The sequence below is a fragment of the Actinoallomurus sp. NPDC050550 genome (assembly GCF_040655075.1).
GTDB lineage: Bacteria > Actinomycetota > Actinomycetes > Streptosporangiales > Streptosporangiaceae > Actinoallomurus.
Genome location: NZ_JBFAJC010000075.1, coordinates 1 through 49054, shown reverse-complemented (window position 1 = coordinate 49054; position 49054 = coordinate 1). Strand labels below are relative to the sequence as shown.

Genomic DNA, 49054 nt, shown 5'->3' with positions numbered 1-49054 from the left:
GAGGTGTACATCGGGTTGGAGGAGGCGGCTTCTCGGATCCGGTCGTATGAGGTGCAGTTCGTGCCGGGGTTGTTGCAGACGGAGGATTATGCGCGGGCGGTGACGTTGCTGGGGCATCCGGATGCGCCGGGTCATGAGATCGAGCGGCGTGTGGGGTTGCGGATGCGGCGTCAGTCGTTGTTGCGGGGGGAGGATCCGCCGCATTTTTGGGCGGTGGTGGATGAGGCGGCGTTGCGGCGGCCGTTGGGTGGGGCTGCGGTGATGCGGGGGCAGTTGGAGTATTTGATCGAGGTGACGGAGTTGCCGCATGTGACGTTGCAGGTGGTTCCGTTTCATCTGGGTGGGCATGCGGCGGCGGGTGGTCCGTTCAGTATTTTGCGGTTCGCGGAGCCGGATTTGCCGGATGTGGTGTATCTGGAGCAGTTGACGAGTTCGTTGTATCTGGATAAGCGCGATGATGTGGACAATTATCTGGCGGTGATGGAGCGGTTGTGCATCGACGCCGAGCCCGCCACCCGCATCCGCGACACCCTCGGCCGCATCCTCAAGGAGCTGTGAGGCCAGGGCCGGGCTAGAAGCCCATCTCTAGGGCTTGCGCCCGACGCCGCCCAGCATCCACACCTTCTCCGGCGAACGCACCTCCAACGGGTTCTCGGGGCGCCACTGCCGGAGATAGACGAGCCCGGGATCGACCAGTTCGAAGCCGTCGAAGAACGGCAGCACCTGGTCGCGCGTCCGTGCGGCGTTCTCGCCGGGCCGCTCCAGGATCGCCCGATAGATGTCCTCGATCGGATCGACGATGTCCGGGTGGGTATCGAAGACGACGTGAGAGATCGCCAGGTGACTCCCTGACGGAATCGCGTCACGCAGCCAGGCGACGCTCTTGAACGGATCATCCGAATGCGGGATGAAGTGCAGCGCGCCGCATATCACGATGGCCACCGGACGCTCGAGGTCGATGAGTCCGCGCCGCCGGCACTCGGCGAGGACCTCCTCCGCGTGGAGGACGTCGCCCTCCACGACCGCCGTCCGCGGGTTGTCGACCAGGATCGCCCGCGCGTGCGAGAGGACGACGGGGTCCTTGTCGACGTAGACGATCCGCGAGTCGGGCGACACCGACCGGGCGACCTCATGAGTGTTGCGCTGCGTGGGCAGCCCGGATCCGACGTCGATGAACTGCTCGATGCCCTGCTCGGCGAGGAACCGCACCGCGCGCCCCAGGAACGCCCGGTTCTCCACGGACATATCCTTGATCTCGGGCGCGATCGCGAGCAAGTCGTCGGCGGCCTTCCGGTCGACGGCGAAATTATCCTTCCCGCCGAGGAAGTAATCGTTCATTCGGGCGATATTGGGAACGTTCGTGTCCACATCGGCCAGGCCACGCCGGGGCACGTAGGTCACATCTCACCCTTCCAGGATTTATGTGGATCTTACTCTGCCAGCGACACTCGGTTGATTCAACAGTGCGCGGTGTGTTCGGCCCTGCCGTGGACGGCCGGGGGACGTGTCCGGAGGCGCGGTCGGCCACCGCGGGGCACGTCCGGTACCGGCTTCGACGGCGCGTTCGGTGCCGATGGGCTGCCGCACTTCAGGGCCGTCATCGTCGGCGGCACGTCGGCGCCGTCGTCAACGGCCCGCAGCGCGACGGCACCGAGCGTCCGGACCCGGCGCGGCTCAACAGGTGCTCCAGGCGCCCGGTCCGTACGGCCTCCGCCGCCCAAGGGCCGGCGACGCCGGCCTGAGACGCAGTCGGCGGCTGCGGTATGTCCCGGTCGTCGTCAGGGGCCTGCGGCGTGTTCGGCTTCGTCGGCACGGCGGCGGGCGTCCTCGGCCGTACGCGCGGCGCGCTCGTACTCGCGGTCGGCGATCTGAGCGTGCCGGCCGGTCTCGGCATGCTCCGCCTCTGCGGCCTTCACCTGTTCTCGTAGCTCCCGCAGCCGCCGTTCGGCATCGACCAGGGCCTTCCGGGCGGCGTCGCGCTCGGATCGCCACTCGGCGAGAGCACGCTCGGCCTCCTCGGCCCGTCGTGCGGCGGCCCGTGCCTCTTCCTTCAGCCGCCGGGCGCGGATGCGCGGGTCCTCCTTGGGCTCGGCCGCCTTCCTGCGATGCGTGACCGACGGCGCGACGGCGCCGAGCGGCCCGAACCCGGCGTGGCTCAACGGGTGCTCCAGGCGCCCGGTCCGTACGGCGTCGGCCGCCGAAGGGTCGGCGATGGCGGCATGCAAGGTGTCCTCCACCTCGCGGGCCTGGGTCTCGCCCAGCGGCCGGCCCGCCTCTTCGGCCAGCTCCCGCGCCCGGCGCACCAGCCCGTCCACCAGGGGGCCGCGTTCGCGCTCCGGCTCGCCTACGTCGCCGCCGGACGACCACGCCTCGCGCATCCGCTCGCCCAGCTCGAGCAGCGGCGTGACCGCCCCGTCGCGGACCAGCTGGTTCACCGCCCACGCCGACACCGTCGGACGGCGAAGCGCGGTCAGGCGGCGGGCGTCCTCCCGGGACAGTTCCCCGGCCAGCAGCTTCCGTGTGGCGGTGAACTCGGACGAGGGGACACCGTAGAGCCGGTCGGCAGCGTTCTCGAAGTCCACCTCCTCATGATTCCCCGCGTAAAGACGACACAAGATGTCTGCTTTCGCTGCGAGCATCCCCGGCACACGGAAAGGGGAGAGGTATGACGTTGAAGGGGAAGGTCGCACTGGTCGCCGGGGGCACCCGGGGTGCGGGCCGGGCGATCGCCGTCGAACTCGGCAGGACGGGCGCCACTGTGTACGTCACCGGGCGGACGACGCGCGAGCGGCGTTCGGAGGTCGGACGGCCCGAGACGATCGAGGAGACGGCCGAACTGGTGACGGCGGCGGGCGGCGACGGCGTCGCCGTGGCCGTGGATCACCTGGAACCCGACCAGGTACGCGCCCTCGTCGAGCGGATCGACCGGGAGCACGGTCGGCTCGACGTGCTCGTCAACGACATCTGGGGCGGCGACGTGTACCTCAGGTTCGGGCGGCGGCTCTGGGAGCAGCGGCTGGAGGACGGGCTGCGGATGCTGCGGCTCGGCATCGACACGCACGCCATCACGAGCCATTTCGCACTGCCACTGCTCATCCGCCGGCCGGGCGGCCTGGTCATCGAGATGACGGACGGGACCGCCGAGTTCAACGCGTCGTACCGCGCCGACGTCGGGTTCTTCTACGACCTGGTCAAGGTCTCCGTGCAGCGGATGGCGCTGGCCCAGGCCGAGGAGCTGCGCGCGTTCGGGGGCACGGCGGTGGCGGTCACGCCCGGCTGGATGCGGTCCGAGGCGATGCTCGAAATCTACGGCGTCACCGAGGAGAACTGGCGGGACGCGACGGCGAAGGAGCCGCACTTCTGCGTCTCCGAGTCGCCGACGTACGTCGGCCGGGGTGTCGCGGCGCTCGCCACCGACCCCGACGTCGGCCGGTGGAGCGGTCAGACGCTCTCCAGCGGCGGACTGGCGAAGGTCTACGGCTTCACCGACGCCGACGGCACGCGGCCGGACGCCTGGCGGTACATCACCGAGGTGCGAGAGGCCGGCCGGCCCGCCGACGACACCGGCTACCGCTGAGGCGCCTTGTCCGGCATCGGCCAGTCCGGCATCGGCCATCGGCCCGGCGCAGGCCGGGTCGTGGCCGACGTCGGGCGCTCCGCCTCATCGGCACGAGGGATCCTCTCCGGTGGCGTCCGTCGCTATTCCGTTTCACGAGGCGTTCCGCCGGGGGCGTCGTACAGACGGTTCATGCGGTCGGCGGCGTCCGCCAGGAGGGCGCGCAGCTCGGGCGGTTCGAGGACCTCCGCCTCCGGGCCGAGGCGGAGGATCTGGGAGTAGGCGACCTCGACCGACTCGACGGGCAGGACCACCGTCACCCGGTCCTGCTCGTCGGGGGCGCTCGCCGAGGCCATGGTGTCGGGCAGCGCGGCAGGATCCGCGACGTACCGCAACACCCGCAGCCCCGCGGGTGTCAGCCGCAGCGTGGCGCGCGTCCTGAGCAGCGAGCGCTCGAAGGCCTCCGCCCGTTCGTCCCAGAACGCCGCCAGGTCGAAGTCCTCATCGCGGACGAAGCCGTCCTCGCCGCGGCGTACGTCCTCGAAACGGTCCACGCGGAACACCAGGAACCGGTCCGCGACACCTGTCTCCCCGCTCAACCGACTCGGACTCTCCCCAACCAACCGACCCCGGCCGACGGTGTACCAGACGCCGGCCTTGAGTACCAGGCCGTACGGCTCGAGGGAGTGGTCGGTGACCCGATCGCCGCGCCGGTAGCGGGCCGAGACGACGCGGTCGTCCCACACGGCCTGGGACAGCTCCGGCAGCAGCGGTGGGCGGTCCGCGACGCGGAACCACGCGGGGGCGTCCAGGTGGAAGCGTTGGGCGGCCGTCGCGGAGGCGTCGCGCAGCTCGGGCAGCAGCGCCGCCGAGACCTTCAGCCGGGCGGCGAGCGCGGCGTCGCCCAATCCCATGTCGCGTAGCGGACCGGGCACCCCTGACAGGAACAGCGCCTCGGCCTCCGCCCGGCCCAGCCCGGTGAGCCGGGTGCGGTAGCCCTCGAGCAACCGGTAGCCGCCGCCCCGGCCGCGGTCGGCGTACACCGGGACGCCCGCCTCCGCGAGCGCCAGCATGTCGCGGGCGATGGTGCGCTCGGAGACCTCGAGCCGCCGCGCCAGCTCGCCGGCGGTCATCGACTCCCGGTTCTGCAGCAGGAGGACGAGGGAGATCAGCCGGGCCGCCCGCACCTTAACCCTCGTCGTCGAAGCGGAGGGCCGAGGCGTTCTCCTGGGCCATGCGGCGCAGGGCGAGGAGGACCCGCTCGTACAGGACGTTGGTGGCGACGGCGGTCTGCACCGCCGTCTCGCGGTCCTCGTCGAGCGACAGCGCGCCGACCTCGTGGTCCGCGATGAGCTCGGCGGCCTCGATGTACGGGCGGAGGTCGTTCAGGACGATCGGCAGGCCGAGCCGGCGCAGGGCGACGAAGGCCTGGGCGAGGAGGTCACGGGTCGGGGCGTTCGGCAGCACCCGCCAGCCGAGCTCGGCGACGACCGCGTCGACGTCCTCTCGCGCGGCCCGCCAGTCGGGGTCCTCGGGGTGTGGTTCGGCCCCGGGGCCCAGGGCGTACTGGGCCGTGCCGAGCAGCTCGTGCAGCGGGATGTCCTCGTCGTCGACGGCAGCGACGATCTGCTGGACGGACGCGATCGGCAGGTCGCCCACCTCCCGGAGGGCCTTGATCAGCCGGAGCCGATCGAGATGACGGCCGTCGTACTCCGCCCTGGTCGCCGCGGTGGCCGTGCCCTTCGGGAGGAGGCCCTCCCGGATGTAGTACTTGATCGTCTGGACCGGCAGCCCGCTCCGATCGCTGAGCTCAGAGATCTTCATGTGCCCCCCTTGGCTGGATACTATCGCTATCCAATTTTGGAGGGCGTCGCTATCCAACAGGTCGCCGTGGCCGATGGCGTCGCCTCGCGGAAGCCGTACGGGAGGGGCCGGCCCGGGGCCGGTTCAGGCGTCCGTCGCCGGGCCGGGCCGCTCGCCGCCGGCGTCGCCGGGGGTGCTGCTCGCCGCCGGCCGGGGGCCTCAACGTCTTCGGCGCCATCCTCCCAGCGGAGGCCGCCGGTTTCGGCGGCGGCATGTCCGGAATCACAACCATTCCGGCTCATGATCTTCTGCCGTGGCTGTGCTGTGCTGAGGTGCTCCCTGAGATGCGAGGTGCGCCGCAGCGATCTGGCCGAGTGAGCGGTGAGCCGTCCGGTCCCCGCTCTTCTGATTCCCCGAGCTCTCTTGTCGTCCCGAAGTCTTTCGTCCACTCCGGATATCGATCCGGATACCGAGTAAGGAATTAGGCTGTCGTGACCGACATGTCGCACAGCACCGAAGGCACGCGCAGCGATGCTGGAGCGGATGCCGTCGCCGTTCTCGACATGCTCAGCGGCCTCGTCGTCGCCCAAACGCTGCGCGCGTTGGCCGTGCTGCAGATCCCCGATCACCTCGCCGACGGCGCCCTGACGGCCGAAGAGGTGTCCGAACGCGAGGGCAGCCATCCGCAGGCCACCTACCGCCTGATGCGTGCGGCTGCCGCGCTGGGGGTGCTGAGCTACGAAGGGAACCGCCGCTTCGGGCTCACCGGGCGAGGTCGGCTGCTGCGCACGGGCGTGCCGGGCTCCCTGCGCACTCAGGTGCTGGTCCAGACCGGACACGCGCACTGGCAGTCCTGGGCGCACTTCCCCGAGGCGGTGCGCCAGGGCGCCAGTCAGACGAAGGAAGCGTTGGGCGCGGACATCTGGGAGTACTACGCGCGGCCGGAGAACGCAGAAGAAGCGGCGCGGTTCGCCGAGGCCATGGGGGACATGTCCAGCGTGGTGGCGCAGGGCGCCGTGGCCGCGTTCGACGCCACCGGCGTGTCCACCGTCGTTGACGTCGGCGGTGCCGACGGTCACTTCATCCTGGCGTTGATGGCGGCCGACTCCCAGCTGCTCGGACAGGTGCTCGACCTGGCCCACAGCGTTGAGGGCGCCCGCCAGAACGCCGCCAAGCACGGTGTGGCCGCCCGCTTCTCCGCCACGGCGGGCGACTTCTTCGACGAGGTCCCACCCGCGGACCTCTACCTACTGAAGACGATCCTGCACGACTGGGACGACGACCAGTGCACGACCATCCTGCGCAACTGCCGGTCCGCGGTGAACTAGGGAGGGCGCGCACTGGTCGTGGAGCTGGTCATCGGTGAGATCGGCAAGCCCGACTTCACCTCCCGGGGGGACATGGCCATGCTCGCCATGACCAACGGGATGGAACGTGACCTGGATGAATACGACGCCCTCTTCGCGGCTTCGGGCTGGCGCCGCGTAAGGACGTACCCGGTGGGAGCCGGCTACTTCGGCCTGGAACTCCTCGCGGTCTGACGATCAGGGGCGGGGTGCTGAGACGGACCTGTCCGCGGGCTCGGCCGTGCCGATGCGCCCCGCCACACCTTCCCCGTGACCGGGGAGACCTGAGCGCGGCCGACGCCCGGCACGGCCGCGCCGGGCGTCGGCCGCCCGACGTGGGCGTGGGGCTCTGGGGCCTGTCTCGAAGTCCCGCTGTCCTACTGCGCGGTGTCCAGGCGGCGCCTCGCCGCGTTGTCGTCGGTCGCCGGCCAACACCGGGCCGACTCCCTCCTCCGCCTTGCGAGGCACCACCTGGACACCGCTCGCTACGGACGGGGACCTCGAGACAGGCCCTAGCCGCGGCGCATCGACTCGGAGATCTTCTCGGCGGCGGCCAGGACGGGGGGCGCGTGCAGCCGCCCGGGGCCGCGCGTGAGGCGCTCGATCGGCCCGGAGACCGAGATCGCGGCGATCACCCGGCCGCCGGTGCCCCGGATCGGGGCGGACACGGAGGCGACCCCCTGCTCGCGCTCGCCGACGCTCTGCGCCCAGCCCCGGCGTCGTACGGAGGCGAGCGTCGTGGCGCTGAACTTCGCGCCGCGCAGCCCCCGGTGCAGGCGGTCGGGCTCCTCCCAGGCGAGGAGGATCTGGGCGGCGGAGCCCGCCGTCATGGGCAGCGCGCTGCCGACCGGGACGGTGTCGCGCAGCCCGCTCATCCGCTCGGCCGCCGCCACGCACACGCGTACGTCGCCCTGCCGCCGGTAGAGCTGCGCGCTCTCGCCGGTCAGGTCGCGCAACTGGGTCAGGATCGGCTGGGCGACGGCGAGGAGCCGGTCCTCGCCGGCCGCGGCGGCCAGCTCGGCCAGCCGGGGGCCGAGGATGAACCGGCCCTGAGTGTCGCGGTGGACCATGCGGTGGTGCTCCAGCGCGACGGCGAGCCGGTGGGCGGTGGGCCGGGCCAGGCCGGTCGTCTGCACCAGCTGGGCGAGCGAGGCCGGGCCGGCCTCCAGGGCGTTCAGGACGAGAACGGCTTTGTCCAGCACGCCGACTCCGCTAGAGTTGTCCATGCTTCGATACTGCCGTCTCGCAATCTGAGATGCAAGTCGTGAGCAGAGGAGTAAGAGACCCGGAAGAGGTGGAGTGATGGGCCGAACACTGGCGGACAAGGTTTACGACGCGCACGTCGTACGGAGCGCCGAGGGCGAGCCGGACGTCCTCTACATCGATCTTCACCTCATCCACGAGGTCACCAGCCCGCAGGCCTTCGACGGCCTGCGCATGGCGAACCGCACGGTCCGGCGCCCGGACCTGACGATCGCCACCGAGGACCACAACGTCCCGACCACCGACATCCTCAAGCCGATCGCCGACCCGGTGTCGCGCACCCAGGTCGAGACGCTGCGCAAGAACTGCGCGGAGTTCGGCGTCCGCCTGCACCCGATGGGCGACGCCGGTCAGGGCATCGTGCACGTCATCGGCCCGCAGCTGGGCCTGACCCAGCCGGGCATGACGGTCGTCTGCGGCGACTCGCACACCTCCACGCACGGCGCGTTCGGCGCGCTGGCGTTCGGGATCGGCACCAGCGAGGTCGAGCACGTCCTCGCCACCCAGACGCTGCCGCAGCGCAAGCCCAAGATGATGGCCGTCACGGTCAACGGCGAGCTGCCGTACGGCGTGACCGCCAAGGACCTCATCCTGGCGATCATCGCGAAGATCGGCACGGGCGGTGGCCAGGGCCACATCATCGAGTACCGCGGCGAGGCGATCCGGTCGCTGTCGATGGAGGGCCGCATGACGGTCTGCAACATGTCCATCGAGGCCGGCGCGCGCGCCGGCATGATCGCGCCGGACGAGACGACCTTCGCCTACCTCGAGGGTCGCCAGAACGCGCCCTCCGGCGCCGACTGGGCGGCCGCCAAGGAGTACTGGCGGTCGCTGCGCACCGACGACGACGCGACGTTCGACAAGGAGGTCGTCATCGACGCCTCCGAGCTCACGCCGTTCGTCACCTGGGGCACCAACCCCGGCCAGGGCGCTCCGCTGGCGTCGAGCGTGCCGGACCCGGCCTCGTTCGCGGAGTCGACGCGCCGCTCCGCCGCCGAGCGGGCCCTGGAGTACATGGGCCTGACCGCGGGCACCCCGCTGCGCGACGTCGCCGTCGACACCGTCTTCGTCGGCTCCTGCACCAACGGCCGGATCGAGGACCTGCGCGCGGCGGCGGAGGTGATCAAGGGTCGCAAGGTCGCCGACGGCGTGCGGATGCTCATCGTGCCGGGCTCCATGAAGGTCAAGGCGCAGGCCGAGGAGGAGGGCCTGAACGAGGTCTTCAAGGCCGCGGGCGCCGAGTGGCGTGAGGCGGGCTGCTCGATGTGCCTGGGCATGAACCCCGACCAGCTCAAGCCGGGGGAGCGCAGCGCCTCGACCTCCAACCGCAACTTCGAGGGCCGGCAGGGCAAGGGCGGCCGCACCCACCTGGTCTCGCCCGCCGTCGCCGCCGCCACCGCCGTCACCGGGCGCCTGACCGCCCCGGCCGACCTGTAACGGAGCCAGCCATGGAAGCCTTCACCACGCACACGGGCCGCGCCGTGCCGCTGCGGCGCGACAACGTCGACACCGACCAGATCATCCCGGCGGTCTGGCTCAAGCAGGTCAGCCGTACCGGCTTCGAGAGGGGCCTGTTCGCCGCCTGGCGCGAGGACCCCGGCTTCGTCCTGAACCGGCCGGAGTACCAGGGCGCGTCGATCCTCGTCGCCGGGCCCGACTTCGGCACCGGATCGTCGCGCGAGCACGCCGTCTGGGCGCTCCAGCAGTACGGCTTCCGCGCCGTCGTGTCGGCCCGCTTCGGCGACATCTTCCGCAACAACGCCACCAAGATGGGCCTCCTGCCGATCGAGCTGCCCGAGGAGACCGTCGAGCGACTCCAGGACCAGATCGAGGCGAACCCGGCCAAGGAGTTCACCATCGACCTGGAGCGCCGCGAGCTGCGCTCCGACGAGGGCGTGCAGACGTTCGAGATCGACGACTACACGCGCTGGCGGCTGCTGGAGGGCCTGGACGACATCGGCCTCACGCTCCGTAACGCCGACGCGATCACGACCTACGAGCAGAACCGGCGGCCCTGGCTCCCAGTGACGGCCTGATCGCCCGCGTCCGTACGGTAGGAGGGGCCGGCAGCGTTCGCTGCCGGCCCCTCCTGGCGTCCGAGACCCGGCGTGCCTCCACGGGAAGCAGGTGACGAAGTGTGATGATGGCAACAACACGCGGCCCGGACTGGGACGACCCGGAGCTGAACGCCCTTGCCCGTCGGCTGCGTGAGGCGCACACGCGCGTGGCCGACCTTCCGGTTGCGCTCAAACCCCGCCTGACCAGGCAACTCTTGCTGATAACCGATCTTGCCAAGCGAGATCCGGCACTTGCGATCAAGCGTCTCGAATCCTTCATGATCGAGCTCGACGACGATGAAAACGTTCCTTGAATGGCTCTTCAACCTGCGACACAGCCGAAAACATCGGCCATGGGTGATTGTGTAGATGGCCCAAGGTCCCCTAGTTTCGAGCGAGCAAGGGGGAAGAGGAGCAAACCCATGAACAAACGCGAACTCGTCGATGCGATCGCCGAGCGAGTAGGTAGCAAGAAAGCGGCGACCGAAGCCGTCGACGCGATCCTGGACACCATTCAGGAGACCGTGGCCAAGGGTGAGAAGGTGGCCATCACCGGTTTTGGATCTTTCGAGAAGGCCGATCGGCCGGCTCGAGAGGCCCGCAACCCGGCGACCGGCGCCACGATCAAGGTGCCCGCGACCTCGGTTCCGAAGTTCAAGGCCGGTTCGGATTTCAAGAACCTCGTGGCCGGAGCCAAGAAGAAATAACGGTCCATCGACGGCGCCCGGCGAGACATGCGTCTCCCGGGCGCCGTCGTGGTCGTTGGTGAGAAGAAGCGGCTCAGGGCAGGGGGAACGTCGACAGCGTGACGACCGTGACGCGGTCGCCCTCGACCGCCAGGTTGACCCGCTGCCCGAACCTCAGCAGCCGCAGGCCGCCGGCGTCGAACGCCGCCGCGTCGAAGGCCATCTCGCTCCCGTCGTCCAGCAGCACACTGCCGGTCCGCGTCTCGGCGTCGTACGCCTTCACCGTCCCCTGCATGCCGGACAGACTAATCCGTACGGCGGGGCGGTCACCCGGCGCCGACCGGCAGCAGAGGGGCCACGGAGGCCGTGCGCGGCCCGACGCCGAGCGCCAAGGCGGCCCGCAGGTCGTCGATCGTGTCGACGTCCTGGCGCACGCTGAGGACGTCGTCCAGCAGCAGTTCACGCGCGCCGAGCTCCCGGTGCCGGGCACGGGAGTCCGTCCCGAAGGCGGGGTCGAACACCGCCCCGGGCCGTGCCGTGTACAGCGTCGTACCGGCGCCCGCGAGATCGGGGAGGAACGCGTTCGGCGCCTCCTCGGCGGCCTCCAGCACCCGATCCAGTTCGGCGGGCCGTAGGGCCGGCAGGTCGGCCGACATCGCGCCGACACCCCCGTCCGGGGCCAGCAGCCGCGCCCGCTCGACGCCGTGAACGAGGGCCGGGTTGAGTCCGGCGTCCGGCTCGTCGGGCACGATGTGCGCGCCGAGCGCCGCCAGCTCGGGGGCGGCGACCGGGTCGTCGGTGACCACCACGACCCCCCGCACCCGTGGGCAGCGCAGCGCGGCGGATACGGTGTCGGTCGCGATGGCGAGCGCGAGCCGTTCGCGATGCGGGCCCGCGGGGCCGGACAGCCGTGACTTCGCGCGAGCCAGCGGCTTGACCGGCACGACGAGCGTCCACGTGAAGCGATGGGTATCGGACATCGTGGGTCGACACTACGCGGAAGCACCCGCGACACTTGACGACACCCCGGCGTGACCGGGACGAAGTGAGGAGGAGGGCATGGATCATTCGCCCGTCTGGCGCGCGATCGTCGTGGGGATTCTGCGCCCGCTGCTGTTCACGCTGTTGAAGCGGGACTGGAAGGGGCAGGACAACATCCCGCGGAAGGGCGGAGTGATCATCGCCGTCAACCACCTGTCGTGGTCCGACCCCCTCGCCCTGGCCCACTTCATCTACCGGGCCGGTCGTTTCCCCGTCTACCTCGCCAAGGCCGGCGTGTTCAAGACCCCGGTGATCGGGCGGATCATCCGCCGGACCGGGCAGATCCCGGTGTACCGCGAGCGATCCGACGCGGCACTGGCCCTCCGTGACGCCGAGAAGGGCCTGCGCGGAGGCGAGTGCGTGATCTTCTACCCAGAGGGCACCTGCACCCGCGACCCGGACCTGTGGCCGATGGCCGGCAAGACCGGCGCCGCGCGGATGGCCCTCACCACCGGCGTCCCGGTGATCCCCGTCGCGCACTGGGGCGCGCACATCCTGTGGCCGTACGGCACGAAGAAGTTCCGGCCGTTCCCGCGCAAGACCATGCACGTCATCGCCGGTCCGCCGGTGGACCTGTCGAAGTACGAGGGCCGGCCCCTCGACACGGCGACGCTGAACGCCGCGACCGCCGACATCATGCGGGCGATCGCCGACCTGCTCGGCGAGCTGCGCGGCGAGCCCGCGCCGGAGAAGCTGTACGACCAGAAGGAGATCACTCGCGCCCGCCGCGCCGCCGAGAAGGGCGATCCGGCCGAGGCCGACGCAAGCCGCACGGATGAGGCGGAGGCGAGCCGCACGGACGACGCCGACGCGAGCCGTACGGACGAGGCGGGCGACGCGGCCGAGCCGGCCGGTACGGCCAAGGCCGACGCGGCCGACGCGGCCGACGTTGAGGCGAGCCGTACGGTTGAGGCGGAGGCGAGCCGTACGGACGAGGCGGGCGACGCGGCCGAGCCGGCCGGTACGGCCAAGTCCGAGGCGAGCGGCGCGGCCGACGCCGACGCCGAGGGAAGCGACACGGGCAAGGAGGCCAAGGCCTCTTGAAGATCGCGGTATTCGGGGCAGGATCATGGGGCACCGTCTTCGCCAAGGTGCTGGCCGACGCGGGCGGTGACGTCACGGTGTGGGGGCGCCGAGCCGAGCTGGTCGAGGCGATCAACGAACGACGGGAGAACCCCGACTATCTCCCGGGCGTACGCCTCCCCGACCGGCTGAGGGCCACCACCGAGGTCGCCGAGGCCCTGGACGGCGCGGCGTACGTCATGCTGGCCGTCCCCGCCCAGACGCTCCGCTCGGGGCTGGCGGAGTGGCGGCCGCTGATCCCCGCCGACGCGGTGCTGGTGAGCCTGATGAAGGGCATCGAGCTGGGCACCTGCAAGCGGATGAGCGAGGTCGTCCGTGAGGTGGCGGACGTGCCGGAGGAGCGGGTGGCGGTCGTGACGGGCCCGAATCTCGCCCGTGAGATCGCTCTTGAGGAGCCGTCCGCCGCCGCTGTGGCGTGCGTCGACGAGCCGACCGCGCAGAAGTTGCAGCTCGCCTGCATGACCCCCTACTTCCGCGCGTACACGAACCATGACGTCATCGGCTGCGAGCTCGGCGGCGCGGTCAAGAACGTCATCGCCCTGGCCGTCGGCATCGCGGCCGGCATGGGCATGGGCGACAACGTACGGGCGCTGCTGATGACCCGCGGCCTGGCGGAGATCGCCCGGCTGGGGGCGGCGCTCGGCGCGGACCAGCACACGTTCGCGGGTCTGGCGGGCATGGGCGACCTGGTCGCGACGTGCAGTTCGCCGCTGTCGCGGAACCGCACGTTCGGCGAGAACCTCGGGCGCGGCATGAGCCTGGAGGAGGTCGTCAAGGTCACCAAGCAGACGGCCGAGGGCGTCAAGTCCTGCGACGCGATCCTCGAGCTGGCGCGGCGGCACGGCGTGGAGATGCCGATCACCGAGGGCATCGTCGCGGTCATGCACGGCGGGCTGAGCCCGAAGGATGCCGGCCGGTTGCTGATGTCGCGTACTCCGAAGCCCGAACGGTACGGGGTCTAACCCAAGGGCTCCTCTTTCCCCTGAAACGGGGATCAACGTCATGAGGCGAATGCCGCTAAGGTCGGTGGACCCGACTGTCGGTGCAGGTGAGAAGAGGTGGGGTCGATGAGCAGGATGCGGGTCGCCGTCGTCTTTGGCGGACGTAGTTCGGAACATGCGATCTCGTGTCTTACCGCGGGCAGCGTGATGGCGGCCATCGATCAGGACCGTTACGAGGTCATCCCGATCGGCATCGCGCGCGACGGCCGCTGGGTCCTCGCCTCCGGGCAGCGCCTCGCCATCGAGGACGGCCGCCTGCCGGAGGTCGCCGAGAACGGGCTGCCGCTGGCGCTGCCGTTCGACCCGGAGAGCCGGGGCCTGGTCGTCGTGGAGCCGGGCGAGGTGCCGCGCACGCTCGGCGAGGTCGACGTGGTGCTGCCGCTGCTCCACGGCCCGTACGGCGAGGATGGGACGATCCAGGGTCTGCTGGAGCTCGCCGGGGTCCGTTATGCCGGGGCGGGGGTGTTCGCCAGCGCCGCCAGCATGGACAAGGAGTACATGAAGGCGATCTGGCGCGGCTGCGGCCTGCCCATCGGCCCGTACGTCGTCGTCAGGGACCGGCAGTGGCGGCGCGAGCGCAAGCAGGTCGTCGACGAGATCAAGGAGCTGGGCTGGCCGGTGTTCGTGAAGCCGGCCCGCGCCGGGTCCAGCATGGGCATCTCGAAGGTCGAGTCCGAGGACGAGCTCGAGGCCGCGGTGGAGGTCGCGCGCGAGCACGACCCCAAGGTGATCGTCGAGGCCGCCGTGCCGGGTCGCGAGATCGAGTGCGGTGTGCTCCAGGGGCTCGACGACGATCCGGCCGAGGCGAGTCTGCCCGCGGAGGTACGGGTCGGCTCCGGCCACGAGTACTACGACTTCGAGGCCAAGTACCTCGACGAGGGCCTGACCCTCGACATCCCGCCGGAGCTCCCGGCCGCCGTGATCGACGAGGTCCGAAGGCTGTCGGTCCAGGCCTTCGACGCGCTGAGCTGCGAGGGACTCGCCCGGGTGGACTTCTTCTACACCCCGGACGGCCGGCTGATCCTCAACGAGATCAACACGATGCCGGGCTGTACGCCCGCCTCGGCGTTCCCGAAGATGTGGGCGGCGACGGGCCTGGACTACCCGGCCCTGGTCGACCGCTGGATCCGTACGGCCCTGGCCCGTCCGCTCGGCCTGCGTTAGCCCTGCGCGGGCCCGCTCGCGGCCTTCCCGGCCGGAACGGTGACGGACTGCCCGTCTCCGGTTCTTACACCGCCGCATCCCGCCGGCCGTTGTGGATCACGCCTGGAATGCGATGATCAGGGTGCCGTAGGAGACGGCGAAACGGTTTCCGGCGGCCGCGACGTAGGTGTAGGGGTTCTGGGCTCGCGTGGCGGGGAAGACGTAACGCCAGCGTGGCGTGCCGGTGGTGGGGTCCCATCCGGACAGGCCGGCTTCGGGGTCCTTGCCGTACGGGGAGATGACGAGGCCTCCGTTGATCGTCAGCGGTCCGAGTGGGATTCCCGGTATCTCGGCCTGCCAGCGCAGAGCGCCGGTCTTCGCGTCGATCGCGCTGATCTTCGGTTCGTCGACGTAGACGGTGCCGTTGCGCACCGTGACCGATTCGACGTCGTTATCCGGGTCGCCGGCAAAGGCCCACCGTTGGCTTCCCGTGGCGGCGTCCAGGGCGTAGAGGTATGCGCCGGTGGCGTAGACGGTGTCCGCGTCGATGACGAGTGGGCGTTTGGCGACGCTGGCGTCGGTGCGGGCGCGCCATCGTTCGGTGCCGTCGGTCGCGGTGTGGGCGTGGACGGTGCCGGAGGCGTCGGTACGGAAGACCAGGCCTCCGGACGGGGGGACGGTGATCTGGTCTTCGTGCTGGTGGGGGATCCGCCACCGGGCGCTGCGGGCGTCGGTGTCGATGGCGACGAGCGCTTCGTCGTTGTCGCCTGTGCCGTGGCAGAAGACCAGTGAGCCCCGTACGCCCAGCACGCGGTCGATGATGTCTTGTCCGGCCCGGATCGAGGCCCGTACTTCACCGGTGGTGACGTCGAGCACGCGCAGACCCGGGGCGTCCACCAGTGAGCCCACCGGGGTGTATAGCGTGTCGCCGGCTGCGGCGACGGGCAGGGGGTCCAGGGGGCGGGGAGCGCCGGGGAACGGATAGCCCGCACTCCATCGGCGTGCTCCGGTACCCATGTCGAGGCCGGTCAGCGTGAAGCCGTCCTGGAAGATCAGGACGCCTTGTGCGATCATGGCGGGTCCGTCGTGGGCGATGTTCAATTCCCACAGCCGGCGCAGTGTGATCGTCGGCTGGGCGGACGGGCGAGGCCGGTGTCGTGGCCCGCGGGCCGCCCAGGAGACCGCGCCGGCCGCCACGGTCGCGCCGATGGCCAGGCCGCCGATGAGGAACCCGCGCCGGCCGAACCTGCGGTCGGCGACGGTGGCCGTGCCGCGTACGGCATCGGTCCGCGCGGAGACTTCGGCCACCACCGGTTCGGGCAGCCACTCGGCCGAGGCGGGTGGAGCGTTCGTACCGGGGAGGAACAGGCCGGGCAGCTGCCGTACGGGGGGCCGCTGGGCGGGATCGCGGTGCAGGCACGCGGAGAGGAGGTCGCGTAGCGGGTCCGGGACGCCGTCCATATCCGGGTCCTCACGGCCGACGCGGTAGACGAGGGCCTCGACGGCGCCGTCGCCGAAGGGCGGGCGTCCGGTGGCGGCGAAGGCGAGGCAGGCCCCGAGGGAGAACACGTCGCTCGCCGGTTCGACCCGGTCGGCCGCGGCCTGTTCGGGGGACATGTAGCCGGCCGAGCCGAGGACCACTCCGGTCGCGGTCAGTGCCGAGTCGTCGACCGCCCGGCTGATGCCGAAGTCGATCAGGCGTGGCCCGTCGGCGGCCAGCAGGATGTTGCCCGGCTTGAGATCACGATGCACCAGCCCGGCGGCGTGCACGGCGGCCAGCGCCTCGGCGAGGCCGGCGCCGAGCGTGCGCACGGTCTGCTCCGGCAGCGGGCCGTGCCGCCGCACCGCATCCCGCAGCGACGGGCCCGGCACGTACGCGGCGGCGAACCAGGGCGGCGAGCCGTCCGGGTCGGCGTCCAGGACCGGTGCCGTGTAGGCACCGCTCACCCGCCGCGCGGATGCGATCTCCCGTCGGAACCGCGCACGGAAGTCCGGATCATCGGCGAGATGGGCATGGATGACCTTGACGGCGACCAACCGGCCGGCACGGGAACGGGCCAGATACACCGAGCCCATACCGCCCTGCCCGAGCGGGCTGATCAGCTCGTACGGGCCGACGGTCGAGGGAACCGCGAAACGAGGTGGCATCGTCATCCTTGGAAAGCCAGCAGCCGTCGGCCGTCGAACGCGTACACCCGGGTCTCGTCGGCGTGCAGATCCCACTGGGTCCGGGTGTCATTGGGCACGCGGTAGGTCCATCGGATCCGGCCGTCGGCCAGGTTCAGGGCCGCGAATCCAGCCGTGGCCTGCGCACCGGGCGCGAGCGGTATGGCGACGAAGGACCGCGCCCGCGGCTGCGGCGCCGTGACGCTCGGCGGGCCGGTCAACCGCGTCCGCCAGCGGATCCTGCCGGTCGAGGCGTCCAGGCCGCTGACGACGTTCTCGTCGCCGACGCAGACGACACCCCCGGCGACCGTGAGCACGGTCGGCCAGCGCCCGCCGAACCCACCGGTCGTCCACAGCCGCGCACCGGCACCGCCGGCCAGAGCCGTGACCGCATCGGAGGTACGCATGAAGACGGTCGTCTCCGAGGCCGCGACCGCCTGGAAACCCCGGTCGTACGGGGCCTGCCACGCCGGCCGCCCACTCAGCGCATCGAGCGCGTACACCATGTCGTCCGTCACGACGAGGCAGCGCCCGGCCACTAACACCACCGAGAACGGCGAGGACGCCGACGGCGGCCGGTACCGCCAGCGTTCGCGTGCGCTCGGCAGGTCGACGGCATACAGGGACGGAGGCGACCCGCCGAGGGTGGTGGAGTACATGATCGACTTGGCCACGCCCTCGAGTTCGAAAGGACCGGTACCGGGCGGGGTGATCACCCAGCGGTGCCGTCCCCGGTCGAGGTCACAGGCGGCCAGCTCCTGGCGCTGGTTCGCGGCGTACACGATGTTCCCGGCCACGTCGACCGAATCGAAGCCGCTGGGGTCCGGAGTCGTCCATCGCCGTGCACCGGTCGCGGTATCCAGACAGCACAACCGGGACGACTCTCCCAGCACGAGAGCATCCGGGGCTACCGCGGTCGGCAACTTCAGACTCGATAGAACGTCCGGAACGTAGATCCAGAGCGGCCGCGGCCCCTGCGGTGTGCCCACGACGCCCGCTCTGACGCTCCGCGGCTGCGGGTGATGCCCGTCCCGCGTGAACCACGCGGTGACGCCGGCCGCGGTGATCGCCCCGACTCCGGCGGCGGTCATGCCCAGGACCCGGCGGCGGCCGTGCTCCGGCGGGTCCGCGCGGGTCGGCTGCACATCCCGCGGTGGCTCGGACGTTCGCGACGGCGACCCCGCCAGCAAAGCGGCGACCTCATGCGCCCGAGCCGAGATCTCCTGACGGATCGGCGGCGGCCACCATTCCGCGGGCCGTGCCCCGGCAAGCCGTTCCACGAGCGCGGCCGGGCTGGGTCGCCGGGCCGGATCCTTGTCCAGACACGCGGCCACCACGCCCAGCAGCGCGCCGGGAACCCCCTCAAGCCGCGGCCGGCCGTGCATGACGCGATCGAGCACCGCGGGGACCGACCCCGTGCCGAACGGCGGCGCCCCGGTCGTCGCGTACACCAGGATCCCGCCGAGTGCGAACACGTCCGTCGCGGGGCCGACGCGCCGCCCGGACGCGGCCTGTTCCGGCGACATGTACGCGGCGGTACCGATGAGCGCACCACTGCGCGTGATCGAGGTGCCGTCAGGCGCCCGGCTGATGCCGAAGTCGATGACTTTCGGGCCGTCCTCCGCGAGTAGCACGTTCGCAGGCTTCAGGTCGCGGTGAACCACGCCCGCGCCGTGGATGCCGACCAGCGCCTCGGCGAGCGCCGCCCCCAGCGCCCGCGCCCCGGGCTCGGCCAGTGGACCGTACGCGCGCACCGCCTCGTCCAATGCCGGCCCGGCCACATAGGACGTGGCCAGCCATGGTGTGGGTCCGGTCATGTGGGCGTCGACCACCGGCGAGGTGAACACCCCACCGACCGCGCCGGCCGCCTCCACCTCTCGCCGGAAACGCACCAGAAATCGCTGGTCGCCACAGAGATCGGGCCGTATCACTTTAACGGCCACGGCACGCGCCCCCGGCGACCGTCCCAAATAGACACGCCCCATGCCGCCGCTGCCCAGCACGGCCAGCAACCGGTACGGGCCAACCAACGGTGGATCGCGGCTTTCCAACGGTTTCAGACCGACTCCCACCGAACGTGATCGTATCACCAGCAATGATCGCCGCTTTTCTACGGCCTAACTCGGGAATGCGGCATGCAGGAATTTCATTTTTCTTGCCTGCTCGAAGCCGCACCAGAACGACGTCAGCAACGGCTTCCAGGTGCTGGGGTTCAGCGCCGGCCCCGGCCTCGTACGGTGCTCCGCCGTCGGGCGTTCACCCCGTGGCGGGGCCGCGGGACGTCTGACCACGGTGAACGTCCGTTGACGGCGGTTTAAGCGGCGTGAAACCACACCGAAACAGCCCCAAGTGCAGGATTGAGGTGTTCCGAAGCCAGCGATCGAAGGGACCGAAACGATGCTGTTCACGCCCGCCGCTCCGGTCCCGACCGTCCGCTCCATGCCTGGACGCGATCGCTGGCACCCGGAGATCCCGCCCGTCGCCGAGCTGATCGCGGGCGGCTCCGTGCGAATGGAGTGCGAGGGCGGCGACCTGCTGTGCGGCCCGGTCGGAGTGGTCGGCGCGGAGCCCGGCGACCTCCTCATGATCGAGGTCCTCGCGATCGGCCGAACGGACGGCCGCCCCGCGACCGCCGCGCACCCGGGCATCCTCGGTCTCGCCCCCTCCCACGCGATGCTGCGGGACCCCGCCGGGGATCCGGCCGGAGCGGTCCTCGGCCGCATCGCACCGGCCACGGCCGAGCACGCCCGTGTCGCGGCGTACGCCGAGCGGACCAGGGCCTCCTGCCGGGCCTTCACGCCACGGGCGCAGATCCTGCTGCCGGTGCACGTCGCCGGGGCCCGCATCTCAGTGGGGGATCTGCACTTCCCCGAGCGGGGCCGCTGCCGCACCACGGACGGGTGGATCGACCTGCGGATGCACCTGACCAAGCGGGGCGTCGAACGTTTCCGGGTGACCGAACCGGTGCTGATGCCCCTCACGACCAGTTCTCTCGACGCGACGGTCGCGGGCCTGACCGCCGACGTCGCCTGAAGGCTTCGCGCGGAGGGCGCGAAGGAGGAGGTGAGTGCCTAGCGGATAGCGTTCGGATACCGTCAGGAGGCACCGACGCCGGGGGGAGCGATTCGTCTCCCGCTCCCCCCGGCGTTTCCTGTGCGCGGCGTCCAAGAAGGAGCCCGGGGTCGTCCGCGCGCTCCTTGATGTGGGTGCGGACCCGCGGCGGGCACTCGGACGCCGCCCGTCAATGACGCGCAGTTGAAGGAGGCGAAGGCCGGCGGCACCACGCTGCTCGGCTTCAATGAACCGGACATGGCCGGTCAGGCCAACATGTCCGTCGAGCAGGCGCTCGCGCTGTGGCCCCGGCTGCAGGCCACCGGCATGCGGCTCGGTGCCCCGGCGGTCGCCTTCGGCGCCGACCGGCCCGGTGGCTGGCTCGACCGCTATGCCTGGTTCACCCTGTCCACCAAGACGAGCCCGACCGGCCTGTACACCGGCGCCAACGCCAACGCCTCCGGTGCCGCCTACCGCGACGCGGCGTGACGTCGGCCACCTCGGCGCGGGCTTGACCGGCGAGCCTCGTGGGAAACGGGACGTCGCGGTGTCCCGGCGGCTCCGCCGGGGCACCGGAGGTCATGGGTCAGCGGCTGCTGTGGAAGGTGACGGTGAAACCGCGGCAGGCCGCGCATTGATACATGACCTGGTTCCCCGGTTCGGTGTCGTGCTTGGACCAGGCGTACGCCTTGGGGCAGTGGGCCTGGATCATGTTGCTGTAGGTGGTCTTGGCGTCCCGGTTGGGGCTTACGCAGTTGAGCGGTGAGCCGTCGGGCCGGCGCTGCAGGTCTTCGGCCGGGCAGTACGGGAGCAGGTTCTTCGAGCAGCCCGCCGAGCCGCACGGTGCCGTGGCGTTCACCGGGTCGATGGTGATCGGCAGGGAGAACGCGTTGACGTAGCTGACGTCGTACCAGGGCGCGAGGCGGTCGGCAGAGTCGAAGTTGAACTCCGCGAGGCCGGCGGGCTGCTCACCGGTGGTGCAGTGGTCGGCGAAGACTCCGCAGTCGCCCACCCGGCAGTGGAAGTTGGCCCCGGAGGTTCCGGTGCAGTCTTGCCGGGCGAAGAACTTGCCACGCCAGTGGCCGGGTGCGCGGGTCTCGGGGATGGTCACCGTGGCCGACTGGCCGGGCCGCAAGGTGGGCAGGTGGGCGAAGCTGACCGAGCCGTCGGCGTTGACGGTGCTGCCGACCCAAAGAGTCTCGCCGGTCCGGTTCACGAAGGTCACCGTGTGGTCGGCGGCCGCTGCCCTGGCCGAGGTCGGCTGGGATCCCGCGGCCGTGATGCCCAGGCAGGCCACTGCGGCCGATACCAAGCGCACGAGGACGCCGATGCCGCGTTTACGCATGACAAATCTCCTCACAAAAAGGCGACGAATCGGCGCGATTCCCTGGAGGATTTTTCCGCACCGGCTCGTCAACGGATGTGTCTACCAGTGCAGTGTGGTCGGTGAGAGACGGGAATTCCTTACGGTGATGACCACGCCTTCGCAAGAATATTGTGGTCGCACCGCGAAGACCCGGGCGGGCGGGGTATGGCGGAACGGACGAGTTCTCGGGCCACTTGGCCCGCTCTTTCGCGAGGAGAAAGTGTGTTGATCAGACGAGCTCTCGCTGTTTTGACCGTAATCGCGGCGATGGGTGTGGTCTGCGCCGGCCGCACGATGCCCACCGCCTGGGCTGCTCCGGAATCGGCAGCCGCGAAGGCCGAAAGATTCGTGGTCAGCCAGGGCAATTTCGACCAGATGTTCCCGAGGCGGAACGGCTTCTACACCTACAACGGGCTGGTCTCGGCGATGAGCGCCTTCCCCGGATTCGCCAACACGGGCGGCGACACGCTCAAGAAGCGGGAAACGGCGGCGTTCCTGGCCAACGTCTCACACGAGACCGGTGGCCTGGTCCACGTCGTGGAGCAGAACACCGCCAACTACCCGCACTACTGCGATCGGAGCCAGCCGTACGGCTGCCCGGCCGGCCAGGCCGCGTACTACGGCCGTGGCCCCCTGCAGTTGAGCTGGAACTTCAACTACAAGGCGGCCGGTGACGCCCTTCACATCGACCTGCTCCACAATCCGTGGCTGGTGGAGCGGGACGCGACGGTCTCGTGGAAGACGGCGCTCTGGTTCTGGAACACGCAACGCGGCGCGGGCACCATGACGTCGCACGACGCGATGGTGAACCAGCGCGGGTTCGGCGAGACAATCCGCAGCATCAACGGAGCGCTCGAGTGCAACGGCAAGAACGTTGACCAGATGCAGCACCGCGTCAGTCTCTACCGGAGCTTCGCGGCAATCCTCGGTGTGGACCCGGGCGCAAATCTCACCTGCTGATCGACACGATTCCGCATGACCGACCGCCGCGAGCGCCCGCGAGGGCGGGCGGTGCTTCGCGCGTAGGGCGCGGAGACCGAAGGCACCGACGCCGGGGGAGTGACTCGTCTTCCGCTCCCCCGGCGTTTCCCGTGCGCGGCAGGTTCACTTGACGAAGCAGATCCAGCCGACGTACTTCTTGAACCCGCTGTTGGGGCTGAAGGCACCATGGTGCCCTCTTGACGGGACGATGCGCATCAACTTGAAGCGCTGATCATAGATCTTCATCCTGTATACGGTCCGGTTCTGATAGGAATTGACCGGATTGTAGCGGAGTGCGAACGCCGTGTTCCTAGTGCACTTGTTGAGAAAGAACTTGGGAACGATGGAAGTCATCGAGTGCTTGTAATAGGTGGTGTCGTAAACGCAGCCCGTTCCCCTCGGGCAGGTGATCGGTCCGCCCTTGGCCGCGACGCCGTCCGACTGTGCGGATGCGGCTCCGGCGCCGGCCACGATGGCCGAACCCGCCAACGCGGTCACCGTCAGGAGTTTGATGCCGTGTCTGGTCCTGCTGAGCAAGAGAGTTCCTTTCATGGGAGGTCGGGGGTCAGAAATCAGGGCTTGACGAAGCAGGCGTAGGCGACGTTTCCCTTGATCCCGCTCTTGGGGCTGAAGGCGCCGTGCACACCCCTTTGCGGGATGGTGCGGATCGTCTTCCCTCTCGAGTTGAGGAGCTTCACCTTGTACACGGTCCGGTTCTGATATGACACCGCCGGTGCTTGCAGACTCCACCTCTCGACCACATTGCACTTGTAGGGGTGCTTCTTCGTTGGCTTGTCGTACACCATCCCCCACCGGTAATACGTGTGGTCATAAAAGCAGGCGTTGCCTCGCGGGCAGGTGATCTCCCCGGTCCTGGCCGCGGAGACGCCCGACTTCGCGGCGGCGGGTGCGCCGTCTGCCGTCCTGGTCTGTGCCGACGCCGCTCCGGTGCCGGCCGCGACGGTCGCTCCCGCCAACGCGGCCGCCGTCAGGATTCTGATGCCGTGCTTGGTCATACTGAGCAAGGGAGTCCTTTCACTGCGGGAATCGCACTGCGCCGAGACCCGGCCGTCCCCGGGATTCACGGGCACGCTCACCCTGCCTGACCGCCCATCCCGGGAACAGAGCCGCCGGACCTAATTGCCGGGCGCTCGAATGGGACCGTGGATCCAGGAAGTCCTCATGTGGGCCGGCCGGTACGCCGGTCTCACAAGCCGTCATGCGGTATTGCATCGGGCGTGACCCGGAGATCGCCCAGTTGCTGGATCGCGACCTGGCTCGGCGGCTCGAGGCGCTCCGCGGTGTCATCGAGGTGGGGCGGCATGACGGGGGCATCATCTCCGCGCGGGATCCGGGCGATCTGGCCCGGTTCGTCAATGCCGTGATCGCCGGCATCCGCGTGGCCGCCCGAGGCGGCGCGGACCGTACCGCTTTGACGGCGATCGCGGCGACGGCGATGGACGCGCTGACGCCCGGCTCTCTCTGACGCGACGCGCCCGGCGGGGCCTGTTTCGGCGTGCCGTCGTTTTACACCGATCAATGCAAAACTCTTCGGGAGGCTTCCTGTGCCCCGTGCCGTCTATGTGCTGGCCCTTGGCATCTTCGCCATGGTGACCAGCGAGTTCGCCGTCGCCGGGCTGATGCCGCAGTTGGCCGACGGGCTGAACGTCACCATCTCGCAGATCGGCTATCTGATCACCGCCTTCGCGGTCGCCATGGCCGCCGGCGGCCCGTTCCTCACGCTCGGGGCGATGCGACTACGCCCGCGAGCGGCGCTCATGGTCCTGTTCGCGCTCTTCTCGGCGGGCAACCTCCTGGCCGCCGTCGCGGACTCCTACGCGCTTATGCTGGTGGCGCGCATCGTCACGGGCGTCGCCTCTCAGGCGTTCTTCGGGGTCGCCATCTCGCTGTCGGTGCGGCTGACCCGGCCGGAGGTGCGGGGCCGGGCGATCGCGGTGGTGATGAACGGCCTGATGGTCGGCACTCTGCTCGGGCTGCCGCTGTCCACCCTGAGAGCATCTGGGCTGGCGCGCCGCCTTCTGGGCCGTCAGCGCGCTGACCGTCCTCGCGGCGCTCGCCACCATGGCCGGCGTGCCCCGGGTCGAGCATGCGGAAGAGGGAGGCGAGGACGTCCGGCGGGACGTGCGGGCGTTCACGCGTCCCCGGCTGTGGCTGGCGCTCTCGACCAGCACGTTCATCATCGGTGCGACCTTCTCCGCGTTCAGCTATTTCACCCCGATCCTCACCCGGGTCACCGGTTTCGCCGCGGGCGCCGTCCCTCCACTGCTCATCGCGTACGGCGCCGCGACCGTGGTCGGCAACCACGTCGTCGGCCGCCTCGCCGACCGGCACGCACTCGGCGTCCAGCTGGCCGGCCTCGCGCTGAACGTCCTCTTCCTGACCGGCTTCGCCGTACTGGCCGGCCTGAAGATCCCCGCCGTCGTCTTCATGCTGGGCGTCGGTCTGGTGGGTGTCACCATGAACCCGGCGATGGTGACGCGTGTGCAGCGCGCCGGCAACGCCGGGCCGCTCGTGAACACCGTCCACTCCTCGTTCATCACCCTCGGCGTCATCGTCGGCTCCTCGGCGGGAGGAATGGCGATCGGCCACTTCGGCCTGCGGGCCCCGCTCTGGCTCGGCGCCGCCCTGGCCGCGTTCGGCATGATCACGCTCCTCCCCGCGCTGCGTACCACGTCCGGCATCGCCGGCGGATCCGTGGAGAGGACGACGGACCATCGGCCTGGCGGCCCGGGTATCAGGGCTCAGGAGGGTGACGCATGCGGCGGCGCTGCGGCCGCAGCGCCCACGACAGAACGGTCAGGGCGGTGAAGACGGTGAGCGGAACCAGCTCGCCGAGGGCGTAATCCCTGGTCAGATGGGAGGCGATGGCTCCGGTGTAGGTGAAGAAGGCGCCCGCGTAGGCCCATTCCTTGAGCAACGGGCGGCGCGGAACGACCAGGGCGATCGCGCCCAGCACCTTCCAGGTGCCCAGCAGCACCAGGAAATAGGACGGATAGCCAAGGTGCGTCACGACATCGCGCACGTACGGGATGCGCGCGATGTCCCAGCTGCCGCCCACTCCCATCTCACCCGCCACCAGGAGGGTGGCCGTCCAGTAGCCGATTGATCGATGGCGCGGGGATCCGCGCCGGCCGGCGACGGCCGGTGGGTCGATCGTCGTGTCCATGCCGACGTCCTCGTCTCGTCGATGCGGTGTCCGAGGTTGCCGCGGCCGACGCCGGCGGGGCCGGTGCGGCCCGGTGTCATGAGGAATCGAGGAAAGTTTTACTACATGTAGTTTTACTACCTATGTTCGGACAGTAGCATTGCTACGTATGAGCGCACAAGCACTGAAGGGCCATCTGGACGGCATGCTGCTGGCCGCGCTGGACGACGGTCCACGTCACGGCTATGCGGTCATGGAGGCGCTGCGGGTCGGCAGCGGTGGGCGGTTCGACCTGCCCACCGGCACGATCTACCCGGCGCTGCGCCGCCTGGAACGGGCCGGATTCGTGCGCGCGACCTGGTCGGAGGAGGGCGGCCGGCGCAGGCGGGTGTACGAACTCACCCCGAGTGGCCGCCGGACGCTCGAGGCCGAACGGCACGCCTGGCGGGAGTTCTCCGCCGCCGTCACCGCCCTGCTCGGTCCACAGCAACGGCCGGTGACACCATGACCGGTCCGGGCGGTCCCCTGGGGCTTCCGGAGGACGTCATCGGGACCTACCTGGCCGAGACCTCCGTCAGGTTGATCGGCCCGGCCAGAGCGCGCCGCGACATCCTGGACGAGCTGGCCGCCGGGCTCGCCGACGCCGCCGATGCGCACGCCGACGCCGGGATGGACCCCGTTCACGCCGCCCACGCGGCCGTCACCGAATTCGGCAACCCGGATCAGGTCGCCGACGGATTCCGTGGCGAACTCGCCGCCGCCCAGGCCCGCCGGACCGCGCTCACCGTGCTGACGGCCGGTCCGCTGATCGGCGCTCTGTGGGTGGGCGCGGCTCTGGCCGGCGGCATCGCTGCCCGGCCCACCGCGCCCTGGCACTGGGCCGGTATCCCCACCGGAGCCCGGCCGGCCGTCCACCTGGCCGTGGTCGCCCTCGCGATCGCCATCGCCGGCACCCTGTTCACCCTGGCCACCACCGGACGGCTTGCCCGGTGGCTGCCCGCCCGTCCCCTCGCCACCGCGACCATCGCCGTCGGCGGCACCGTCCCCATCGACATCACCCTGGTCACCCTGCTCGCCGCCCAGGCGGCCGGCGCACCCGGCCGGTTCGCCGCACTCCCGGCGGCAGCGGCGGCGGCCGCCAGCCTCACCCGGCTGGCCTTCACCGTCCGCGCGGCCCGCACCTGCCTCCTCGTTCGAGGCGGTGGCCGGCCGACGCGGCACCGACCCGATGGGTGAGCGCGCCCGGTCACCCGGTCAGGGGCATCTCCGACAGCCTCTCTGGCCGTACAAGACGATGGTCCGGCCCGCTGATCGCGGGCCGGACCATCGTCTTTCCGATCGTTGTCAGGCGGCCAGGGGGGCGTCCATGCGCTGGGCCATCTCGCGCATGCGCCGCAGGGCTGCCAGCTCCATCTGCCGGACCCGCTCGGCGGACACGCCCAGGCGGGTCGCGATCTCCCGGCGGCTGTGCTCGGTGCCGTCCTCCAGGCCGAACCGCGCCCGCAGCACGACGGCCTCACGCGGCTCGAGGCGCTCCAGCATGTCGTCGATGATCTCCAGCTGGACGCTCGCCATGGCCGATTCCTCGGGCGAGGGCGTGGTCTCGTCGGCGAGGAGGTCGCCGAGCGAGGTCTCCTCGTCCTCACCGACGACGGCGTCGAGGCTCGCGGGTGTACGGTCCCAGCGGTCCAGCTCGCCGATGCGCTCCACCGGCAGGTCGAGCTCGGCGGCCAGCTCGTCGTCGGTCGGCTCCGAACCGGTCAGCAGGACCAGCTCACGGCGGGCCTTGCGCAGCCGGTTGACGTCGGTGTGCACCGCGCCCGGCAGCCGTACGGACCGGGACGAGTTGGCCAGCGCCCGGCCGATGGCCTGCCGGATCCACCACGTCGCATAGGTGGAGAACTTGAAACCCCGGCGCGGGTCGAAGCCCTCGACGGCCCGGATCAGGCCGATCGTGCCCTCCTGGATCAGGTCGAGCAGGCTCAGGCCGTCCGTGGGGTAGCGCCGGGCCACGCTGACGACCAGGCGGAGGTTGGCCAGGATGAACCGGTCCTTCGCGGCGTCGCCGCGCGCCGCGATCTCTTCGAGCTCCTCGCGGGTCGCGCCGTCCGGGAAGGTCTCCTCGTCGAGGTGGTTGTGGGCGAGCAGCCCGGCCTCCATGGCCAGGGCGAGCTCGATCTCCTCTTCGGCGTTCAAAAGTGGCGTGGCGGCGATTTCATCCAAGTAGGCCCCCAGCAGATCGCCGTCGGCCGCCCGCCCAGGCCGCCTGACGCGCCTGCTGTCATTCGTGGTCGCCGCCATGGCCACCTCGCTCTCACATCGAATCCCAAACGGATCAACGCGAATGTGCCCTCTGCTGTTCCGCGATACCCGATTGCGGGCACCCTCAACATGACAGAGAGCACCCGCGGTGTTCCCGCGAGTGCTCTGTGCCGTGGTGCGTAGCGGCGACCGTGGTGTGCGAGGTCTCAGGCGCGGACGGCCTGGATCTCCAGCTGGAGGTCGACCTTGTCGCCGAGGAGGGCCTTCTGGCCGCCGGGCAGCGGCACGTTGAACTCGATGCCCCAGTCCTTGCGGTTGATGGAGGCGGTGGCGCTGAAGCCGGCGCGCGTGCCGCCCCACGGGTCCTCGCCGACGCCGTTGAACTCGACCTCGAGGGTGACCGGCTGGGAGATGCCCTTGATCGTGAGCTCGCCGTCGACGAGGTTCGTGTCGCCCTCGACGCGGACGCCCTTGGTCTGGAACGTCATCGACGGGTGGTTCTCGACGTCGAGGATGTCGGAGCCCCGGACGTGGTTGTCGCGGTCGGCGTTCCGGGTGTCGATCGACCCGAGCTTGATCTCGGCGGTGGCGGTGGAGGCCTGCACGTCCTCGGCGATCTCGACGGAGCCCGAGAACTCGGTGAACGAGCCGCGCACCTTGGTCATGAGGTGGCGGATGGTGAAGGTGACCTCGGAGTGGGCCGGGTCGATGTTCCAGGTGCCCGCGGTCAGTCCCAGGTCGGTGGCGGTGACGCTCATGGTCGCTCCTGTGCTTGAATGTTCAACGAGTAGTGATGGGGAGTTTAGTTGAAACTTCAACTGAACACAACCCCGGCTCCCGGAAACGAACTGCGCCAGGATGCCGTCGGGGTTCCTACCGGCGGTGCTCGTCTTCGCGGCGGATGGCCGGGCCGAACAGATCCTCGCTCGTTCTCGGCGTCTGGAGCGCGTCGAAGGCGTCCAGGAGTCTTCGCTCTTCCCACTGGAAGTGGGATTCGAGGATCGCGGTCAGCCCGTCGAGCTCCCGCCGTACCGGCTCGGCGTTGTCCGGTGTCAGCGTCGTGAGGAGTTCTCGCAGTCTGCGGAGGATGTCGGCGACCAGCCGGTGATCCCGCCGCAGTTCTTCCAGCACCGGGATCAGCTCGGGGAACTGCTCGCCGAGGGCCGGGAACCCCGTGGTGTCCTCGCTGGTGTGGTGCCGGGTCAGTGCCTGGCAGAAGGCCGTGCAGTGCACCCGCAGCGGAGTGGGGGACTGTGCGGTGTCGCTGCCGGCGTAGGCGGCGATCTCTTCGCGGAGTCGCGCCAGCTCGGCACGGAGCCACTGGTGAACCTCGGCCAGCTGCCCGCCGAGAGACCGTGCCCGGTCCTCTGGAGCGCCCGCGTGAAACGGAGTGGACTTAGCGTACGAATCAGGCATGAATCACTTTCGATCAAGGAGAACACGGCCGCCTGGACCCGCGATGTGGTCGGGCGGCGATGAAGGTTGGACCGCGGTAGGGGGCCGGTCGGGCCCCGGCGCCCCTTAGTGGGACCGAAGGCGTGGACGCATGGCGGTCTCCTTGATCACGATGCCTCCATGCCGACGCCGTCCACCTGGCGCCGACACGCGGCACGAGCAATGGATCTACCACGGTGCCGTCGCAGGGGTCAACGCCGGCCGCGGCCTGGATCCGGTCAGCGGCCTTCGCCGGCCTCGATGTTGTCCAATACGGCGGCGAGCAGGCCGGGGAACCGTGCCTCGAACTCCTCTGTGCGCAGTCGGGCGCTCTGCCGCTGCCCTTCGTGGGTGCGGCGGAGCAGTCCGCACTCGCGCAGGATCCGGAAATGGTGGGACGCGTTGGACTTGCTGATCCCCAGCTCACGGTAGATCGCTGAGCACTCGGTCTCTCCATTGCGGGAGAGCAGGTCGACGATCCGCAGGCGCAGCGGGTCGCTGAGGCCGTTCAACGCGGCTGCCAGCGTCACATCCGTCGGGTCGGCATGAAAAGCGTCACGCATGCCTCCAAGATAGTCCAATGGTTCAAAGATCGTTGTACCGTTGGACTCATGTCCACACTGAACCCCCGGATCTACCTGCTCGCCCTGGGCACCTTCACCGTCGGGACGGAGGGCTACGTGATCGCGGGCGTGCTGCCCGCCGTGGCCCGCGACATGCACACCTCCGTCGCCGTTTGCGGCCAACTGGTCACGATCTTCGCCGTGGCGTACGCCTTGGGCGGGCCACCGCTGATCAGGCTGTTCCACGATGTCCCGCCGAAGCGGTTGCTGATCGGTGCCGCTGTGTTCTTCGCGGCGGCGAACCTGCTCGCCGCGCTGGCGCCCGACATCGCCGTGCTCATCACCGCACGGATCCTCGCGGCCGCGGGTGCGGCCCTGTTCCTGGCGCCAGCCGCCGCCGCGGCCGCCGCTCTGACCGCGCCCGCACTGCTGCCCCGGGCGATCTCGGTCACCGCTACCGGCAATGCCCTGGCGCTGACTGCGGGCGCACCGATCGGCACGATGATCGGGTCCACGTTCGGCTGGCGAACCTCTTTCCTCTTCGTCACCGGGCTCGCCATCCTCAGCGCGGTTCTCATGGGGGCCTTCCTGCCCGAGGTGCCGGTGTCCCGCGCTCCGGCCGGCGGTCGGCTCGCGCTGCTGGGCCACCGGGCCGTCCAACGGGCACTGGCGACCACGTTCGGGCTGTTCCTGGCTTCTTACACCGTCTACACGTATTTGTCCTCGGTCATGAGGACCGCGACCGGGGCGGGCAGTGTCGGCGTCGCCGCACTGATGGTCGTCTTCGGTGCCGGCGGACTCATCGGCGGCCGAGTGATCGGACACCTCATCGCCCGATACTCCTTGGCCCCGGTGCTGCGGCTCGCGTTGCTCACCGTTGCCGTGATGATCGCCCTAGTCGCCCTGCTGACCGGCATTCACGTGCATACGGCGGTCGGCACCGCCGTCGCCTTCCCGATCATGCTCGTCTTCGGGGCGGCCTGGTGGTCCGGTGGCATCAGCCAGCAGACCCGCCTGGTCACCCTCGCCCCCGACCAGCGTTCGCTCGCCCTCGGCCTGCACTTCTCCGCCCAGTTCCTCGGCGTCGCGACGGCGGGCGCCGTTGGCGGCATCGCCCTCGCGACCTCCGGTCCGATCGCCGTCCCCATCGTCGGCGGCGCCATCGCCATCGCCGCGATCGCGACCGTCGAACACCTCCCCACCCGCCCGCCACAGGGCCAAGACCGCCTCAGCGGCGTGTTGCCCGAGTAGCCGTCGGCGAGGATCGCGTGACCCTCTCAGGGGGCAGGTGGCCATGTGCCGGCCTGAGCGTCGGCGCCGGACTTCGTGAAGTAGGCGGCGGTCTCCGCGTCCGCCGGGTAGTACGACTCGATCGCGACCTCGTCCAGTGTGATGTCCATCGGGGTTCCGAACGTGGTGATGGTCGAGAACAGCCGCAGTTCTCGTCCGCCGAAGCGAAAGATCATCGAGGTCACGACCTCGGAGTCGATTGGGTGGCTCGCGTCCTCGGAATCGGGTGCCAGCAGTTCCTCGTAGAGCGCGGTCAGTTCGGCGTCGGGGGCAATGGCGAGCTGACGCCGGATCCGGGTACGAAGAGCCGCACGCGCCTCGGCCAGATTGACGATCTGAGGAGCGAGCCCGCGCGGGTCCAGTCCCAGCCGCACCATGTTGATCGGCGGCCGCAGCAGGTCGGGGGCAACGTCCGTGAAGAACGGGTCGACAGCGCGATTGGTCATCACGATGTTCCATCGGCGATCGAGGACCAGCGCCGGGTACGGCTCGTGTGCGCGGAGCACCCTCTCGACCGCGTCCCAGGCCGCCGACATCGCGCCTGGGTCGAGTTGCCGTTCGGCGTACCGGGGTGCGAAACCGGCGGCGAGCAACAGCCGGTTGCGTTCACGCAACGGCACATCGAGCTGATCCGCCAGCCGGAGGACCATGTCGGCGCTCGGGTTGGACTTGCCTGTTTCCACCAGGCTGACGTGACGAGCTGAGACGCCGGCGGCGATCGCGAGGTCGAGTTGGCTGATTCGCCGGCGATGCCGCCACTGCCGCAACAGCTCCCCGACCGTGTGCATGATCATCGATGCTACTCATCGTGGAGAGGTGCGCCATGAAATCCGAGTTCATCGACAACCCTCGCAACGGCGGAAACACTGCCGCCATGACCACAGAGAACAAGAGCACCGTCCAACGGGCGCTGGCGGAACTGGTCGAGACGGGCGACGTCGACGCGCTCGGGGCGTTGCTGAGCGACGGCTTCGTCCATCACCGGCCGGATTCCACCTCGTCGACCAAGACGGAATGGCTCGCCGCCGTACGCTCCGCGCTCATCCCGCTCGCCGACATGCAAGTCGAGGTCCATCACGTGCTCGCCGACGGTGATCACGTCGTGATGTACTCGCGGCGCCGGCTTCCCGGCGCCGGGCCGGGGATCGCGGTCGTCGATATCTGGCGGTTCGACGATGGGCTGATCGCCGAAGCGTGGGAGATCATCGAGCCGGTGGCCCAGGCGACCGCCAATCTGGCGTGGTGGGAATCCGCTGATCACTGATCTGGCCGACTCCTCGTCATAGGTGTGGGCGCAGGGCGACCTGGCGTTGCCGAGCGGGAGATGATCAGGCCGTGACCGGCTGTACCTCCTGGGCGGCCCGCGCATCGTAGGCGTCGCGGGCGTCCAGGACGGCATTGATGTTGTCCTCGGACCAGGCGCGGATCGCGTGCATCAGCGCGGTGACGCTCTCGCCCAGCTCGGTGGCCGCGTATTCGACCTTAGGCGGAATGGTCGGGTAGACCGTGCGGGTGACCAGGCCGTCTCGCTCCAGGGTACGTAGGGTCTGGGTGAGCATCTTCTGAGTGACGCCGTCCAGGCGGCGCCGCAGCTCGCCAAAGCGGATCGGGCCGCCGGACAGTGCGCCCATGACCAGCATGGTCCACTTGTTGGCGAGTACGTCCAGGATCTGGCGGGAGGGGCAGGCAGCCAGATAGGCATCCGCGCCGCCGTAGAAGCGCAGGTTGTCGGTAGTACCCATGAGGTACCTATATACCTTTGAAGTGCCTTCTGTTCAACGGGTACCGCCCTGCCGAGGATAGGGACATCCCAAACGACCCTGCGAACAGGAGTGCATGACGATGCGTGCGATCACCCAGAAGACCTTTGGCGGCCCCGAGGTGCTGGAGCTCGTCGACCTGCCCAAGCCGGCACCTGGACCGACGCAGGTGCTGGTCCGAGTCAGGGCGACCAGCGTCAACCCCGTCGAACTGTTCGTCCGTTCCGGCGCCTTCCCGTTGCTGGGCGAGCCGCCTTTCGTCCTTGGCTGGGACGTCTCCGGGGTGGTCGAGCAGGTCGATCCGGGGGTGCACCGGTTCAAGGTCGGCGACGAGGTCTACGGGATGCCGTACTTCCCGGCCGCGGCCGGGGCGAACGCCGAGTATCTGGTTGCTCCCGCACGGCAGCTGGCTCGCAAGCCCGCTGGGATCAGCCACGAGGAGGCCGCGGCGCTACCGCTGGTCGGCCTGACCGCCTGGCACGCACTGGTGGAGATCGCGCAGCTGCGGCCAGGGCAACGGGCACTGATCCACGGTGCGGGCGGCGGGCTCGGGCACGTCGCGGTGCAGCTGGCCAAGCACCTCGGCGCAGAGGTGATTGGCACGGCGAGCGCGGCCAAGCACGACTTCCTGCGCGGGTTGGGCGTGGATCAGCTGATCGACTACCGGACCCAGGACTACACCGAAGTGCTCCGGGACGCGCCGGTGGACGTGGTGTTGGAGACCCAGGGCGGCGGGAACGCCGAGCGTTCCTTCGGCGTGCTGCGGCAGGGCGGCGTGCTGGTGACGGCGGTGGAGCGACTTAGCACCACCCTGCCGGAGCTGGCGGAGCAGTCCGGCGTACGCTTCGCAGCGGTCGGCGTGGAGCCGGACCCGGCCGGCCTAGAGGCACTGACCGAGCTGGTCGAGGCGGGGAGGCTTCGGGTCCACTTGCAGCAGGTGTTCCCGCTGGAGAGGTTGCCCGAGGCACACGAGGTGCTGGCTGGCGGCAGTGTGCAGGGCAAGCTTGCGATCGCGATCTGAAAAGGCGGTGCCGTGGGCCCTTCTCCTTGCCGTGCCGTTGGCGCTCGTGGCGCACGCCGCCATCAACTTCTTCCGCCTGAAACCGAGGCTGTCGGGGGTCGGTTCCGGCCGCCCGAACATTGTGTGAGGGCTGACGGGGGTCACGGCGACTGCCGGATCGCAGAGGCGCGGCCGTGTGTCAGCGGGGGCGGCCGTGGGCGCGGAGTTCGAGTAGCTCAGGGGCCAGGACGACGATGGTGCGGCGTTGGAGTTCGATCAGCCCGTCGCGCTGTAGCCGGGCCAGAGCGCGGTTGATCGTCACGCGTGTGACCCCCAGCAGGTCGGCGAGGGCCTGCTGGCTGCCGGGCAGAGGTACGCGGCGGCCTGGAGCGGCGGCCGCCTGGTCCAGCAGCCAGGCCGACAGCCGAGCATCGGTGGGCAGCGTGGCCGTCGCCGTCAGGCGCTCCTGCTGTCGTCGCGCGTATCCGGCGAGCGTCCGCAGCACGTGGGTCCGCACCGCGGACACGTCGTCGACGAGGGCCAGGAAACGGTCGCGCGGCAGGCCTCGTACGACGCAGGGCGCGAGCGTGGTCAGGGTGGCGGTATGTCCTCCGCCGTCGATCACGGCGATCTTGTCCAGCGCGCAGGGCGCCGTCCAGTCCCCGAAGCGGATGACCCGCCCGGCGGCCGTCGTGGTCGTGGCGGCCACCCGGCCGTGCAACAGCAGCAGGAGGTGGCTGGCGGGATCGCCCGCGTTGCGCAGGACCTGCCCGGCCGACACCGCGTGCGGTGCGGAGTCGTGCCACACCTGCCGCAACCTCGCATCCGAGAGCGAGGCCAGCAACGGTACGGCGCTCAGCGACCGCCACTGCTCAGGTGTATCGACCGATACAGACGTGGTCACGCCGACGAACGTACCGTCGGCCGCATGCTGATCGTCGAACTCGCCTTCACCGAACACCCCGAACGGCTCGCCGCCCGTCCCGCCCACCGGCAGTTCCTGGCTCGCCTGCACGCCGACGGGCGGCTCATCGCCGCCGGACCGTGGGCGGACGACAGCGGCGCGATGCTGATCTTCGACGTCGACCGTCCGGGACTGGACGCGATCATGGACGCCGACCTCTACTACAACACCCCGGGCGTGCGAGTGCACGACGTCCGAGAGTGGACTCCGATCGTCGGACCGAACGCTTCGTGACCACAGAATCCCCCGCCCTTGGCTCCGGTGTTTCAAGGGCGGGGGACGCTCGGGGGATTACACGCTGTGGTCGACCGTGGTGACCTCGACGCATTCGCCGCCGTTCTGTCCACTGCGGCTCGACTTGCGCCAGTCGGCGTTGCTCAGGTCCATCGTTCCTCCGCCGTCCTTCGGATGAACTCGATCGACTCGTGTTGGGGCATGGCGTGCGCTTTGATGGATTCCCATGCTTCGGAGAGGATCGCCAGGTCGTCCCGGCTACTCGTGACGATTCCTCTCACGGCTGTCTCCACGTAGCCCACGTCGTTCCCGTCCACGGTCGCGATGGTGAACGTTCCCATGCATCGGGGGTTCACGGCCGAGCGTACAACTTGGATCGTGAGCCGAGGAGAGGCCGCATCGGCTAGCGCCATGAGCTGGTCGTACATGACTTTGGCTCCGCCGCATTCCCGGTGGAGCGCAGCCTCGTCGATCACGAAGTACAGAGCGGGCGGCGTTTCCCGCTGCCTGATCGCCTGCCGCTCCATCCGTGCGGCGACCGCGGGTTCGTCGTCCGGAAGCAATGCGCGGGCGTAGTCCACCGTCTGGAGCAGCCCGGGGACGAGAGCGAGCGCGAACGACCGTACGACCGTGGCCTTCTTCTCCTCTTCCAGCCAGGGGCGGAACCAGCCCGGTAGGGATTCGCGGTCGAGTTGGTCGTACACGGCCATGAGGGCGCCGCGGGGGAGGCTCAGGGCCTCTTCGATCGAGAGGACCTGTTCGCTGCGGGGGCGGAGTTGGCCGGTTTCGAGGTTGCTGAGCCAGCCGTCGGAGTAGCCGAGGCGGTTGGCGAGGTCCTTTTGGAGTATTCCGGACGCGTCCCGATAAGTGCGTACGAGGCGTCCGAGAGTGATGAGCGTCGGGCTCGAAGATCTGCCCATGACACCCCTTTCGTCGGATTTAACAGTGCTCCACGCCTCTCTGACGTGGCTTGCACGCATTGGCTCTGCCGCCGATATCGCTTTCAGCGTACGGCCTATTGGCCATTCTGGGGACTGAAATCAGCGACTTAGGAGCCGCCATGACCTCGCCGGACGAGCTCATGCGCGCCGTCGACGGGTTCCGGAGTGCTCTCGATTCGATTGGTGTCGGAGGAGCGTCGGTGGCGGCGGACCTCACTCTTCTGGATCGTCTCGTACGGCGATATCCGGAGGCGGCTCGCAAGAGCCTGGAACTGTACGACGTCGCCATTCGCGAACGTCCTCGCAGAGGAAGGTAATGATCATTGAAATCGTGGGAGGAGAAGTGGCGGCCGTTCGGCGGCCGGGTGGCCGAAAAACGACCCGGCATGTTGCGGTGGGAGCGCCGCTTCGCCGGAACGCCCGACCAGGTGGGCGCCGCCCGTACGTTCGTGACACAGCTGTTCGCCGACGTGCCCATCGCCGACAATGCGGCGTGGGTCACCGGTGAACTCGCCACCAACGCCATCCGTCACTCGGCGTCCGGCCGTCCCAAGGGGACGTTCACCGTCGCGCTGTACCGCTGGCCCACGTTCGGCGAGATCCACGTCATCGACGCCGGCGGGCCGAAGGAGCCTCGGCTTCCGGAGCGGGACCCGGTCGAGACCGCCCTCGCCGAAGAGAGTGACCTGCCGGAGAGCGGGCTCGGCCTGTACGGCATCGGCGCCCTCGCCGGCCGGTACGGCACGTACCGGCACCGAGACGGCAGCCGCGTCGTCTGGGCCCGGTTGAGGTTCGCGGCATAAGGCATACCGGGGTGCTCCACTGCCCCCGGCCCTGACCGTCAGCGGCGCGGCGCGACCACTCCGGTGCCGGTGCGGACGTAGAGCATCTCGTCGGCGGGCAGCACCGCCGGCGGGATGGTGGCGATCAGGCGGGTACGACGGCGGTGTCGGGCTTGCGGAGGCATGCGCTTGGCCCTGCCTTGAGGGAGCCCGTTGCCGTCGCGGGTGGGTCTCACGTCTTCGTCCGTCGGGTCGACCCGTGGTCGTCGCGGCGACGATGGAATATCGCGCGGTACTCGCTCGGCCGTCGGCCCGTGTGTCTGGCAAAGATGCCACTGAACGCCCCGGGGTCGCGATACCCGACGTCGGCCGCGATGCTGGCGATGGTCCTGTCCGTCGTCTCCAGCAGGTGTCTGGCTCGACGCACCCGGACCGTCTGCAGGTACGCGAGCGGTGTCTCGCCGGCTTCGTCGCCGAAGCGACGGAGCAGGGTTCTCGTGCTCACGTGGAACTCCTGGGCGAGGGCGGGCAGGTCATAGCGAGCGCTGAGGTTCTGGTCGAGCCACCGCTTGACGCTGAGCGAGAACTCCCTGCCCAGAGTGGGTATGAGCCCCGAGTCGACATAGGGAGCCTGGGTGGAGCGTGCGTCATCGACAAGCGCGATACGCGCGGTGCTACGGGCGACGCCGGGGCCGTTATGCTCGCGGATGAACTGCAGTGCGAAGTCGTACATGGAGCTGAAGGCCGCTGTGGTCGTCACCCCTCGGTCGGTCACGACCAAGCTCTCCGGGCGGAGGTGCACGTCGGTGTACCGGCGGGCGAACCGGTCCGCGAACAACCAGGATGTGGTCGCTTCGCGCCCGCCGAGCAACCCGGCTTCAGCGACGAGGAAGGCGCCCACGCAAATCGATACGACAGCGGTGCCCGAGGCCGCCTGCGACCGAATCGAGGCTACTTCCGGTCCCAGGCTCGCGAGTGTCGCGTCGAGATCGAGCGTGGGCGAAAGCTCGAAGCCCGGCACGATCAGTACGTCTACCGGGCGTACCGCCGAGACGTCGAGGACCGAGCCGCCGGACGCGATCACGCGCTGCCGGGGCGAGATGACCGACGTCTCGTACGCCGGCTGAACCGACCCTTGCGCCGCGGCGACGTGAGTGGCCATCGCCAGGAGGTCGGGGACTCCGAACACCTCGGACGCGAAGCAGCCGGGGTAGGCCAGCACACCAACTCGCAGCGGACTCATGCGGCCCTCCGGCGCCGTTGAACGAGTGGCGATATTACCGGGATGCTTGGCGATGCCGCCGCTTCTCCGGGGGGCGGCCACTCAGCATCATCTCGGTCATGACAACCATGCGAGGACCGAGCGACCCCTTGGACGATTTCTCGCGGAGAGTCGTCAGCGTCGATGACGTCGACAAGACCGTGTACGTTGCCGGGTCGGGACCAGCCGTCATCCTCATGCCCGAGATGCCGGGTATCAGCCCTGACGTCGCGCGGCTCGCGCGTTGGGTGCGTGATGCCGGCTTCTCCGTTTACCTGCCCTCTCTTTTCGGCGTCGACGGCGCCTATCCGCTCGCCGAGGCACGCGAGACCATCGTTCGACGCGCGTGCGTCAGCGCCGAGTTTCGAGCGTTCGCCGGTGGCGGCACCAGCCCAGTCGTCACATGGCTGCGCGGCCTTGCTCGCCTGGCGCACACCGAGTGTGGTGGGCCTGGCGTCGGTGCCGTCGGGCTGTGTTTCACCGGCAACTTCGCCTTGACGATGGCGCTCGAACCCGCCGTCATAGCGCCAGTGGTCAACCATCCGTCGCTTCCGCTCGACGACCCAGGCGGTCTGGAGATCAGCGACGAAGACGCCGCCGCTGTGGCCGAACGCGTAGCGCGAGACGGATTGAAGGTTCTCGCCTACCGCTTCGACAGCGACAAGTGGTGCACCGGCCAGCGGTTCGCGGCTTACCGAGCGCTACTCGGGGACGCATTCGACGGCCGCGTACTCAGAGCCGAGACGGCGAACACGAACCCTCCACCCTTCTTCCGTGACGTCGTCGGTTGTGCCCACAGCGTCGTCACGGCGCACCTCGTCGACCAGGAGGGTCACCCCACCATCCAGGCCCGGAATGAAATCATCGCCTTCCTGGCCGAGCGGCTCGGGACGCGGCCGGGATGAACTTTCGGGGCTCCGGCACCTGGCGAGCGCCCGCCGCGCGAACGTTCTACGAGTTGGACCAGGTGCGGGTGGACAGCACGAGCCGATAACCGTCCGGGTCCTGGAGGGTCACGCCCCAGGTGTCCCAGTACGGGTTGTGCGCGGGTACCCGCTTTCCGCCGTGCTGTTCGAGCCGTTCCACCAGGGAGTCGGGCACGGGTTCGCCGAGGTAGATCACCAGCAGGTCCTCGGGAGTCGGCCGGGGATCTATCGGGGCGGCGGGGTCGTGGACGAGTTCGAGGTGCCAGGCGGCATCGGGCCAGCCGACCATGAGAAGCGAGTGCTGTCCAGGAGTGCCGTCCGACTCATGCCGGAACAGGACATCGAGGCCGAGACCCGAGATCCAGAAGCGTTCCGCGGCCCGCAGGTCACGTGACGGGCGGGCGATGCGCACATGAGCCTTGGCGTCAGCCGGCATCGTGTTACCTCCTGGTGAGCGCGGACCTGGGTGGCCTCAGCCTAGAGAGCAAGCGATCATGCGCCCATCGGACGCTGGTCCTAGGACGTTCGGAACAGAACGGCGTAGACCCGCATCAGGCCGGCTCACCGTCCGCGCGCGGTGCCGGCCTGGCTCCGGCGGCGACGCGCGAATGTAGCGCGGTCAGCACCCCGGCGACCGCCGCGCCGGACAGGCCGAGGGCCTCGTCTCCGAGCGTGTCCCGGTAGATGCCGACCGTCTCCGGGGTGCCCATGATGAAGGTGAGGTACTCGGCCAGTTCCCACAGGATCGCGGCGATGGCACCGAGCCCGGTGACGCACAGCGCGAGCACGAACGGCGGCAGCACCGGTCCGCGCCGGAGCGCGGCGCCCACCGCGGCGCCGAGCAGCGCCCAGTTGCCGAAGTGGCACGCGTCGTCGAACCAGCTCACGCTGTCGTACAGGTCGGCGGCGTTGCCCGCGACGTCGATGACGAAGGGAGCGACGAGGAGGACGTCCACGTCCCAGGGGTAACGGACCGGACCGCGCAGACGCCGCCACACCGCCCAGACCGCCGGTACGAGCAGTGCCACGAGGGGATAGGCGATGGCGCGGGTGCCCATGGCCTTGTCGGCGAAGCGGTCCCAGCCGCGATGTGTGAGCGCGAACAGCAGCAGCGCGGCCAGCGCCGCCTTCAACGCGAGCGAGGAGGCGCGCCAGTATCGATCCGTGCCAGAGCCGATCAGCCTCATGCGGCTCAGTATCGCGGTCTAGGGTGGTTGAACGTGACGATGGAACGGTGGGCGTTGGGCGGCGACCTGAGCGTCGCGAGGATCGGGTATGGCACGATGAAGCTGACCGGTTGGCCGCGGGGCGACCGGCCGGACCGGGAGACGGCCCTCGCCGTGCTGCGCCGGGCCGTGGAGCTCGGCGTGAACCACCTGGACACCTCGAACTACTACTCACGTGACGGCGTGGCGGCCAACGAGCTGATCCGGGAGGCGCTGCATCCCTACCCGGACGATCTGGTGATCGTGACCAAGGTGGGGGCGCTGGTCGAGGGTTCCGACATCGCCCTGCCCGCGGCGGAGAAGACCGGGCTCACGCCCGACGACCTGCGCCGTGGCGTGGAGGCGAACCTGCGGTCGCTCGGCGTGGACCGCCTGGACGTGGTGAACCTGCGGATAGGCGACCTCGACCGTTCCGAGACGCCCATCGCCGGGCCACTGGAAGCGCTGCGAGCTCTGAGCGAAGAAGGCCTGATCCGCCACCTGGGCGTCTCCAACGTCACCGCCGCGGAGTTCGAGCAGGCCCGCGCGATCGCGCCGATCGCCTGCGTGCAGAACCTCTACAACCTCTCTCAGCGCGACGACGATCCCATGGTCGACGCCTGTGCGGAGGCGGGCATCGCGTACGTGCCCTTCTTTCCGGTCGGCGGCTTCCAGCCGATCACGGCCGAGCGCCTGGAGGCCGTCGCCGCCCGGCACGGGGCGACCGTGCCGCAGGTCGCTCTGGCCTGGCTGCTGGCCCGGTCGCCGAACATCCTGCCGATCCCCGGCACCGGCTCGCCGGCGCACCTGGAGGAGAACATCGCCGCCGCCGCGCTGAAGCTGAGCCCGGCGGACCTCGCGGAGCTCGGGTAAGGACCAGCCGGTCCTCAGCCTTGGGTGGGCCGGGTCGCCAGTCGTTCGCCCAGTTCGACCTGCGCGGTCGCGATGACGGCGGCCGGGTCGTCGGCGGGTCGCAGGCCGAAGTTCTCGTCCAGCCAGGACAGGAACTTCTCGCGCTTAGAAGCAGGTTCGCAGGGGCGAAGGCCCACTCGGGTCTCGTCGCACCAGATCTCGGTGTCCCTGAGGCCGCCGATCAGTCGGTAGAACTCTCGGACGTTGCGGGCGACGACATGGGCGCCCGCCGTGGCTCCCAGCGCCACGATGGAACTCCGCCGCGACGACCTCGCGTGATCGCTGTTCCACTTCCTTGGATCTGGAACAGTCTGCCAGGCGGCGGCCACGGCCCCCCAGAAAACGGACACCGATGGACGCCTGGCGTTCCAGAAGTCGTTCCACAGCAGTCGTCCCGGAAAAGAGTACGGAGACGACTTCCGGTACGATCCCGGGTATGCGAACCGGCGCCGATCACCCTCAGCGCGGTCTCGAACTCGGCTACGCTCGCGTGTCCACCACCAAGCAGTCCCTGGAACGGCAACTCGACGCGCTGGCTGCCGCCGGGATCCCAGACACCCGGATCTACGCCGACAAGAAGACCGGTACCACGGTGGAACGCGACGGCCTCACCCAACTGCTGGCCTACGCACGGCCGGGCGACACGATCGTGGTCCACACCCTCGACCGTATCGGCCGCAACCTCCGCGAAGTGCTCAACCTCGTCCACGACCTCGCCGAACGCGGCATCGGCGTCCGTTCCCTGGCCGACCCGCTCCCGATCAACACCACCGATGAGGGCATGGGGCGGATCGCGTTCCTGCTGCTGGCGCTGTTCGCTGAGATGGAACGGACCTTCACCGCCGAACGCGCTGCACACGCCCGGGCCGTCGCCGAGGCCAACAACAGGCACATCGGCCGGCCCCTCGCCCACCCCGCCGAAAAGATCGAATACGCCCGGCTCCTCAAGGCCCAGGGCGACTCGCTCGGGCAGATCGCCGCCAAAACCGGCATCCCCAAGACATCACTGCACCGCTACCTCACCGACACTCTCCAGGAAGCCTGACCATGGCAGCCTACGCAGCAGCCCTCCCCGTCCTGGCTTGCGTGCTCCTGGTCCTGGCCGGACTCGAACGCACCTGGATCCACGTCACCGGCCACGGGATCCTGCCCTGGCTACGCAGACGCTCCGGCACCCCTGTGTCCGCCACAGGATTCGACGAATTCACTGCCATCTTCCAGGGCAGCAAACGCACCGAACTGCAGCACCGCCAGATCGAACTCGTCCTACGCGACGACGACAGCGACGGTGCGCCACCCGGCAACCGGGTCGACCTCGACCAGGGCATTGCCTTCATCACCAAACCGAGCCCGGGCCACGATGCGAACTGAGGACGACCCGGCACGGTGGCCGGCTTACGGCACCTGCGCGTGCACCGCGGCGTACGGGCTAATGAAGCTCGCCCAAGCCCTCGGCTCCGATGTCCTGGTTGACAAAGAGCCGATGAGGCCGGACCTCCGAGTGCAGATGCTAGCCCGCGACGGGTGGTTCGTCGCCAGCTACTGGCTCATGTTCGCCGCCGCGATCATCGGCGTTCTGCTGGCGCTCGCCACCGTCCAGCCCTGGGGGCGGCGCTTGCCGCGCCGTCTGCTGCTCATCACGACCTGGACACTGGGCGTCTTGATGATCCTGCGCTCGATCGGCCCCATCGGATTCGGCTTGCTCGGCGACACCATGGTCCTGACCGGCCTGCGCCCACCACCTGCCGAACACGCCGAACTGGCTCGCCACCTCGCCACATGGGACCTGACGCTTTGGTCACCCTTCTTCCTGATCTGGGGCGCCCTCTGGACCACGACCGCCTGGTCCTTCACCCGCACCAAGACACAGAGGCAACCGGCCCTGCTCCCCGCCAGATAGCGCCGAAGACTTCCGACCATTCACCAGCGGTCACGCACGTGCACAGGAGTTCGGAAATCCGTGCAAGCGACGTCGGAAATCGACACGGGACACCATAGCGACCAGCACCGACACCATCCAGAAACCCACGTCCAGAAACTCTATGCCGCACGGGGCCGAAACGACGGGCTTCTCTACTTTGGGGCTTGGTCACGCTCGGGAGCAGGACGCCGACCAGTAGCGACCGATTTTTGGGCGGTCAGCGGATGAAGGGCGTGGCCGGGTCGGGGATCTCGGACAGGAGGCGGCGGGTGGTGGACAGGCCCCAGTCGTCGAGGTCGGCGATCCGGTCGGAGGACGCGCGCAGGCCGCCGTACCGTTCGACGGTGCGGGCCCACTCCTCGCGGCGTTCCACCGCCGGGCGGGCGATCAGGCAGTCCGGGTCGTTCACCCAGAACCGGCCGTGCTGCCAAGCCCGTCCGACCGTGGTCGTCGTGGCGGCGCGCTGCGACGGGCGGGACATGTCCCCTTCGGCTGGCTCGTGCGCGGGGTCGACGTCGGGGGAGACGCGCATGGCGTCGACCAGGCCGACGCTCGGCAGGATCGGCGCCCCGCAGCCGAGCAGGTACGCGTCCGGCCCCACCGCCTCGCGGATCACGGTCAGGCCGTGCCGGTAGGCGTCGAGGTCGCCGAGCGCACCCGCGTACCCGAAGTCGAGCTTGAAGTAGTCGAAGCCGTACGACCGGAGCGTCCCGAAGATCTCCCGTAGGTGGTCCTCGGCGCGTTCGATGTCGAGTCCCCGCAGGTCCTGGTCCCAGTTGTGGCCGGCGTCGCCGGTCAGCCAGTCGGGGCGGACACGGGAGAGGCGGCTGCGCGCGCCGACGAGGAACGGCGCGATCCAGATGCCGGGCCGCCGTCCGGCCTGGCGGATGCGGTCGGCCAGCCGTTCGAGCGAGGTGAACCGGCCGGAGTAGGCGAGCCAGTCGCCGATCTCGGCCTGCCAGCCGTCGTCGATCTGGATGACCTCCACGGGCAGGTCGTGCCTCCCGATGGCATCGAGGTTCTCCAGGACGTCGTCCTCGGTGACCGCGCCGAAGTAGTGGTACCAGGAGCACCACGCCGTGGGCGGCCGACGGGGGGTGACCGCCCCCGCGCGGGCGGCGAAGCCGTCCGCCCACGCGGCGAGCGCCGACTCGATCGATCCCTCGTGGACCGTCTCCTCGATCTCGCCGTCCGCCTCGACGTGGAGAGCGCCGTCGGCGTACGTCGCCCGGATCGACGGGACCTCCGTACGGCCGTCGGGCGCGGCGTACACCCGGACCGGGCCGCCGTCGCCCGGGTCGACGGCGAGCAGACCCTCGCCCTGGAATCCCCGCTCCGGGCCGGGGCGGTCGGGGCGCCAGCACATGGTCTGCATCACCGGAAGGACCGGGCGGTGGCTCGTCCCGGTGACGGGGTACGTCGTCGAGGGACTCCAGCTCTGCCAGCCGTGCTCGTACACCCGGCCCTTTTCGGGATCAACCTTTGGTCGCGCCACCGGTGAGACCCTTCACGAAGTGCTTCTGCAGTGCGAGGTAGAAGATCAGCACCGGCAGCGTCGCCAGGAACATCAGGGCGAAGACCGTGCCGAAGTCGGCCTGGTACTGCCCGATGGCCCGGTAGATGCCGGTGGTGATCGTGGTGCCCTGGCCCGGTCCGAGGATGACCAGGGGGTCGATGAAGTCGTTCCAGATCCACACGCCGAGGAAGATCAGCACGCTGGCGGTGGCGGGGCGCAGCAGCGGGAAGACGATGCGCCAGAAGATCTGGAACCGTCCCGCGCCGTCCATCGCCGCGGCCTCCTCCAGCTCGACGGGGATCGAGCGGGTGAAGCCGGTGAAGACGAACACCCCGAACGGCACGTAGTAGCCCACGTTGAACAGCACGAGGCCCTGGATCGTGGTCATCAGGTGCGCGAACCGCAGCACCTGCGTGATCGGGATCAGGATGACCTGCGGCGGGATCATCAGGCCGCACAGCAGGAGCAGGGTGAGCCACCGGCCCCACCGGTTCTTGCTGCGGGCCAGGTAGTGCCCGAGCATCGACGACAGCACGGTCAGGATGAGGATCGACAGCGCCGTGACCAGGATGCTGTTGGTCAGGCTCACCCAGAACAGCCGGTCCGGGCGGGTCAGCACGGCGGTGATGTTGTGCAGCGTCGGCGGGATCGGCAGCGACGCCGGCGACTTGGCGATCTTCGGGCCGGGCTTGATGACGTTGACGCACACGACGTACAGCGGCACGAAGAAGATCGCCGCGACGGCGGTCGCCACGAGCGGCCGGATCGAGCGCCTCACAAACTCACCTCTCGCTTCTGCAGGATCCGCAGGGCGACCGCGGAGGCGACGGCCACGATCAGCAGCATGACGACGGCCATCGCGGACGCGTACCCCTGGCGGTTCGCGTTGAAGCCGGTCTGCAGCACGTTGAAGGCGATCGTCGCGGTGGTGCCGGTGCCCGGACCGCCGTTCGTGATCACCTGGATGTGGTCGAACGCCTTGAAGCCGGTGATCAGCATGACGATCGTGTTGATGGTCAGCGCGGGGGCCAGCAGCGGCCAGGTGATCTTCCGGAACCGCTCGACCGGCCCGGCGCCGTCGATCTGCGCGGCCTCGTGCAGCTCCTGCGGAACGCCCTGCAGCCCGGCCAGGTAGACGACCACGCAGAAGCCCAGCATCTGCCAGGACAGGATCGCGCCCACGGAGTACAGCGCGTACGACGGGTCGGACAGCCAGCCCGGCGGGTGGGAGATGCCCACGCCGCGCAGCGCCTGGTTGATCAGGCCGTCGTCGGCGAGCAGGCGGGTCCAGATGATGCTGACGACGACGGAGCTGAGCACGACGGGCGTGAAGAAGACGCTGCGCAGCGCGTTGTAGAACCAGCCCCGACGGTCGAGCAGGAGGGCCACGCCCAGGCCCAGGACGTTCGGGACGATCACCACGATGAGGGTCAGGATCGTCGTGACCTTCAGCGAGGTGAGGAACTCCGAGTCCGTGAACAGGTCCTTGTAGTTGCTCAGCCCGACGAACCTCGTCTTCGGCCCGAACGGGTTGTAGTTGGTCAGGCTGTAGCCGACGCTGACGGCGATCGGCGCCAGCACGAAGCAGACATAGACCAGCACGCCCGGCGCGCCGAAGGACAGGAAGTGCCACACACGCGGCCAGACCGGCCGCCGGCGGCGGGGGGCCGCCGGCGAGCCGGTCCGCGTGGGCGGACGCGCCACTTCGACCGCCACGTCAGGAGGCCTTCTGCCATTCAGAATCGAGGAACTTTCCGACCTCGGCCGCGCTCTTCTGGCCCGTCACCAGGTCGCCCATCGACGTGCTCCACTTGTCCGAGACGCCGGGCAGCATGCCGTCGTCGCCGGCCTCGAAGCCGAACGCCGGGACCACCGCGTTCTGGGACTCGGCCTGCTTGAACATGTCGTAGCCGGTCTTGAAGACGGGCCCGGAGTTCGCCGGCGGGGTGTACCCCTTGATCGCCGGGAAGAGGCCGTCGTTCTTGGTCGAGGCGTCGAGGTTGGTCTTGTCGAGCTGGTACGCGAGCGCGAACTTCTTGGCCGCGTCCAGGTTCTTGGAGTGCGCGTTGACCAGCAGGCCGCCGCCGGTGAAGGTCGGGACGACGAGCTTGCCGTCGTCAGAGGGCCAGAAGAACTGCCCGATGTCGAAGGAGGGCTTGGTCTTCGGGTCGTCGGCCGCCGCGGCGAACCAGTTGCCCATCGCGTACATCGCGCCCTTGCCGGACAGGAACGCCGACTGGGTCGCGGCGTAGTCCTGCGACAGCATCCGCTTGTCGATGTAGCCCTTGGACGCGAGGTCGGCGAGCTTGCCGGCGGCCTTCACGTAGTCCGGGTCGGCGAACTTCACCTTGCCCGCGCGGCGGTCGTGCATCCAGTTCGGGTTCTTGGCGTACAGGTCCGTGCCGAGGATGCCGGCGAACGTCGGGCCGAGCGCGTCGTGGATGTCCTTGCCGCCGCCGACCACGAACGGCGTGATGCCCTTGGCCTTGAGCTTCGCCGCGTCCGTCATCATCTCGCCGTACGTCTTCGGCGGGGTGGCGATGCCGGCCTTGGCGAACAGGCCCTTGTTGAAGTAGACGACCGGGATCGTCTGGCTGTTGGCCGGGAGCTGGTAGATCTTGCCGTTCACCGCGCCGTTGCTCGGGTAGCTGAAGTCCGTCAGCTCGTTCGGCTGCCAGGCGTACAGGTTGCCGGACTCGGCGAACCCGGCCGGCGAGACGGCGATCATCACATCGGGGAGCTGCCCGGAGGTGAGCAGCTGCTTGGCGTACGCCGTGCGGTCCTGCGTCGGCGAGACCAGCTTCTTCACCGAGATGTCGGGGTACTTGTCGGTGACCCGCTTGATCGCCGCGTCCCAGACCTGCGGGGTCTGGTTCGGCGTCTCGAACACCAGGAACGTGATCTGCTTCTTGCCCTTGCCCCCGCCACCGCCGGAGTCGTCCTTGACCGAGCATCCGGTCATCGCGGCGACGGCGAGCATGGCCGCCGTCCCCAGCGCGATGATTCTCTTCACTGAGTCACCTTTCTCCCGCCAGGACAGCGAAAAGGGGTCGAGACGTCCGACCTCTAGACCCGCTCCGCCCAGAAAAGCTCGCCGGATTCACGACTTGGCACCTATTGGTAGGACCACTTCCTACTTGTGGCGCGGGTCAGTGTCAAGGGTTATTGGAAAGGTCCCTGCTCAATTAGGCCACGTGCCGCCGTCCGGCCGGGCCACCTGCGGCCGTCCGGCCGGGCCACCTGCGGGACGATGGTCGGGGGACGCCGTCATGGCCGGGGAGGAGGTTCGCATGTACGCCGCGGAGCGCCAGCAGGAGATCCTTCACCGCACACGCCAGGCGGGCCGGGTCGACGTCGTCAGCCTGGCCGAGGACATCGGCGTCACGATGGAGACCATCCGCCGCGACCTGACCGTCCTGGAACGCGCGGGCGCCCTGCGCCGCGTGTACGGTGGCGCGATCGCGGTTGAACGCCTGAGCTTCGAACCCGCCCTCGCCGCCCGCGATGAGGTGATGACGACCGAGAAGGAACGCATCGCCAAGGCCGCGCTCGCCGAGCTGCCCGCCGGCGGCTCGATCATCATCGACGCCGGCTCCACCACCCGTCGCCTCGTCCAGGTGCTACCTGTTGATCACGAACTGACCGTGGTCGTCAACTCACCCCCTCTGGCGACCGTTCTGGCGACGCGCTCCAACGTGAACGTGATCATGCTGGGCGGGCGTGTCCGCGGCCGCACGCTGGCGACGGTCGGCGACTGGGCGATGCGGCCGTTGGATCGGCTGCGCGTCGACGTGGCGTTCATCGGCACCAATGGTTGCTCGGCCGAAGCCGGATTGACCACACCGGATCCGGCCGAGGCCGCGATCAAAGAAGCCATGATCAAGGCCGCCGACCGCAGCGTCGTGCTGCTGGACCACACCAAGATCGGAAATGACTACGTGGCCCGGTTCGCCGCTCTGGCCGACGTCAGCGTCTTGATCACCGACACCGGCCTGGCCGCCGACCTAGCCGCCGAACTGGCCGCGGAGGGCCCGGAGGTCATTCGCGTGTGACATGCCGCGGTAGATCCGATTCCGGCGAACCGGCCGAAGCCCAGCAGTATCGAGCCGACCACGAAGGACACCGCCGCGGCGATGAACACACCGGCGAAGACACCGGACCAACCGCCCTTCGGAGTCTCGGCCGCATAAGCGAGGATGCTGCCCGGCGATGCCACGGAGACCAGGCCCGCACCAGTGATCATGAAGGTTCCGATGCCGGCGGCGCCACCGGCCACCGTGGCGAGGATGAGTCGCGGTTTCATCAGGACGTAGGGGAAGTAGATCTCGTGGATGCCGCCGAGGAATTGGATGACGATCGCGGCGGGGACGCTGG

The 49054-nt window shown here is 69.5% G+C and carries 58 protein-coding genes and 3 pseudogenes; 29 read left to right on the top strand and 32 right to left on the bottom strand.

Features of this window, described 5'->3' with window-relative positions:
* A partial coding sequence (locus AB0I04_RS49985; RefSeq protein ID WP_360902188.1) for a DUF5753 domain-containing protein occupies nucleotides 1–558 on the top strand: 558 nt, incomplete at its 5' end.
* Nucleotides 559–585: 27 nt separating this feature from the next.
* On the opposite strand, the gene AB0I04_RS49980 is transcribed toward AB0I04_RS49985, so the two are convergent.
* Both AB0I04_RS49980 and AB0I04_RS49975 read right to left on the bottom strand, forming a co-directional pair.
* Nucleotides 586–1368 carry an SAM-dependent methyltransferase gene (locus tag AB0I04_RS49980; RefSeq protein ID WP_360902200.1) on the bottom strand — a complete coding sequence of 261 codons (783 nt, stop codon included), beginning with the start codon at nucleotides 1366–1368 and terminating at the stop codon, nucleotides 586–588.
* Nucleotides 1369–1778: 410 nt separating this feature from the next.
* Entirely contained in the window at nucleotides 1779–2582 is an 804-nt protein-coding gene (locus tag AB0I04_RS49975) for a hypothetical protein (protein WP_360902185.1), read from the bottom strand.
* Nucleotides 2583–2665: 83 nt separating this feature from the next.
* On the opposite strand from AB0I04_RS49975, the gene AB0I04_RS49970 reads away from it, so the two are divergent.
* A complete protein-coding gene (locus tag AB0I04_RS49970) occupies nucleotides 2666–3577 on the top strand; it encodes an SDR family oxidoreductase (protein ID WP_360902182.1) in 912 nt (303 codons plus the stop codon).
* Nucleotides 3578–3699: 122 nt separating this feature from the next.
* Here AB0I04_RS49970 and AB0I04_RS49965 read toward each other — a convergent pair whose 3' ends face one another.
* Together AB0I04_RS49965 and AB0I04_RS49960 are read right to left on the bottom strand one after the other, a co-directional pair.
* Nucleotides 3700–4743, bottom strand: coding sequence for a WYL domain-containing protein (locus AB0I04_RS49965; protein WP_360902179.1), 1044 nt, complete (start codon nucleotides 4741–4743; stop codon nucleotides 3700–3702).
* A gap of 1 nt (nucleotide 4744) precedes the next feature.
* Nucleotides 4745–5380, bottom strand: a complete 636-nt coding sequence (locus AB0I04_RS49960; protein ID WP_360902176.1) for a MerR family transcriptional regulator — start codon at nucleotides 5378–5380, stop codon at nucleotides 4745–4747.
* Nucleotides 5381–5859: 479 nt separating this feature from the next.
* Here AB0I04_RS49960 and AB0I04_RS49955 point away from each other — a divergent pair.
* Nucleotides 5860–6900 (top strand): annotated as a pseudogene (locus AB0I04_RS49955) (methyltransferase).
* A gap of 317 nt (nucleotides 6901–7217) precedes the next feature.
* On the opposite strand, the gene AB0I04_RS49950 reads toward AB0I04_RS49955, so the two are convergent.
* Nucleotides 7218–7931, bottom strand: coding sequence for an IclR family transcriptional regulator (locus AB0I04_RS49950; RefSeq protein WP_360902173.1), 714 nt, complete (start codon nucleotides 7929–7931; stop codon nucleotides 7218–7220).
* 76 nt (nucleotides 7932–8007) lie between these two features.
* Here AB0I04_RS49950 and leuC point away from each other — a divergent pair, with 76 nt between their 5' ends.
* From leuC to AB0I04_RS49930, 4 genes are all read left to right on the top strand, one after another.
* Entirely contained in the window at nucleotides 8008–9405 is a 1398-nt protein-coding gene (leuC, locus tag AB0I04_RS49945) for a 3-isopropylmalate dehydratase large subunit (protein WP_360902170.1), read from the top strand.
* 11 nt (nucleotides 9406–9416) lie between these two features.
* A complete protein-coding gene (leuD, locus tag AB0I04_RS49940; RefSeq protein ID WP_360902167.1) occupies nucleotides 9417–10004 on the top strand; it encodes a 3-isopropylmalate dehydratase small subunit in 588 nt (195 codons plus the stop codon).
* A gap of 104 nt (nucleotides 10005–10108) precedes the next feature.
* Complete coding sequence (locus tag AB0I04_RS49935; RefSeq protein ID WP_360902197.1) at nucleotides 10109–10339, top strand: hypothetical protein; 231 nt, start codon at nucleotides 10109–10111, stop codon at nucleotides 10337–10339.
* A gap of 108 nt (nucleotides 10340–10447) precedes the next feature.
* The gene (locus tag AB0I04_RS49930) at nucleotides 10448–10732 is read left to right on the top strand and encodes an HU family DNA-binding protein (RefSeq protein ID WP_345443946.1); all 285 of its coding nucleotides are present in this window, start codon (nucleotides 10448–10450) and stop codon (nucleotides 10730–10732) included.
* Nucleotides 10733–10805: 73 nt separating this feature from the next.
* Here the strand turns inward: AB0I04_RS49930 and AB0I04_RS49925 are convergent, their stop codons facing one another.
* Together AB0I04_RS49925 and cofC are read right to left on the bottom strand one after the other, a co-directional pair.
* On the bottom strand, nucleotides 10806–11006 hold the full coding sequence (locus tag AB0I04_RS49925; protein WP_360902162.1) for a hypothetical protein: 201 nt from the start codon (nucleotides 11004–11006) through the stop codon (nucleotides 10806–10808).
* 31 nt (nucleotides 11007–11037) lie between these two features.
* Nucleotides 11038–11691, bottom strand: a complete 654-nt coding sequence (gene cofC, locus AB0I04_RS49920; RefSeq protein ID WP_360902159.1) for a 2-phospho-L-lactate guanylyltransferase — start codon at nucleotides 11689–11691, stop codon at nucleotides 11038–11040.
* A 79-nt stretch (nucleotides 11692–11770) separates the two neighbouring features.
* Between cofC and AB0I04_RS49915 the strand changes: the two genes are divergently transcribed.
* The 3 genes from AB0I04_RS49915 (at nucleotide 11771) to AB0I04_RS49905 (ending at nucleotide 15000) form a co-directional block, all read left to right on the top strand.
* Nucleotides 11771–12796, top strand: coding sequence for a 1-acyl-sn-glycerol-3-phosphate acyltransferase (locus AB0I04_RS49915; RefSeq protein WP_360902156.1), 1026 nt, complete (start codon nucleotides 11771–11773; stop codon nucleotides 12794–12796).
* On the top strand, nucleotides 12793–13797 hold the full coding sequence (locus AB0I04_RS49910) for an NAD(P)H-dependent glycerol-3-phosphate dehydrogenase (protein WP_360902153.1): 1005 nt from the start codon (nucleotides 12793–12795) through the stop codon (nucleotides 13795–13797). Before AB0I04_RS49915 ends, AB0I04_RS49910 begins: the two co-directional genes overlap by 4 nt.
* Nucleotides 13798–13902: 105 nt before the next feature.
* Entirely contained in the window at nucleotides 13903–15000 is a 1098-nt protein-coding gene (locus AB0I04_RS49905; protein ID WP_360902150.1) for a D-alanine--D-alanine ligase family protein, read from the top strand.
* Between the two features lie 96 nt (nucleotides 15001–15096).
* Here the strand turns inward: AB0I04_RS49905 and AB0I04_RS49900 are convergent, their stop codons facing one another.
* Both AB0I04_RS49900 and AB0I04_RS49895 read right to left on the bottom strand, forming a co-directional pair.
* The gene (locus AB0I04_RS49900) at nucleotides 15097–17127 is read right to left on the bottom strand and encodes a PQQ-binding-like beta-propeller repeat protein (RefSeq protein WP_360902147.1); all 2031 of its coding nucleotides are present in this window, start codon (nucleotides 17125–17127) and stop codon (nucleotides 15097–15099) included.
* A gap of 2 nt (nucleotides 17128–17129) precedes the next feature.
* Nucleotides 17130–19217 carry a PQQ-binding-like beta-propeller repeat protein gene (locus AB0I04_RS49895; protein WP_360902144.1) on the bottom strand — a complete coding sequence of 696 codons (2088 nt, stop codon included), beginning with the start codon at nucleotides 19215–19217 and terminating at the stop codon, nucleotides 17130–17132.
* A 367-nt stretch (nucleotides 19218–19584) separates the two neighbouring features.
* Between AB0I04_RS49895 and AB0I04_RS49890 the strand changes: the two genes are divergently transcribed.
* A complete protein-coding gene (locus AB0I04_RS49890; protein WP_360902141.1) occupies nucleotides 19585–20178 on the top strand; it encodes an acetamidase/formamidase family protein in 594 nt (197 codons plus the stop codon).
* 222 nt (nucleotides 20179–20400) lie between these two features.
* Nucleotides 20401–20685 (top strand): glycosyl hydrolase, encoded by a 285-nt coding sequence (locus AB0I04_RS49885; protein WP_360902138.1) that lies wholly within the window; start codon nucleotides 20401–20403, stop codon nucleotides 20683–20685.
* A 97-nt stretch (nucleotides 20686–20782) separates the two neighbouring features.
* Here the strand turns inward: AB0I04_RS49885 and AB0I04_RS49880 are convergent, their stop codons facing one another.
* Nucleotides 20783–21541 (bottom strand): thaumatin family protein, encoded by a 759-nt coding sequence (locus AB0I04_RS49880; protein ID WP_360902135.1) that lies wholly within the window; start codon nucleotides 21539–21541, stop codon nucleotides 20783–20785.
* 288 nt (nucleotides 21542–21829) lie between these two features.
* Between AB0I04_RS49880 and AB0I04_RS49875 the strand changes: the two genes are divergently transcribed.
* On the top strand, nucleotides 21830–22522 hold the full coding sequence (locus AB0I04_RS49875; protein ID WP_360902132.1) for a chitinase: 693 nt from the start codon (nucleotides 21830–21832) through the stop codon (nucleotides 22520–22522).
* Nucleotides 22523–22666: 144 nt separating this feature from the next.
* Here the strand turns inward: AB0I04_RS49875 and AB0I04_RS49870 are convergent, their stop codons facing one another.
* On the bottom strand, nucleotides 22667–23041 hold the full coding sequence (locus AB0I04_RS49870; protein ID WP_360902129.1) for a hypothetical protein: 375 nt from the start codon (nucleotides 23039–23041) through the stop codon (nucleotides 22667–22669).
* Between the two features lie 74 nt (nucleotides 23042–23115).
* A complete protein-coding gene (locus AB0I04_RS49865; protein WP_360902126.1) occupies nucleotides 23116–23559 on the bottom strand; it encodes a hypothetical protein in 444 nt (147 codons plus the stop codon).
* 203 nt (nucleotides 23560–23762) lie between these two features.
* On the opposite strand from AB0I04_RS49865, the gene AB0I04_RS49860 reads away from it, so the two are divergent.
* From AB0I04_RS49860 to AB0I04_RS49850, 3 genes and pseudogenes are all read left to right on the top strand, one after another.
* Nucleotides 23763–24029, top strand: coding sequence for a hypothetical protein (locus AB0I04_RS49860; RefSeq protein ID WP_360902122.1), 267 nt, complete (start codon nucleotides 23763–23765; stop codon nucleotides 24027–24029).
* 121 nt (nucleotides 24030–24150) lie between these two features.
* A pseudogene (locus AB0I04_RS49855) lies at nucleotides 24151–24495 on the top strand (MFS transporter); the annotation flags it as partial.
* 67 nt (nucleotides 24496–24562) lie between these two features.
* Nucleotides 24563–25372, top strand: a complete 810-nt coding sequence (locus AB0I04_RS49850; protein ID WP_360902194.1) for an MFS transporter — start codon at nucleotides 24563–24565, stop codon at nucleotides 25370–25372.
* Here AB0I04_RS49850 and AB0I04_RS49845 read toward each other — a convergent pair.
* Nucleotides 25299–25730: a DoxX family protein gene (locus tag AB0I04_RS49845; RefSeq protein ID WP_360902119.1), complete on the bottom strand. Its 432-nt coding sequence runs from the start codon at nucleotides 25728–25730 to the stop codon at nucleotides 25299–25301. The genes AB0I04_RS49850 and AB0I04_RS49845 overlap by 74 nt on opposite strands.
* A gap of 148 nt (nucleotides 25731–25878) precedes the next feature.
* On the opposite strand from AB0I04_RS49845, the gene AB0I04_RS49840 reads away from it, so the two are divergent.
* Both AB0I04_RS49840 and AB0I04_RS49835 read left to right on the top strand, forming a co-directional pair.
* Nucleotides 25879–26217, top strand: coding sequence for a helix-turn-helix transcriptional regulator (locus tag AB0I04_RS49840; protein WP_360902116.1), 339 nt, complete (start codon nucleotides 25879–25881; stop codon nucleotides 26215–26217).
* Nucleotides 26214–26945: a permease prefix domain 1-containing protein gene (locus tag AB0I04_RS49835; protein ID WP_360902114.1), complete on the top strand. Its 732-nt coding sequence runs from the start codon at nucleotides 26214–26216 to the stop codon at nucleotides 26943–26945. Before AB0I04_RS49840 ends, AB0I04_RS49835 begins: the two co-directional genes overlap by 4 nt.
* A 108-nt stretch (nucleotides 26946–27053) precedes the next feature.
* On the opposite strand, the gene AB0I04_RS49830 is transcribed toward AB0I04_RS49835, so the two are convergent.
* The 4 genes from AB0I04_RS49830 to AB0I04_RS49815 all read right to left on the bottom strand — a co-directional run bounded on the left by AB0I04_RS49830 (nucleotide 27054) and on the right by AB0I04_RS49815 (nucleotide 29968).
* Nucleotides 27054–28010 (bottom strand): sigma-70 family RNA polymerase sigma factor, encoded by a 957-nt coding sequence (locus AB0I04_RS49830; RefSeq protein ID WP_360902111.1) that lies wholly within the window; start codon nucleotides 28008–28010, stop codon nucleotides 27054–27056.
* Nucleotides 28011–28177: 167 nt separating this feature from the next.
* Nucleotides 28178–28729, bottom strand: a complete 552-nt coding sequence (locus tag AB0I04_RS49825) for a YceI family protein (protein ID WP_360902108.1) — start codon at nucleotides 28727–28729, stop codon at nucleotides 28178–28180.
* Between the two features lie 115 nt (nucleotides 28730–28844).
* Nucleotides 28845–29387, bottom strand: coding sequence for a hemerythrin domain-containing protein (locus AB0I04_RS49820; RefSeq protein WP_360902105.1), 543 nt, complete (start codon nucleotides 29385–29387; stop codon nucleotides 28845–28847).
* Nucleotides 29388–29644: 257 nt separating this feature from the next.
* Entirely contained in the window at nucleotides 29645–29968 is a 324-nt protein-coding gene (locus AB0I04_RS49815) for a metalloregulator ArsR/SmtB family transcription factor (RefSeq protein ID WP_360902102.1), read from the bottom strand.
* 48 nt (nucleotides 29969–30016) lie between these two features.
* On the opposite strand from AB0I04_RS49815, the gene AB0I04_RS49810 reads away from it, so the two are divergent.
* The gene (locus AB0I04_RS49810) at nucleotides 30017–31219 is read left to right on the top strand and encodes an MFS transporter (RefSeq protein ID WP_360902099.1); all 1203 of its coding nucleotides are present in this window, start codon (nucleotides 30017–30019) and stop codon (nucleotides 31217–31219) included.
* Nucleotides 31220–31245: 26 nt separating this feature from the next.
* On the opposite strand, the gene AB0I04_RS49805 is transcribed toward AB0I04_RS49810, so the two are convergent.
* Nucleotides 31246–32046: a helix-turn-helix transcriptional regulator gene (locus AB0I04_RS49805; protein WP_360902096.1), complete on the bottom strand. Its 801-nt coding sequence runs from the start codon at nucleotides 32044–32046 to the stop codon at nucleotides 31246–31248.
* A gap of 86 nt (nucleotides 32047–32132) precedes the next feature.
* Here AB0I04_RS49805 and AB0I04_RS49800 point away from each other — a divergent pair, with 86 nt between their 5' ends.
* Entirely contained in the window at nucleotides 32133–32522 is a 390-nt protein-coding gene (locus tag AB0I04_RS49800; protein WP_360902093.1) for a nuclear transport factor 2 family protein, read from the top strand.
* A gap of 64 nt (nucleotides 32523–32586) precedes the next feature.
* On the opposite strand, the gene AB0I04_RS49795 is transcribed toward AB0I04_RS49800, so the two are convergent.
* A complete protein-coding gene (locus AB0I04_RS49795) occupies nucleotides 32587–33000 on the bottom strand; it encodes a helix-turn-helix domain-containing protein (protein WP_360902090.1) in 414 nt (137 codons plus the stop codon).
* A 94-nt stretch (nucleotides 33001–33094) separates the two neighbouring features.
* Between AB0I04_RS49795 and AB0I04_RS49790 the strand changes: the two genes are divergently transcribed.
* Nucleotides 33095–34039 (top strand): NADP-dependent oxidoreductase, encoded by a 945-nt coding sequence (locus tag AB0I04_RS49790; protein ID WP_360902087.1) that lies wholly within the window; start codon nucleotides 33095–33097, stop codon nucleotides 34037–34039.
* Between the two features lie 178 nt (nucleotides 34040–34217).
* On the opposite strand, the gene AB0I04_RS49785 is transcribed toward AB0I04_RS49790, so the two are convergent.
* Nucleotides 34218–34922 carry a Crp/Fnr family transcriptional regulator gene (locus tag AB0I04_RS49785; protein ID WP_360902084.1) on the bottom strand — a complete coding sequence of 235 codons (705 nt, stop codon included), beginning with the start codon at nucleotides 34920–34922 and terminating at the stop codon, nucleotides 34218–34220.
* A 24-nt stretch (nucleotides 34923–34946) separates the two neighbouring features.
* Here AB0I04_RS49785 and AB0I04_RS49780 point away from each other — a divergent pair, with 24 nt between their 5' ends.
* Entirely contained in the window at nucleotides 34947–35216 is a 270-nt protein-coding gene (locus AB0I04_RS49780) for a YciI family protein (protein ID WP_360902081.1), read from the top strand.
* 57 nt (nucleotides 35217–35273) lie between these two features.
* Here the strand turns inward: AB0I04_RS49780 and AB0I04_RS49775 are convergent, their stop codons facing one another.
* A complete protein-coding gene (locus tag AB0I04_RS49775) occupies nucleotides 35274–35369 on the bottom strand; it encodes a DUF397 domain-containing protein (protein WP_360902078.1) in 96 nt (31 codons plus the stop codon).
* Nucleotides 35360–36196 carry a Scr1 family TA system antitoxin-like transcriptional regulator gene (locus tag AB0I04_RS49770; RefSeq protein WP_360902075.1) on the bottom strand — a complete coding sequence of 279 codons (837 nt, stop codon included), beginning with the start codon at nucleotides 36194–36196 and terminating at the stop codon, nucleotides 35360–35362. The genes AB0I04_RS49775 and AB0I04_RS49770 overlap by 10 nt, the downstream gene beginning before the upstream one ends.
* A gap of 284 nt (nucleotides 36197–36480) precedes the next feature.
* Here AB0I04_RS49770 and AB0I04_RS49765 point away from each other — a divergent pair, with 284 nt between their 5' ends.
* Nucleotides 36481–36960, top strand: a complete 480-nt coding sequence (locus tag AB0I04_RS49765; protein WP_360902072.1) for an ATP-binding protein — start codon at nucleotides 36481–36483, stop codon at nucleotides 36958–36960.
* 38 nt (nucleotides 36961–36998) lie between these two features.
* On the opposite strand, the gene AB0I04_RS49760 is transcribed toward AB0I04_RS49765, so the two are convergent.
* Entirely contained in the window at nucleotides 36999–37175 is a 177-nt protein-coding gene (locus AB0I04_RS49760) for a hypothetical protein (RefSeq protein ID WP_360902069.1), read from the bottom strand.
* Entirely contained in the window at nucleotides 37172–38182 is a 1011-nt protein-coding gene (locus AB0I04_RS49755) for a helix-turn-helix domain-containing protein (RefSeq protein ID WP_360902066.1), read from the bottom strand. The genes AB0I04_RS49760 and AB0I04_RS49755 overlap by 4 nt, the downstream gene beginning before the upstream one ends.
* A gap of 128 nt (nucleotides 38183–38310) precedes the next feature.
* Between AB0I04_RS49755 and AB0I04_RS49750 the strand changes: the two genes are divergently transcribed.
* Nucleotides 38311–39105, top strand: a complete 795-nt coding sequence (locus AB0I04_RS49750) for a dienelactone hydrolase family protein (protein WP_360902063.1) — start codon at nucleotides 38311–38313, stop codon at nucleotides 39103–39105.
* 46 nt (nucleotides 39106–39151) lie between these two features.
* Here AB0I04_RS49750 and AB0I04_RS49745 read toward each other — a convergent pair whose 3' ends face one another.
* The gene (locus AB0I04_RS49745; RefSeq protein ID WP_360902060.1) at nucleotides 39152–39562 is read right to left on the bottom strand and encodes a VOC family protein; all 411 of its coding nucleotides are present in this window, start codon (nucleotides 39560–39562) and stop codon (nucleotides 39152–39154) included.
* A gap of 115 nt (nucleotides 39563–39677) precedes the next feature.
* Nucleotides 39678–40313 (bottom strand): hypothetical protein, encoded by a 636-nt coding sequence (locus tag AB0I04_RS49740; RefSeq protein ID WP_360902057.1) that lies wholly within the window; start codon nucleotides 40311–40313, stop codon nucleotides 39678–39680.
* 39 nt (nucleotides 40314–40352) lie between these two features.
* On the opposite strand from AB0I04_RS49740, the gene AB0I04_RS49735 reads away from it, so the two are divergent.
* The gene (locus AB0I04_RS49735) at nucleotides 40353–41204 is read left to right on the top strand and encodes an oxidoreductase (protein ID WP_360902191.1); all 852 of its coding nucleotides are present in this window, start codon (nucleotides 40353–40355) and stop codon (nucleotides 41202–41204) included.
* A 14-nt stretch (nucleotides 41205–41218) separates the two neighbouring features.
* Here AB0I04_RS49735 and AB0I04_RS49730 read toward each other — a convergent pair whose 3' ends face one another.
* Nucleotides 41219–41491 carry a hypothetical protein gene (locus tag AB0I04_RS49730; protein WP_360902054.1) on the bottom strand — a complete coding sequence of 91 codons (273 nt, stop codon included), beginning with the start codon at nucleotides 41489–41491 and terminating at the stop codon, nucleotides 41219–41221.
* A gap of 188 nt (nucleotides 41492–41679) precedes the next feature.
* Between AB0I04_RS49730 and AB0I04_RS49725 the strand changes: the two genes are divergently transcribed.
* From AB0I04_RS49725 to AB0I04_RS49715, 3 genes are read left to right on the top strand one after another with little or no spacing between them, the layout of a single operon-like run.
* Nucleotides 41680–42288: a recombinase family protein gene (locus AB0I04_RS49725; protein WP_360902051.1), complete on the top strand. Its 609-nt coding sequence runs from the start codon at nucleotides 41680–41682 to the stop codon at nucleotides 42286–42288.
* Nucleotides 42289–42290: 2 nt separating this feature from the next.
* The gene (locus tag AB0I04_RS49720) at nucleotides 42291–42614 is read left to right on the top strand and encodes a DUF6191 domain-containing protein (protein WP_360902048.1); all 324 of its coding nucleotides are present in this window, start codon (nucleotides 42291–42293) and stop codon (nucleotides 42612–42614) included.
* Entirely contained in the window at nucleotides 42604–43143 is a 540-nt protein-coding gene (locus AB0I04_RS49715; RefSeq protein WP_360902045.1) for a DUF3995 domain-containing protein, read from the top strand. Before AB0I04_RS49720 ends, AB0I04_RS49715 begins: the two co-directional genes overlap by 11 nt.
* A gap of 238 nt (nucleotides 43144–43381) precedes the next feature.
* Here AB0I04_RS49715 and AB0I04_RS49710 read toward each other — a convergent pair whose 3' ends face one another.
* From AB0I04_RS49710 to AB0I04_RS49695, 4 genes are read right to left on the bottom strand one after another with little or no spacing between them, the layout of a single operon-like run.
* Nucleotides 43382–44659 (bottom strand): glycoside hydrolase family 36 protein, encoded by a 1278-nt coding sequence (locus AB0I04_RS49710; protein WP_360902042.1) that lies wholly within the window; start codon nucleotides 44657–44659, stop codon nucleotides 43382–43384.
* Nucleotides 44640–45458, bottom strand: a complete 819-nt coding sequence (locus AB0I04_RS49705) for a carbohydrate ABC transporter permease (protein ID WP_360902039.1) — start codon at nucleotides 45456–45458, stop codon at nucleotides 44640–44642. Before AB0I04_RS49705 ends, AB0I04_RS49710 begins: the two co-directional genes overlap by 20 nt.
* Nucleotides 45455–46396 carry a sugar ABC transporter permease gene (locus AB0I04_RS49700; RefSeq protein WP_360902036.1) on the bottom strand — a complete coding sequence of 314 codons (942 nt, stop codon included), beginning with the start codon at nucleotides 46394–46396 and terminating at the stop codon, nucleotides 45455–45457. The genes AB0I04_RS49705 and AB0I04_RS49700 overlap by 4 nt, the downstream gene beginning before the upstream one ends.
* A gap of 1 nt (nucleotide 46397) precedes the next feature.
* Nucleotides 46398–47693 (bottom strand): extracellular solute-binding protein, encoded by a 1296-nt coding sequence (locus tag AB0I04_RS49695; protein ID WP_360902033.1) that lies wholly within the window; start codon nucleotides 47691–47693, stop codon nucleotides 46398–46400.
* Nucleotides 47694–47970: 277 nt separating this feature from the next.
* Between AB0I04_RS49695 and AB0I04_RS49690 the strand changes: the two genes are divergently transcribed.
* On the top strand, nucleotides 47971–48732 hold the full coding sequence (locus AB0I04_RS49690) for a DeoR/GlpR family DNA-binding transcription regulator (protein WP_360902030.1): 762 nt from the start codon (nucleotides 47971–47973) through the stop codon (nucleotides 48730–48732).
* Here AB0I04_RS49690 and AB0I04_RS49685 read toward each other — a convergent pair.
* Nucleotides 48615–49054 (bottom strand): annotated as a pseudogene (locus AB0I04_RS49685) (hypothetical protein); the annotation flags it as partial. The gene AB0I04_RS49690 and the pseudogene AB0I04_RS49685 sit on opposite strands and share 118 nt — an antisense overlap.

Bases quoted from the DNA above. Each gene is read 5' to 3' on its own strand.
- AB0I04_RS49880 (WP_360902135.1), bottom strand. From the start codon at position 21,541: ATGCGTAAACGCGGCATCGGCGTCCTCGTGCGCTTGGTATCGGCCGCA.
- AB0I04_RS49970 (WP_360902182.1), top strand. From the start codon at position 2,666: ATGACGTTGAAGGGGAAGGTCGCACTGGTCGCCGGGGGCACCCGGGGT.
- AB0I04_RS49690 (WP_360902030.1), top strand. From the start codon at position 47,971: ATGTACGCCGCGGAGCGCCAGCAGGAGATCCTTCACCGCACACGCCAG.
- AB0I04_RS49840 (WP_360902116.1), top strand. From the start codon at position 25,879: ATGAGCGCACAAGCACTGAAGGGCCATCTGGACGGCATGCTGCTGGCC.
- AB0I04_RS49900 (WP_360902147.1), bottom strand. From the start codon at position 17,127: ATGCCACCTCGTTTCGCGGTTCCCTCGACCGTCGGCCCGTACGAGCTG.
- AB0I04_RS49740 (WP_360902057.1), bottom strand. From the start codon at position 40,313: ATGAGGCTGATCGGCTCTGGCACGGATCGATACTGGCGCGCCTCCTCG.
- AB0I04_RS49790 (WP_360902087.1), top strand. From the start codon at position 33,095: ATGACGATGCGTGCGATCACCCAGAAGACCTTTGGCGGCCCCGAGGTG.
- AB0I04_RS49835 (WP_360902114.1), top strand. From the start codon at position 26,214: ATGACCGGTCCGGGCGGTCCCCTGGGGCTTCCGGAGGACGTCATCGGG.
- AB0I04_RS49890 (WP_360902141.1), top strand. From the start codon at position 19,585: ATGCCTGGACGCGATCGCTGGCACCCGGAGATCCCGCCCGTCGCCGAG.
- AB0I04_RS49860 (WP_360902122.1), top strand. From the start codon at position 23,763: ATGCGGTATTGCATCGGGCGTGACCCGGAGATCGCCCAGTTGCTGGAT.
- AB0I04_RS49815 (WP_360902102.1), bottom strand. From the start codon at position 29,968: ATGCGTGACGCTTTTCATGCCGACCCGACGGATGTGACGCTGGCAGCC.
- AB0I04_RS49810 (WP_360902099.1), top strand. From the start codon at position 30,017: ATGTCCACACTGAACCCCCGGATCTACCTGCTCGCCCTGGGCACCTTC.
- AB0I04_RS49825 (WP_360902108.1), bottom strand. From the start codon at position 28,729: ATGAGCGTCACCGCCACCGACCTGGGACTGACCGCGGGCACCTGGAAC.
- cofC (WP_360902159.1), bottom strand. From the start codon at position 11,691: ATGTCCGATACCCATCGCTTCACGTGGACGCTCGTCGTGCCGGTCAAG.
- AB0I04_RS49735 (WP_360902191.1), top strand. From the start codon at position 40,353: ATGGAACGGTGGGCGTTGGGCGGCGACCTGAGCGTCGCGAGGATCGGG.
- AB0I04_RS49725 (WP_360902051.1), top strand. From the start codon at position 41,680: ATGCGAACCGGCGCCGATCACCCTCAGCGCGGTCTCGAACTCGGCTAC.
- AB0I04_RS49830 (WP_360902111.1), bottom strand. From the start codon at position 28,010: ATGGCGGCGACCACGAATGACAGCAGGCGCGTCAGGCGGCCTGGGCGG.
- AB0I04_RS49960 (WP_360902176.1), bottom strand. From the start codon at position 5,380: ATGAAGATCTCTGAGCTCAGCGATCGGAGCGGGCTGCCGGTCCAGACG.
- AB0I04_RS49925 (WP_360902162.1), bottom strand. From the start codon at position 11,006: ATGCAGGGGACGGTGAAGGCGTACGACGCCGAGACGCGGACCGGCAGT.
- AB0I04_RS49845 (WP_360902119.1), bottom strand. From the start codon at position 25,730: ATGGACACGACGATCGACCCACCGGCCGTCGCCGGCCGGCGCGGATCC.
- AB0I04_RS49775 (WP_360902078.1), bottom strand. From the start codon at position 35,369: ATGGACCTGAGCAACGCCGACTGGCGCAAGTCGAGCCGCAGTGGACAG.
- AB0I04_RS49745 (WP_360902060.1), bottom strand. From the start codon at position 39,562: ATGCCGGCTGACGCCAAGGCTCATGTGCGCATCGCCCGCCCGTCACGT.
- AB0I04_RS49865 (WP_360902126.1), bottom strand. From the start codon at position 23,559: ATGACCAAGCACGGCATCAGAATCCTGACGGCGGCCGCGTTGGCGGGA.
- AB0I04_RS49770 (WP_360902075.1), bottom strand. From the start codon at position 36,196: ATGCGTGCAAGCCACGTCAGAGAGGCGTGGAGCACTGTTAAATCCGAC.
- AB0I04_RS49930 (WP_345443946.1), top strand. From the start codon at position 10,448: ATGAACAAACGCGAACTCGTCGATGCGATCGCCGAGCGAGTAGGTAGC.
- AB0I04_RS49905 (WP_360902150.1), top strand. From the start codon at position 13,903: ATGAGCAGGATGCGGGTCGCCGTCGTCTTTGGCGGACGTAGTTCGGAA.
- AB0I04_RS49780 (WP_360902081.1), top strand. From the start codon at position 34,947: ATGCTGATCGTCGAACTCGCCTTCACCGAACACCCCGAACGGCTCGCC.
- AB0I04_RS49800 (WP_360902093.1), top strand. From the start codon at position 32,133: ATGACCACAGAGAACAAGAGCACCGTCCAACGGGCGCTGGCGGAACTG.
- leuD (WP_360902167.1), top strand. From the start codon at position 9,417: ATGGAAGCCTTCACCACGCACACGGGCCGCGCCGTGCCGCTGCGGCGC.
- AB0I04_RS49935 (WP_360902197.1), top strand. From the start codon at position 10,109: ATGATGGCAACAACACGCGGCCCGGACTGGGACGACCCGGAGCTGAAC.
- AB0I04_RS49950 (WP_360902173.1), bottom strand. From the start codon at position 7,931: ATGGACAACTCTAGCGGAGTCGGCGTGCTGGACAAAGCCGTTCTCGTC.
- AB0I04_RS49820 (WP_360902105.1), bottom strand. From the start codon at position 29,387: ATGCCTGATTCGTACGCTAAGTCCACTCCGTTTCACGCGGGCGCTCCA.
- AB0I04_RS49915 (WP_360902156.1), top strand. From the start codon at position 11,771: ATGGATCATTCGCCCGTCTGGCGCGCGATCGTCGTGGGGATTCTGCGC.
- leuC (WP_360902170.1), top strand. From the start codon at position 8,008: ATGGGCCGAACACTGGCGGACAAGGTTTACGACGCGCACGTCGTACGG.
- AB0I04_RS49720 (WP_360902048.1), top strand. From the start codon at position 42,291: ATGGCAGCCTACGCAGCAGCCCTCCCCGTCCTGGCTTGCGTGCTCCTG.
- AB0I04_RS49875 (WP_360902132.1), top strand. From the start codon at position 21,830: ATGGGTGTGGTCTGCGCCGGCCGCACGATGCCCACCGCCTGGGCTGCT.
- AB0I04_RS49805 (WP_360902096.1), bottom strand. From the start codon at position 32,046: ATGCACACGGTCGGGGAGCTGTTGCGGCAGTGGCGGCATCGCCGGCGA.
- AB0I04_RS49795 (WP_360902090.1), bottom strand. From the start codon at position 33,000: ATGGGTACTACCGACAACCTGCGCTTCTACGGCGGCGCGGATGCCTAT.
- AB0I04_RS49755 (WP_360902066.1), bottom strand. From the start codon at position 38,182: ATGAGTCCGCTGCGAGTTGGTGTGCTGGCCTACCCCGGCTGCTTCGCG.
- AB0I04_RS49715 (WP_360902045.1), top strand. From the start codon at position 42,604: ATGCGAACTGAGGACGACCCGGCACGGTGGCCGGCTTACGGCACCTGC.